The 57,671-nt window shown below is 37.0% G+C and carries 41 protein-coding genes (2 of these 41 running past the window's edge); 15 read left to right on the forward strand and 26 right to left on the reverse strand.

Going from position 1 to position 57,671, the window contains the following annotated elements; all coding sequences use genetic code 11:
* Positions 1 to 934 carry the 5' portion of a LacI family DNA-binding transcriptional regulator gene (locus AC0INN_RS19695; RefSeq protein ID WP_273648522.1) on the reverse strand. Its footprint begins 77 nt before the window's first position, so 934 of the gene's 1,011 nt are visible here — the first part of the coding sequence; it begins with the start codon at positions 932 to 934; its stop codon lies off the left edge, out of view.
* Between the two features lie 164 nt (positions 935 to 1,098).
* Here AC0INN_RS19695 and AC0INN_RS19700 point away from each other — a divergent pair, with 164 nt between their 5' ends.
* The 3 genes from AC0INN_RS19700 (at position 1,099) to AC0INN_RS19710 (ending at position 4,706) form a co-directional block, all read left to right on the forward strand.
* Complete coding sequence (locus tag AC0INN_RS19700) at positions 1,099 to 2,535, forward strand: mannitol dehydrogenase family protein (protein ID WP_273648523.1); 1,437 nt, start codon at positions 1,099 to 1,101, stop codon at positions 2,533 to 2,535.
* Positions 2,536 to 2,541: 6 nt separating this feature from the next.
* Positions 2,542 to 3,888: an MFS transporter gene (locus tag AC0INN_RS19705; protein WP_273648524.1), complete on the forward strand. Its 1,347-nt coding sequence runs from the start codon at positions 2,542 to 2,544 to the stop codon at positions 3,886 to 3,888.
* Between the two features lie 83 nt (positions 3,889 to 3,971).
* Positions 3,972 to 4,706, forward strand: a complete 735-nt coding sequence (locus tag AC0INN_RS19710) for a hypothetical protein (protein ID WP_306614705.1) — start codon at positions 3,972 to 3,974, stop codon at positions 4,704 to 4,706.
* 3 nt (positions 4,707 to 4,709) lie between these two features.
* Here the strand turns inward: AC0INN_RS19710 and AC0INN_RS19715 are convergent, their stop codons facing one another.
* From AC0INN_RS19715 to AC0INN_RS19765, 11 genes are all read right to left on the reverse strand, one after another.
* A complete protein-coding gene (locus tag AC0INN_RS19715; protein WP_172279721.1) occupies positions 4,710 to 5,132 on the reverse strand; it encodes a PaaI family thioesterase in 423 nt (140 codons plus the stop codon).
* 167 nt (positions 5,133 to 5,299) lie between these two features.
* Entirely contained in the window at positions 5,300 to 7,420 is a 2,121-nt protein-coding gene (locus AC0INN_RS19720) for a type IA DNA topoisomerase (RefSeq protein ID WP_273648526.1), read from the reverse strand.
* A gap of 158 nt (positions 7,421 to 7,578) precedes the next feature.
* Positions 7,579 to 7,872 (reverse strand): GNAT family N-acetyltransferase, encoded by a 294-nt coding sequence (locus AC0INN_RS19725; protein ID WP_172279285.1) that lies wholly within the window; start codon positions 7,870 to 7,872, stop codon positions 7,579 to 7,581.
* 411 nt (positions 7,873 to 8,283) lie between these two features.
* Complete coding sequence (locus AC0INN_RS19730; RefSeq protein WP_306614708.1) at positions 8,284 to 10,128, reverse strand: pyocin knob domain-containing protein; 1,845 nt, start codon at positions 10,126 to 10,128, stop codon at positions 8,284 to 8,286.
* A gap of 7 nt (positions 10,129 to 10,135) precedes the next feature.
* Positions 10,136 to 11,284: a hypothetical protein gene (locus AC0INN_RS19735; RefSeq protein WP_273648528.1), complete on the reverse strand. Its 1,149-nt coding sequence runs from the start codon at positions 11,282 to 11,284 to the stop codon at positions 10,136 to 10,138.
* Positions 11,285 to 11,286: 2 nt separating this feature from the next.
* Positions 11,287 to 11,448: a hypothetical protein gene (locus AC0INN_RS19740; RefSeq protein WP_273648529.1), complete on the reverse strand. Its 162-nt coding sequence runs from the start codon at positions 11,446 to 11,448 to the stop codon at positions 11,287 to 11,289.
* 81 nt (positions 11,449 to 11,529) lie between these two features.
* Positions 11,530 to 16,296: a hypothetical protein gene (locus tag AC0INN_RS19745; protein WP_306614711.1), complete on the reverse strand. Its 4,767-nt coding sequence runs from the start codon at positions 16,294 to 16,296 to the stop codon at positions 11,530 to 11,532.
* A 2-nt stretch (positions 16,297 to 16,298) separates the two neighbouring features.
* Positions 16,299 to 22,784 carry a hypothetical protein gene (locus tag AC0INN_RS19750; RefSeq protein WP_306614712.1) on the reverse strand — a complete coding sequence of 2,162 codons (6,486 nt, stop codon included), beginning with the start codon at positions 22,782 to 22,784 and terminating at the stop codon, positions 16,299 to 16,301.
* A 449-nt stretch (positions 22,785 to 23,233) separates the two neighbouring features.
* The gene (locus AC0INN_RS19755) at positions 23,234 to 23,764 is read right to left on the reverse strand and encodes a hypothetical protein (protein WP_273648532.1); all 531 of its coding nucleotides are present in this window, start codon (positions 23,762 to 23,764) and stop codon (positions 23,234 to 23,236) included.
* A gap of 243 nt (positions 23,765 to 24,007) precedes the next feature.
* Positions 24,008 to 24,865, reverse strand: a complete 858-nt coding sequence (locus AC0INN_RS19760) for a hypothetical protein (protein WP_273648533.1) — start codon at positions 24,863 to 24,865, stop codon at positions 24,008 to 24,010.
* Between the two features lie 3 nt (positions 24,866 to 24,868).
* Positions 24,869 to 28,990 carry a C15 family peptidase gene (locus AC0INN_RS19765; RefSeq protein ID WP_273648534.1) on the reverse strand — a complete coding sequence of 1,374 codons (4,122 nt, stop codon included), beginning with the start codon at positions 28,988 to 28,990 and terminating at the stop codon, positions 24,869 to 24,871.
* A gap of 872 nt (positions 28,991 to 29,862) precedes the next feature.
* On the opposite strand from AC0INN_RS19765, the gene AC0INN_RS19770 reads away from it, so the two are divergent.
* The 5 genes from AC0INN_RS19770 to AC0INN_RS19790 all read left to right on the forward strand — a co-directional run bounded on the left by AC0INN_RS19770 (position 29,863) and on the right by AC0INN_RS19790 (position 36,141).
* Positions 29,863 to 30,867 (forward strand): EamA family transporter, encoded by a 1,005-nt coding sequence (locus AC0INN_RS19770; RefSeq protein WP_273648535.1) that lies wholly within the window; start codon positions 29,863 to 29,865, stop codon positions 30,865 to 30,867.
* 24 nt (positions 30,868 to 30,891) lie between these two features.
* Complete coding sequence (locus tag AC0INN_RS19775; protein WP_172279309.1) at positions 30,892 to 31,920, forward strand: methionine ABC transporter ATP-binding protein; 1,029 nt, start codon at positions 30,892 to 30,894, stop codon at positions 31,918 to 31,920.
* Positions 31,913 to 32,569 carry a methionine ABC transporter permease MetI gene (gene metI / locus AC0INN_RS19780; protein ID WP_172279311.1) on the forward strand — a complete coding sequence of 219 codons (657 nt, stop codon included), beginning with the start codon at positions 31,913 to 31,915 and terminating at the stop codon, positions 32,567 to 32,569. Before AC0INN_RS19775 ends, metI begins: the two co-directional genes overlap by 8 nt.
* Before the next feature lie 217 nt (positions 32,570 to 32,786).
* On the forward strand, positions 32,787 to 33,596 hold the full coding sequence (gene metQ / locus AC0INN_RS19785; protein ID WP_172279313.1) for a methionine ABC transporter substrate-binding lipoprotein MetQ: 810 nt from the start codon (positions 32,787 to 32,789) through the stop codon (positions 33,594 to 33,596).
* A gap of 283 nt (positions 33,597 to 33,879) precedes the next feature.
* Positions 33,880 to 36,141, forward strand: coding sequence for a glycoside hydrolase family 3 C-terminal domain-containing protein (locus AC0INN_RS19790; protein WP_306614719.1), 2,262 nt, complete (start codon positions 33,880 to 33,882; stop codon positions 36,139 to 36,141).
* 178 nt (positions 36,142 to 36,319) lie between these two features.
* Here AC0INN_RS19790 and AC0INN_RS19795 read toward each other — a convergent pair whose 3' ends face one another.
* Together AC0INN_RS19795 and AC0INN_RS19800 are read right to left on the reverse strand one after the other, a co-directional pair.
* Positions 36,320 to 36,880 (reverse strand): DUF2652 domain-containing protein, encoded by a 561-nt coding sequence (locus AC0INN_RS19795; RefSeq protein WP_306614721.1) that lies wholly within the window; start codon positions 36,878 to 36,880, stop codon positions 36,320 to 36,322.
* Between the two features lie 197 nt (positions 36,881 to 37,077).
* Positions 37,078 to 37,824 carry a metallophosphoesterase gene (locus AC0INN_RS19800; protein ID WP_306614723.1) on the reverse strand — a complete coding sequence of 249 codons (747 nt, stop codon included), beginning with the start codon at positions 37,822 to 37,824 and terminating at the stop codon, positions 37,078 to 37,080.
* A gap of 95 nt (positions 37,825 to 37,919) precedes the next feature.
* On the opposite strand from AC0INN_RS19800, the gene AC0INN_RS19805 reads away from it, so the two are divergent.
* Entirely contained in the window at positions 37,920 to 38,555 is a 636-nt protein-coding gene (locus AC0INN_RS19805; protein ID WP_306614725.1) for an alpha/beta hydrolase, read from the forward strand.
* Positions 38,556 to 38,620: 65 nt separating this feature from the next.
* Here AC0INN_RS19805 and AC0INN_RS19810 read toward each other — a convergent pair whose 3' ends face one another.
* Positions 38,621 to 39,823, reverse strand: a complete 1,203-nt coding sequence (locus AC0INN_RS19810) for a CynX/NimT family MFS transporter (protein WP_306614727.1) — start codon at positions 39,821 to 39,823, stop codon at positions 38,621 to 38,623.
* 78 nt (positions 39,824 to 39,901) lie between these two features.
* On the opposite strand from AC0INN_RS19810, the gene AC0INN_RS19815 reads away from it, so the two are divergent.
* Positions 39,902 to 40,687, forward strand: coding sequence for an AraC family transcriptional regulator (locus tag AC0INN_RS19815; protein WP_306614729.1), 786 nt, complete (start codon positions 39,902 to 39,904; stop codon positions 40,685 to 40,687).
* On the opposite strand, the gene AC0INN_RS19820 is transcribed toward AC0INN_RS19815, so the two are convergent.
* Both AC0INN_RS19820 and AC0INN_RS19825 read right to left on the reverse strand, forming a co-directional pair.
* Positions 40,688 to 41,272 carry an LOG family protein gene (locus AC0INN_RS19820; protein WP_306614731.1) on the reverse strand — a complete coding sequence of 195 codons (585 nt, stop codon included), beginning with the start codon at positions 41,270 to 41,272 and terminating at the stop codon, positions 40,688 to 40,690.
* Between the two features lie 41 nt (positions 41,273 to 41,313).
* On the reverse strand, positions 41,314 to 42,702 hold the full coding sequence (locus AC0INN_RS19825; RefSeq protein WP_306614733.1) for an MFS transporter: 1,389 nt from the start codon (positions 42,700 to 42,702) through the stop codon (positions 41,314 to 41,316).
* A 142-nt stretch (positions 42,703 to 42,844) separates the two neighbouring features.
* Here AC0INN_RS19825 and AC0INN_RS19830 point away from each other — a divergent pair, with 142 nt between their 5' ends.
* From AC0INN_RS19830 to AC0INN_RS19850, 5 genes are all read left to right on the forward strand, one after another.
* Complete coding sequence (locus tag AC0INN_RS19830) at positions 42,845 to 43,315, forward strand: Lrp/AsnC family transcriptional regulator (RefSeq protein WP_306614735.1); 471 nt, start codon at positions 42,845 to 42,847, stop codon at positions 43,313 to 43,315.
* Positions 43,316 to 43,592: 277 nt separating this feature from the next.
* On the forward strand, positions 43,593 to 44,360 hold the full coding sequence (locus AC0INN_RS19835; protein WP_306614737.1) for a methyltransferase domain-containing protein: 768 nt from the start codon (positions 43,593 to 43,595) through the stop codon (positions 44,358 to 44,360).
* Positions 44,344 to 44,817 carry a GNAT family N-acetyltransferase gene (locus AC0INN_RS19840; RefSeq protein WP_273648554.1) on the forward strand — a complete coding sequence of 158 codons (474 nt, stop codon included), beginning with the start codon at positions 44,344 to 44,346 and terminating at the stop codon, positions 44,815 to 44,817. Before AC0INN_RS19835 ends, AC0INN_RS19840 begins: the two co-directional genes overlap by 17 nt.
* A gap of 237 nt (positions 44,818 to 45,054) precedes the next feature.
* Complete coding sequence (locus AC0INN_RS19845; protein ID WP_306614739.1) at positions 45,055 to 45,396, forward strand: hypothetical protein; 342 nt, start codon at positions 45,055 to 45,057, stop codon at positions 45,394 to 45,396.
* Between the two features lie 290 nt (positions 45,397 to 45,686).
* Positions 45,687 to 46,859 (forward strand): T9SS type A sorting domain-containing protein, encoded by a 1,173-nt coding sequence (locus AC0INN_RS19850; RefSeq protein ID WP_306614741.1) that lies wholly within the window; start codon positions 45,687 to 45,689, stop codon positions 46,857 to 46,859.
* Between the two features lie 61 nt (positions 46,860 to 46,920).
* Here AC0INN_RS19850 and AC0INN_RS19855 read toward each other — a convergent pair whose 3' ends face one another.
* The 9 genes from AC0INN_RS19855 to AC0INN_RS19895 form a co-directional block, all read right to left on the reverse strand.
* Entirely contained in the window at positions 46,921 to 49,134 is a 2,214-nt protein-coding gene (locus AC0INN_RS19855) for a S9 family peptidase (protein ID WP_306614743.1), read from the reverse strand.
* A gap of 44 nt (positions 49,135 to 49,178) precedes the next feature.
* Entirely contained in the window at positions 49,179 to 49,613 is a 435-nt protein-coding gene (locus tag AC0INN_RS19860) for a MarR family winged helix-turn-helix transcriptional regulator (protein ID WP_306614744.1), read from the reverse strand.
* Between the two features lie 137 nt (positions 49,614 to 49,750).
* A complete protein-coding gene (locus tag AC0INN_RS19865; protein WP_306614746.1) occupies positions 49,751 to 50,965 on the reverse strand; it encodes an FAD-dependent oxidoreductase in 1,215 nt (404 codons plus the stop codon).
* A 67-nt stretch (positions 50,966 to 51,032) separates the two neighbouring features.
* Positions 51,033 to 51,887 carry a helix-turn-helix domain-containing protein gene (locus tag AC0INN_RS19870; RefSeq protein WP_306614748.1) on the reverse strand — a complete coding sequence of 285 codons (855 nt, stop codon included), beginning with the start codon at positions 51,885 to 51,887 and terminating at the stop codon, positions 51,033 to 51,035.
* Positions 51,888 to 51,962: 75 nt separating this feature from the next.
* Positions 51,963 to 52,283, reverse strand: coding sequence for a hypothetical protein (locus AC0INN_RS19875; RefSeq protein ID WP_306614750.1), 321 nt, complete (start codon positions 52,281 to 52,283; stop codon positions 51,963 to 51,965).
* Between the two features lie 95 nt (positions 52,284 to 52,378).
* Positions 52,379 to 52,753: a helix-turn-helix domain-containing protein gene (locus tag AC0INN_RS19880; protein WP_306614752.1), complete on the reverse strand. Its 375-nt coding sequence runs from the start codon at positions 52,751 to 52,753 to the stop codon at positions 52,379 to 52,381.
* 60 nt (positions 52,754 to 52,813) lie between these two features.
* Positions 52,814 to 54,838, reverse strand: a complete 2,025-nt coding sequence (locus AC0INN_RS19885; protein WP_306614754.1) for an AIPR family protein — start codon at positions 54,836 to 54,838, stop codon at positions 52,814 to 52,816.
* A gap of 7 nt (positions 54,839 to 54,845) precedes the next feature.
* Entirely contained in the window at positions 54,846 to 55,847 is a 1,002-nt protein-coding gene (locus tag AC0INN_RS19890; RefSeq protein WP_306614756.1) for a PD-(D/E)XK motif protein, read from the reverse strand.
* Positions 55,840 to 57,671: the 3' portion of a Z1 domain-containing protein gene (locus tag AC0INN_RS19895; protein WP_306614758.1), read on the reverse strand. Its footprint extends 937 nt past the window's final position; 1,832 of the gene's 2,769 nt are visible here — the last part of the coding sequence; the start codon falls outside the window, past its right edge; its stop codon occupies positions 55,840 to 55,842. Before AC0INN_RS19895 ends, AC0INN_RS19890 begins: the two co-directional genes overlap by 8 nt.

Here is a 57,671-nt window from a genome sequence, read left to right on the forward strand (position 1 = left end):
TTTTTTCCAGCACGAGACGGGCAGCGGTTTCTCCCATTTTTTCTAATGGCTGCTGTACTGTTGTCAGCTGCGGATGCACAATAGTTGCTAGTTCTGTTCCTGAAAAACTTGCAATCGCTATCTCTTCAGGAATTTTTATATTCTGCTCATGAAGATAATTCATTGCACCAATAGCTAATGTATCGGAAAAGGCAAAAATACTGTCGAAATGGATGTTTCTGTTTAATAGTTCCTGTACTGCCTTTCTGCCATCTTCAAAAGTCATTCCCTCTGTAGAAACAATCAGATCAGGATCAGTAAGACTATATTTCTCCATAATACGCTTGTATCCGTTCACTCTTTCAGTTACGTTCCTTATCGTTAAAGGCCCCATAATGTGTGCGATCCTTTTTCGTCCCGTATTAATCAGATGCTCCACTACTAATGATGCTTTGATCTGATCATCTACGATCACCCGCGAAGCCTGTATTGATTTCCCGGGTATCCTGTCAAAAAATACCATGGGAATATCATTATTGATCAGCTTTTTGTAAACTTCTTCATTAAGACTTTCATGACAAAGATTAATAATGATCCCGTCCACATTAAATTCTTCTAAAAGCTTAAGATTCTCTCTTTCTATCAATGGATTTTCATCCGATTGTGTTATGATAACACGATACCCTAACGGATCCAAAATATTCTGAATCCCCTTCAGAACTTTTGAAGAAAATGGTGTGATCATTTCCGGTACCACCAATCCAATATTTTTGGATTTCCCATACTTTAAATTCAAAGCTGTTGCATTGGGTTTATAGCCCAATTTCGTTGCTGCTTCCAATACCCTCTTCTTAGTTTCCGGGTTGATATTTTTATCATTAAGCAGTGCTCTTGAGATGGTAGAGGTAGATAATGACAAAAATTTCGACAAATCTTTAATGGTTACACGCTTCATCAGGGACTCTTTTTTATCAAAAATAACAAAAAAATAAGCAAATGGGAACGTTCCCAAATTCTGGGAACGTTCCCATTATCAATTTCATAACAAAAAATACCGCGCAATAGATTTATTAATATAAGTTTAGCAAACGATTAACATTCAATTAAAAACTATAATATATGACTCCCAATTCTTATCCCTATAACCGTGAAAATATTAAAACCGGCATTGTACATATTGGTGTCGGAAATTTCCACAGGGCTCATCAGCAGTATTACACCCACCTTCTGCTGGGAGACAAAAGTCAACAGCAATGGGGAATCTGCGGAATTGCCTTACTTCCTTCTGATGAAAAAATAGTACGTGATTTAAGATCCCAAAATCTGGACTATACCCTTACGGTTTGTGGAAGGGATGGAAAAGATGAAATCTATACCATAGGTTCACTCACAGAGTTGATATGGGGAGTAGAAGATCCCCAGGCAGTAATTGCTAAAATCGCTGATCCGGCGATAAAGATCATCAGTCTTACCATTACGGAAGGAGGATATAATCTCAATAAAGAAACGAATGAGTTTAATCTGAACGACAGCCACATACAAAACGATTTAATGAATCCGGGTACTCCTGAAACGGTTTTTGGATTTATAGCAGAAGGTCTGCGATTGCGTAAAAAAAATGGAGCCGGAAGTATCACGATCCTGTCTTGTGATAATCTTCAGCATAATGGCAATACCGCAAAAAGGGCATTCACCAGTTTTATAGAATCTCAGGATAAAGATCTTGGAAACTGGATCAAATCCCACGTTACATTTCCGAACAGTATGGTGGACAGAATTACACCTGCTACCACAGCCAAAGATATTGAAAGGCTTAATGAAAAAAGCGGCTGGAATGATAAAGCCCCCGTTTATTGTGAAGATTTCATCCAATGGGTGATAGAAGATCAATTTATCGCAGGAAGACCTGAATGGGAAAAATCCGGCGTAGAATTCACGAATGACGTCACTGCTTTTGAAAACATGAAACTCAGTCTCCTGAATGCTTCGCACACCCTATTATCCTACCCTTCTTTCTTAAAAGGCTACCGCAAGGTAGATGAGGCCATGCAGGATCAAAGTATTGTAAAGCTAATCAGGGATTTTATGAATATAGATATTACACCATATGTTCCGGCACCTGCCGATACTGATTTAGATCTTTACAAACGTACACTGATAGAAAGGTTTTCCAATCATAGCGTAAGTGACCAGGTGAGCAGATTATGCTTTGACGGTGTTTCTAAATTTCCGGTATATATTATGCCCAATCTCGCAAAAATAATCAGTGATGGAAAAGATCTTATGCGTCCGGCATTTCTTATAGCTTCTTACAGGCATTATTTGAAATACAAGACAGACGATAAAGGTTTTACATATGAAATTGGCGAGCCATGGCTGGCTTCGGAAGATGAAATTTTAATCCAAAGTGATAACCCCATTGATTTTTTAGATCTTTCTGCCTTTAAAAGCATCGATTTGAGAGAGGTAAATGCATTTACCGGTCTGTACTTACAGTTTGTTGATGATATTAAAAATCAGGGGATCGCACCTGTTTTAGAAACTATTGTAAACTAAAGTATTATGCAAACAAATTCCGAAATAAAAGCTTTGAAAATAAAGTCTGACAGCAGTATCCTTCCTTTTGCTATTATTACTTTCATTTATTTTATCGTTGGTTTTCTGACAACTGTTAATGAACAGTTGCAGGCTCCTTTAAAATTTACTTTTCTGGCTCATGCGGGAGGTCTGAAAAACACCTTCACCACGCTCATTTCTTTCTTTTTCTTTTTAGGATATTTGTTAAACGGCACTTTAGGAAGCAAATGGGTCAATGCCTTTGGATATAAAAATACGATCCTAAGAGGTTTGTTTTTTATGATCTCCGGATTGATGATGTATTTATGTTCTTCGTGGGTGGGTTATCAGTTTCCTTCGGTGGATTTCAGGATCGGTGATGCCATTATTCCCTTTGGGTTTATCATTTTTGTAGCCGGATCTTATTTAATGGGAACTTCTGCAGCAATTATTCAGGTGGTGGTAAATCCTTATGCTGCCTCTTATCCTTTAAAGGGGACACAGCCCGTACAACGACTGAATATTTTAACAGCCATCAATTCTATTGGTACGACCTCAGCACCTTTCTTTGTGACCATCGTGATGTTCAGTGGTATCTCCATTGAAAATATTGAAATAAAACAGCTGCTACTACCTCTCTCTGTACTGATCATCTGTATTGTTACGGTGATGGCTATCACCAAGAGACTGCATCTTCCTGATATTGAAAATACGAGAGCCGTTGCAGGAGAAAAACTGGAAAGAAGCATCTGGTCATTCCGCCATTTTGCTTTGGGTGTGGTTGCCATTTTCTTTTATGTAGGAACCGAAGTTGCCATCGGAGCCAATATCAACCTGAATGCTTTTGAGCTTATGGAATCGGGAAAGCCGATCACTTTCTTCGGAAAAACGGATATTATTATCGGCGGAATGGACCTTGGAATTCATGCATTATTATCTACTTTATATTGGGGAGGCTTCCTTGTTGGAAGATCTATTTCTAGTTTTTTCAATAAGATCTCAGCGAGAACACAGCTTGCAACGACAACAGTTCTTGCTACCATCCTGGCGATTACTTCAATGATCACCCAGAACCTTTGGTTCCTTGTTGCCATCGGGCTTTTACATTCTTCTATGTGGAGCTGTATTTATACACTTTCTATAAAGGGTCTGAATAAATATACCTCAAAAGCATCCGGTGTATTCATTTCTGCTGTATTTGGCGGTGCGGTATTTACTTTACTTCAAGGAGGACTGGCTGATCTTTTCGGCTCATGGAGATGGACCTGGATATTAACGGTCATCTGTGAACTGCTTATGCTTTCTTATGCACTCTTCGGATCTAAGATCCGGGAGAAAGATATTATTAACTAACCATTCATTTCTTTTATACATTCCTTTTTTCCGGTATTCATTTACCGGACAGGAATGTTGTAATCAAAAAGACACTCAGCATTATGATTAAAATTAAAAAGTTGATGATTATTTCCATCATCATTGGAAATTCATGGGTTTATGGCCAGAAACTGCATTCTGCATTGCAGCTCAGAAACAGTCATTTGTGGCGAGGTCAGGAAGTTTCCTCAGGTTTCATATATACCGGTGATGTTCATTTAGATGGTAAGAATTTTTACGGAGGATTCTGGGCCGGAGGAAATGCAGATGGCTCCTATAAAGAGTTTGACAATTATATTGGATACAAAAATAAGCACCTTATGGTGGAACTCTGGGATATTTATAATTTTTCACCTGGTGCCACTTATAACAACAAAGAATTTTTTAATTACAATGCAAGTGAAACAGGGCGCTTCTGGGATTTCAGGTCATATTATACAATAAGTGAGAAACTACCCTTAGTCTTAAGCTGGAATACGGTAGTCTTTGGCCGGGATAGGGATAGGGACAATACACACAATAAATATTCTTCTTTTGTTTCAACAGAATATCCTTTCTATACAAAAGAAAACCTCGCGGTACGAGGGAGGATCGGATATGCCTTTGCCTTACATAATCCCAAAGGTGAAAAAGGAAACTTTTTTGCTCAAGAAGCAGGTTTTAATGAGATCAGTCTGATCATTACCAAAACATTTTCCATTGCGGGTTATCAGCTTCCGGTTGGAATCTGGGGAATGTTTAATCCTGTAGGAAATAATGCTTACCTGCAGTTTTCTGTTCATGCTTATTCTTTTTAAATCTTATTTAAGTCTCATCATCGTCACCAATGATGTGGCAACATGAGTTTCGGATGATCCGTTTTCGTCCACTGTATAAATTTCAGTTCTGATCACGCTGATCTTCCCGCCTCCTTTTACTACGTATGATTTTGAAATCAAAGCATCTCCCATTGCAGGCCTTAAATAATTAACCTTAAGTTCTATGGTCACTACGTAACAATCATCTTTATAATTGCTTACCGCAGCATATCCCGAAGAAACATCAACCAGAGAAGCGATCATTGCCCCATTAAACATTCCTGCCTTACGGGTCATCATTTCCATCTTTGGGATTTTAATGGATATGAAATCGGTTTCTACTTCAAGAAGCTCAGCTTTGTAGAATTTTAAGGTTTCGGAGCGGTTGAAACTGTCTATGATCAGTTGTTTTTTCTCAGGTGTCATGGATTGAAATATGATTCTTACAAATGTAATAAAAGGATTGAAAATCCCAGCAGCACTTTTTAAGGTAAACGCATATAAAATATCAAATCACAAAAATCAAAGATCAGAAAGATCTTGTCCTCTTGTGATTAATCAAAAAAAACTTCAGTTCACAATGATAATGTGAGTTAACCTAGTTGCACCGTAAAATCATCAGATAATGACAGGACACCTTCCGTAAGGGCACCCGGATGCGTACTGAAACCTTTTAATTTAGATGTTTTTGCCTTAAGAATAAGATCCAGAAGTTGTTTTTCGGATAACTTTTTTCCAAAGAGCTCAAACGGTATTTTAAAACCACAATTTTTAAAATCTGAACATCCAACTGCGGTTTTCCCCTTAATCAGATTGTGTTCTTTGCATTTCGGGCATTTTGTTTCCTCAAAAGACTGAAGTTCCTTTTTAGGAGCAGGTTCGCGTTTTTTCTTTTCAACCACTTTCTCTTCTTCCTGTAAAGTGATCACTTTTCCTTTCCCGTCCACTACTTTTCTTGTAAGCTCAGAGACCATCTGGATCAGTTCTTCTTTAAACTGATTGGCTTCATATTCACCACTTTCTATTTTCCTAAGCTTTAACTCCCACTCTCCTGTAAGTTCAGGGCTTTTCAGCAATTCATCTTCAATAGTATCAATTAGTTGAATTCCGGTGTGCGTCGCAATAAGATTTTTTCTTTTCTTCTCAATATATTTTCGTTTGAAAAGAGTTTCTATGATATTGGCCCGGGTAGAAGGTCTTCCGATCCCGTTGTTTTTCAGCATTTCACGCAGCTCTTCATCATCAACCTGCTTTCCGGCAGTTTCCATTGCCCTTAACAACGTTGCTTCGGTATATGGTTTTGGAGGGGATGTCTTTCCCTGATGGATTATTGGATCATGCGGCCCCGTTTCTCCTACTGTAAATTCAGGAATGGTTTGCTCTTCTTCTTTTTCTTTATCCTTATCTGAAGACTCTTCTTTCGGTTCTTTGGCATATACAGCTCTCCATCCCGGCTCTAAAACCTGTCTTCCGCTTGTTTTAAAAGGAATAGTTCCCACTTTTCCTTCTACCAATGTATTGGAAATTTTACATTCGGGATAAAAAACAGAAATGAAACGCTTGGCGATCAGATCATAAATAAGCTTTTCCTCCCTGCTCAGGTTCTGGGATGGTGGAACTTCGGTGGGAATAATTGCATGGTGATCCGTTACCTTCGAATCATCAAAAACAGCTTTGGATTTCGGTATAGGAGCTTCCAATAGTGGAGCAATTAAATCCTGATAAAAGTACATTTTCCGAAGGATTCCTTCTATTTTAGGATATAAATTTTCAGATAGATACGTCGTATCCACACGCGGATAAGTCACGTGTTTTTTTTCATAAAGGCTTTGAATATAATTAAGCGTATTTTCGGCTGAATATCCGTATTTTTTATTCGCTTCCACCTGAAGTCCCGTAAGGTCAAAAAGCCTCAGGTTCTTTTCTTTTCCTTCTTTGATCTCAAATGAAACGATTTCAAAGGGATTTACTTTAAGATATTCCAATCCTTTTTCAGCTCGGTCCAGTGTCTTTAAACGATCAATCGCAGCATTGAAAATAACATCGCGGTATTTCGTTTTAAGTTCCCAATACTCTTCTGTGGTAAAAGCGTCAATTTCTTTCTGACGCTGAACCAACATTGCAAGGGTTGGAGTTTGTACCCGGCCGATAGAAAGAACGGCTTTATTCCCTCCGAATTTTTTCGTAAATAAGCGTGTTGCATTAATACCAAGCAACCAGTCTCCGATAGCTCTGGCATTTCCAGCCAGGTACAGATTTTTGTAATCTTCCGCAGGTTTCAGGTTAGCAAATCCTTCTTTAATCGCATCTTCGGTTAGGGACGAAATCCATAATCGTTGAATCGGCTTATTGCACTTTGCCTTCTGCAATACCCAACGCTGGATCAATTCTCCTTCCTGTCCGGCATCCCCGCAGTTAATGACCTCATCACATTCTTCCACCAGTTTTTCAATTACTTTAAACTGATTTTCAACTCCTTTATTCGGAATCAGTTTTATTCCAAAGTTATTGGGAATGATCGGTAATAAAAACAGATTCCAGGATTTGTACTGCGGACCATAATCATGCGGTTCTTTCAGCGTACATAAATGTCCGAATGTCCAGGTTACACAATAGCCGTTTCCTTCCATATAGCCCTGTTTAGGTGTAGTAGCACCTAAAACTTTGGCGATATCTCTGGCAACACTGGGTTTCTCGGCAATACAAAGTTTCATGAATGTTCGGGATTATTGAAAGGGTTGCAAAAATCGGGATTTTTTTTGACTTTAAAAAACTTATAGCTAATCAATACCGGGAAAAGATTAAACATTGGTAACTGATCATTATAAAGTACAAAAAAAGCTCCCACAGGAAGCTTAATCAATTATTATATTTATTCTTTCAACCAGACATCATTATATTCTTCCGGATGTCTTTTGAACTGCGCAAAAACATAAGGACATAGAGGAACTATTTTCAAATTATTTTCCCTGGCATAAGAAACAAGTTTCTCCAATAGTATTTTAGCAAAACCTTTTCCTTCATGTTCAGGATCTACCTCTGTATGATAAACGGTTAATTTTTGTCCTATAACTGAGATATCCATTTTTCCTATCTTCTGATCATCAGAAAATAACTGAACTTCTCCCCTGTTGTGTGTATTAATAATTACTTCTGTTCTTTCCATTTCTATATTTTTTATCTGTTTTACTATTTAATAAAGTAAAGATAGAATGATTGTTTGTACTACGTCATATCCTATGATAACTTCTCTGTATTTTATATTTATTGTATTCCAAATGGGTTTACAAAATCAAAAATCCCTTTTAAACCGAAGTTTAAAAGGGATTGGGTTTATCTTCTAATAGAATTTAGAATTAAGGTTATAGTTGTGGAGTATTTGTTACAATCAGTTCCAGATCTCCTTCCTTAATAAGAGTTCCGTTTCCTACACGCATTGAATCCACTTTAAAACTGGAGTAATACACGTTCGGTAACTTAAACCAAAGATAAATATGGGAATCCGCTCCTACATATTGCCCCGCAGTAATCGCGGTACTTGTATCAAGACATAGATAACAGTTTATAAGTTTCGAAACTAAGCTTCTATAGCCTCTGAAAATCTTGTAATAGAATTAATGTTAACAGATAAGTTAGCGTCTGTACTACTTGCAACTACTTCTAGTATATATCCATTCGCTGAAGAGATTGAGGCTGCATCAGCAATAGTATCATAATATAAAGAAAACTCGCCTGAACTTTGTTGTGGAGCAACCGTAATTACTCCCATTAGAGAAAATCCACTCACAGGATTTTTCAGTCTGATTCCAAGGGTTAATGTATCTGATAAAGCATTTGTTCTATCAGAAAAACTACCCATAATTCTCCATCTATGATTCTGTCCGGGAATTGGATTTTCTATTAATCTACCGGAATAAGTTGTTGATCCTCCATTTCTTCCCGAATCAAAGATTCCTTTATAATTATTTGGTGTACTATTGGGATATTTTGTGACGGGTGAAGATACAATTGTTGGAGTAGCAATATTAATATTAAGTTGCTTATATGTATTGGCTGTAAAATTAGAAACAGACAATCCTGCATAACTTACTTTTATCTGCCCAGATTCATTTTTTCTGGCGAATGCAACATTCCAGTTGTTAATATTTTGCTGTGAAAAATCATTTGAATCCCAGTCTTTTGTCCATGGTGACCATGTTCCATTATAATAATACCTTCTGTAGGAATCATTGTATATTGAATACGTGATATACTCCTGAACGATATGAGTGCTTGTTGCAAATACTTTTAAAAGTCCAGCGAGCAATACGGGGTGATTATTTTCAGGAGTAGCATTAGCAGTACCTCCTTGTATCCGAAATCCAGTTGTCGTAATAGTATTAAGGTCAACATTACCAACTAATCCTCTGTATATCAACCCCTGTGTGAAAGCATTGTTCCATTGAGAGGAATCTCCGTGATTTAAGGTAGTAATAGTACCTGTATTATTAATCTTAACAACTTCTGTTAAAGACACCGAACTCCCGTTGGTTCCAGAGTTTGTTGCATAATTAAATGAAAAATTCTTATGATTGTTTACTGTAAATCCCCATGATGCTAAACTTCCTCTGGGCTGAATAAAGTTTGTTCCATTGAACTGCAAATTATGTCCCATCCATAAACCATATCCTGGTGTTGCACTTGCTACATTAGTATGAAACAATGCAGATCCAGTAGTCGTCTGGGTACCAAAGTTTAGATTGTAAGCATCAACATATTGTGTGCCAGCTGAACTAAGAATAACCTGACCTGCACTGGTACTATCGCCCTGTGGTCTTAAATATATGTTTCCTGCGGCTGTCTCTCCAGAAAGAATCAAACTATATGTATTGGTTCTCACTTTATTTGTACCTTGCCTTTGAAGAATTAATTCTCCGGTGGTGCTGTTTATGTTTCCACTTAAATCAACATTTCCTCTCGTATATTGATTTCCTACAGTGTCTAGGGCATATCCCGTAGTTGGAACAACAGAAGAACTGGCTCCGACAACGACACGTTGGTCAGAGGTCCATCTGATTGCATTTTTACTGTTATAGGCTGATCCTCCAATATATCCCCAACTCAAATTTACAGCTCCGCTACTTGTAACGGTTCCGTAGTATCCAAATGTATCTATATCTCCGTTAGAACCTATTAGCTTTGTAAAATATCTTGAAAAATTAGAGCTAGTTGTTACACCGGACATATCTCTGGATATTCCGTTTGTATTTGTTTGCCCAAGATTTATGCCGCCCGTCATTGTTCCTCCTGAAAGAGGTAAATAAGGTGCATTATTTGAATCTAGGTGCACATAGCTATCTATAAGGTCTCCAAACTGACTTTCAGTTGGTCTTTTTCCTGACTTAAAATAATTTTTTAATTCTGTGATGGATTTCTTTGCCATGATTTATTTAATTTATTAAATTTTTTAATCTCTCAATTTCTTCATTTTGAGAAATCATATAAAGAGTCAGTTCTTCAATTTTCTGAAGTAATTTCATCTGGAAATCTCCGACTTTAATTCCACTTTCTATAATATTATCTCCAGATGGAATTTCCGGAAGGTGTTTATTTTTTTTTATAAATGATTTCAGCTCATTTAACGTAGGCATTTGATAATCCGGTCTGATGGAAGAAGTATTATCAAAATACTTTTGAAATACATAGTCGGCAGGAACATTGGTATCTACAATTACATCTTCTGCATGTATTTTTCCTTTTACAGTTAGCTTTTGATCCGGATTTTGGGTTCCAATTCCCACATTACCCGCATCTCTGTTTAGCACTAAGGTATTTCCTAAGGGATTAATATGCAATTGAGATCCGGCATGACTCTGAATCCAAGTGTTCTGTGTATTATATCCCATTCTTAAGTTAGGTAATGCGGTATCTCCAATGATAACTGCGCCTGGATCTTGCGGTTCACTAAAGGAACTGATAACCTGTAATCTGGATTGAGGATTCGCGGTTCCTATTCCAAAATTATTGCTATAATAAACATAGTGTTTGTTCTGACCTGCAACAGGCTTGGCATATATTCCTGAAACTTTTGCATTATCTACAACTGCTGTTCCTTGGGATTGCTGCACGATCCTGATACTGTAAGGATTCCCTGTCGCTCTGGTATGATAGATACTTAATTTATATTGATTTAAGGTAGCATCCCAGATAATATCTCCTATATAAATATTGTCAACAATGGGTCCTGAAGCTTCCATAACCCTGGAAACCGATGGATACCAAATATTGTTATCAGGATTTCCCCCGAAAATAATCTGTTTTCGGATTATTCCAATCGTATTTTCATTACTGTACGAGCCTACAATCTGAACTTCAAATTCACCATTGACATAACCATTTCCCAGTAAGATATCAACGGCAAGGTCATTCTGCTGATGAGGAAAAAAAATGAAGAAATCCTTGTATTTGTAATTTTCAGAAGATAATCTCGGATCGTCCAAATGTAAATAACTATCAATGAAATCACTAAATTGACTTTCAGTTGGCCTCTTGCCCGTTTTAAAATAATCCTTTAACTCTTGTATATCTCTTTTTGCCATAATTAGTTTCGTTGTAAAACACCAATTTCTTTTTTTAGAGAAATGATGTATAATGTTAATTTTTCTATTTTCTGAAGTAATTTGAAATCTCCAAGCTGGCTTTCTGTCGACCGCTTTCCAGCTTTAAAATATTCGTTTAAAGCTGCTATTGTTTTTTTTATCATAATTTTTATTTTTTCATGATCAGTTCCTCCTCCCATAAAGTAGGGAGGAACTGATTCATTTTTATTAATTACAATTAAGGGTTAATTTGGACTAACGATAAAAGTTTGCTCTATGATCATTCCATCTGTTCCATCTGAAGAAATCCCTCCAATATCTGTCCAACTTCCAGCATCATAAACAGTTAAAACCTTATCTTCCTTACTTAACATACCTGCCGTATTTTCAGTGATCATTTTAAAATGATGATAAATTGGATTTCCATCCGGATCAGCAATTGAAAGAGGATCTAGGCCAAGTTTTTCTAATCTTAGGAATAAAGTATGATCATTAACATCAAAAACTTCTTTAGGCATCCACATTGGTATGTTGGTGACAGGATCATTTTCAAAAAGATAGAGCTGAACTTTAGAAACATTATCCGCAAGAATATTCATTCTGGCAATTTCTTTCCAATTCCCTTGATTATTCAATTTATAAAGATGGTATTTCCCTTTATAACATTGCTCTTTCCAGTTAAGTATTGCAGACGTAACCTCATTCCCGGTTATCGCATCGGACTCGAATTTTAACTCGGGAGATGAAGGCAGTATATTTTCAGTTATTATTGTTATCATAAGCTTAGATGCTTCCGAAGGTGCATATTCCGTCACAATCACATCAGCAGAGCCATCGTAATTTGCATTAGCATACTCTACTTCAGCTTCTACAGTAACTTTATAATATAACGGATCACCAAAAGGTACCTCCGGCAGATCGGAAAAATCATCTTCCATTGTCCAGATTTCGCTATTTAATACTCCCTCAGCTTCAAGATCAAGTTCCTTTACAAGAGTCATCGTACGTATGGAGGTTGCATCGGCCATATTAAGAGCGCGATAAAGTTTTGCTTTCTTAACATTATGGATTTTGTCATACGGATTAATATTCACCTGCATTTTCGCTGAGCTGCTTAAAATAGTGTTTTCCAATACCGGAATAACACTTTTAATTTCCGGAGTTCTTAATGGGAATGAGTTTACCATCTTTATCGGTCCGATTGCCGGACTCGGCTCACTCTGAACCATTTGTGCATTGGTTTCTCTTACCGAATAAAAATAAACACTCGTCGAAGCTCCATCCAGGGTATAATCTACAAAAAGGGTCTTATGACTAGGAGTTGTTGATAACACTTTCATCATCGGAGCCATATCAAACTCTGGAGATGTAGGGTTAAGGAGCGTACCATTTCTGTCTCTAATGACTTGTGCTTTAGGAATCGGCTGATAGCTTCCACCTTTGATATGTTGGTAAATAACAGGTATTTCCGTTAATGGAACGTAAGTATTCTGAATGGTCTGCTTTACGAAATCATAGAATTTCAGCTGACCATACCTTCCATTAGGATCGGCTGGAATAATAATATGATTCATTGAATTGACCTGTGAAGAAGAAACATCTGGTAAGTTTTCCTGATAATGCTGATTATGTTGGCTGATAAACTCATTGATTCCATCAAAAAGCCTCGGATTATTAGGTATTGGCAAACCGTATCCATTATACGTTTTAAACTGACCAGTTCCTAAATCTATTGTCGAATTGGCTAAATCCGATAATCTTGAATTAAAAAATTCATCTCCGTTCTTCATCCTGATATCTTCTACAGAGTTAAGCTCAGGTACTACCCCATAATCTTCAGTATTTTTATATAAAGATGTTAACAGAATATCATCATTACTTCTTAAAAATGTTACACTGAACGGCCTATGGGCATATTCTGTAGTAAATGCATAGCTTGATCTTCCAAAATAATCCGGCCTTGTTGCATATTGGGCACCTAGTGGCAACTGAGGAACCATTGGGGCTTCTATTTTTCTTCCAAATAACAATGACGGTGTAGATATCCTTGACTGATAGGCATATTGCAGATCAGAGCTTCGCAATCCGAAAATGGAATATTTTTCAAGCGTATCCGCATCTTGTGGAAGAAGATGACCTTCAGTAAGGCGGCACGGAGCATTATAATAAAGGTAAGCTCTATAGCCCGGATAAAAATTAACATCTACAGTTCTGCTCACTGAAGCCTGCAACGGATCTGTTGCAAAAGTTTCATCCTGTGCATATACTTTTAATTCTCCCGTTCCAATATTATCAATCCTAAGAACCTTTAGCGTCTTTCTTTCCCCTCCCGGATCATTATCTCTGGCAATACGAACACTTCCTCTATACCATTGTATACTATCAGCACCTGGAACATTGGAATACTGCAAGTGATTATTTAATGTGAATCCAGGAAATGTAATCTCATACACCCCAGAAAAAACAGGTGTAAATTGATCCGTATATTGCTTAACAGATGCATTTCTGTTGATGCCTCTGAATTTCCTGAAATATGTATTTTCAGTTATATCCGGAGCTTGCCCTGAAGTAATGTTTATCTCTTCTGTATAAATAGGCCAGTTATTCCCTATTTTCACTTTTACCTGATGTGGATTAACAGATCCCCATGTACTTGTGTTCTGCATGTTTTCTACAATCATAAAAGCTTCATCTACAGATGGGGTCACAAAATTCAAAGGATCAAAAGGAGCTGTTGTACTTTGACCAAAAGCATTTCCTACCTGCTTTTTCAGAATATGAAACACAGGATAAGTAGGATTGGATCCTGAAACAATATCATGAATAAAATATTCATCATTTCCTACTTTAAATACTCCTCCTATGTAATTCTGAAATTGCCCGGGAGGAATGGTCGGGGAAAGGGACTGATTAGCACTCGTTAGGGGAAGGTCTTTTGATTGAATAACCGAAACCAAAGGATTTCCGGACAGATCAGAGATCGCATCAATCATCCCGAACACCTGTTTCGGCATTTCTGGCCTGAAGAAAACTTCTATTTCATCTGCAAATAATTCCTCGTTATCAGGAAGCGGATTAAAATCAACCAGCTGCTCACCATTGATTGCTTTTTGATAAGAGACCATATCCTGAGCAGCATCATATTCAAAAGTCAGTCGTACAAGGGTTTTATCGTTTCCTGTGATCTGGGCAAGCAATTCCTGCTCATTCTGAGAGGTCAGCAACAAAGGTTGTTCTTTCTGAATAAGGAATGCATTAACACTTGAAGGAGGCAAAAGTGTATTAGCAGGCTTAATATCTGATTCTATTTCCCAGGTTATGGATGAAACTTGTGATCTGGAGAACCAATTGACTCCATAGGACCCATATACATGTTTTCCTGATTTTGTTTCTTTGTGCAAATAGGCAGGCACACCAAAGTCAGGAATACCGATAGCAACCGTTTCATTTTTAGAATCGTTTCCATTATTGTCTACATTAACGAATCCAGGGTCATGAGGAAGTTCAGGAACTCTCCATTGACTTTCGCCAATATCCCTGTATTCAATACCCACATATACCGGATACGTAAATTTAGACATATCAAATTCTGCATTCGAAAAATAAAACGGACTGTCTTCCGGCTCATCAGGATTGAGTTCTTCAGCTAATAAGCTAATATACCTTCCTGTACCATCATGAGTATAGCCTTCAGCATCAATAATACCTGAAGCTGAACCTCCTACTGTAGGATCTGCAGAAAAAATCCCAGGAACAGGTTCCTTTAGATCAACTGGTAAGCTAGGTCGTTCATCCTCAATGGAAGTTGGTAATGTGATATAGGCATGATGTACTTCTTTTATTCCTTGTCCGTCCTTAAGATCTGCAATAGTAGTATATTGAGCAGCATATATGAATTTCTCCCCTTTATACACCTGATCATTAAGATCGAGACAGCCCAATCCCAACATCCTTGCCACATGATAATCCAATGACGCCATCTGTAGAATGGCTAAATGTGAAACCTCCAAAGGGGTGTTTGGGTCGCTTGAATCATCATTCAGATAATAGGACTCCAGTGCCTGAGGGTTTGCAGGATCATCACTTAATTGTAAATATTGTTTTACAGAATCTTTGATTGTATTCCTAGGATCGGGTAAATTACTCCACTTCTCATGATAGTTTCTTATGTTCACATACTCGCCGTCATTATACCTGGACCATGTTGCATGGACAGGACGGTTGCCAGGATCCGGCTCCAGCCTTCGGTCTATTACCTCACTATCATCCAACGAAAGGCTGTACTTTCCTATTTCCTCCCATTTTGTTCTCAGGGAAACCTGATCATAAAATTCAAAATCAATTCGTTCTATTATACAATTGGCAGGTACAAAACGGATACTACGTCCATTTTCAGCAAATATTTTTTCTGAAAAATCAACAATGTTTTTTCTGAATGTTACATTCTTAGGAAGATTCAGTTTATTGGTTTCTACAGAAAGAACTTCTGTTTTTGAAGAACCATTGGAAGATGGATATAACTGTGATGCAAAAAACAACATTTCTTTACATTCAACCTCTATAACATTACTACCGTAGTGCTCGAAAAAAGCAGCAGGATCTGAAAAAGGATCAATATTAGCGCGTACTTGTTGATACTTGCTGGTGTTTCTGAAATATACATAAAACTTTCTTCCTTCTTTATTTCCATATAACCATAAGGCCTCATTGTCAATTACCGTAGTGGGTTGTTCTTTCAGAAAAAGAGATGTTACTACCGGATAATATGGTGCCCTGAAAATGGAGATAAAATCGTCTGGTTTATTAAAACCTTCAGGAGCATTTTGAAAATGATCTCCTTTTGGAAGGTGTTCAGCAGCTGGGCCTTTTAAGGCCCATCTGAGGTGAATTCCTGCTGTACTGTCATTTCCTAAAGAACCTGCAGACTGAATATAAAGACAATCTGATTGTAAAAATGAATCATTGATAGGAGATGCAGCAATCATGCTTGTATTATTTTTAGTTGATGACATTATTAATTTATTTTGATATTGTATACTATTCTTGAATCCGATATTTCATAGATGGTTCCGTTCCACACCCTGTAAACAAATTGGAAGTTCAATTCTTCTGCAGTAATTGATTTACCTGCATTCATAACTATTGCCTGGGCATAATCTTTGGAATAGATCACCTTATAATTTTGATCTACAGCTGGTTTTCCTCCTCCTGCTGCAATTTTCATTACATCTATCATCCCATATTTATTATTTATACTCCTATTGATATATTCTAAAGGAATTTTAGGATGATTAAACGGTTCAGGATTTCTGATCAGTAGAGCAACTACATTGCCTGTAACAGGATCCACAATTTTATTAAATTCCGTAGTAGGAGCATCTTTTAATGGGGAAATTCCAAATAATCCCTGAAGTATCCTGTCAAAAGGATGCTGGTATTGAAGAGCAATAGCCTCACTCAAAGGATTAGAAACTCCCTGAATAACATTCCATGCTGCTTCAAGTTTGTCTGCTGTAATCGATTTTTCAATTTTATAAACTGCCTGTTTGGTTGCCTCATCTCCATTTTCATCAAAATATGGTATAAAGCAGCTTTGTACCTGCTCATTAAAATCTTTGTAACGGGAAGTCTGGAATACAAACTTGTGAACTTCTTTAGCATATCTAAGCTTAAGATCTTCCGTAATTTGAGAAATATTTACCTGTTGATCTTTCCCCCAATAGAAATTGAGTACCTGTGCAGTATATAATTTCTGAGGCTTAAGTCTCTTAGGAGTTACTATACGATAGAAAGACTTTGGCTTTACCAATGTTACAATTCCTGTACAATTCTCTCCACTATTCAGCATATTAAAATACTGATTCAATACCGGTGGTATGGCCGGATTATCATCTTGTGACCATTCTTCGATAGTTTGTGGTATATCTACCTGTGAAAGCTGAATATTTTGTTCTGTTGTATCTAATCTAGGCGGATTAACAATAGACACCCCTTCTACAGGATCTTTAATGATAATCTTCATGGTTCCTCCAAGCTTTCCTAATCCCTGATAATCTTCCCAACCGTCAAGTAACTTAGATACATAGCTGGAAGTAAAATACATAGAAATTTTAGTCGTTACATCGTCGTAAAACAATGGTTTGGCATTCACAATATTTCCATCCGCGTTAGGATACGATCGCTGATAATCAATATAAGCCCTCAATGACGTATGCGGATATAAATCAGGATGTGGTGTAAGATCGTTTTGAACAACATTGCCGTTAGTGTCTCGAATGATCCCTACGGTATCTTCAAGAATATGACTAGAGTTGGCTACCGGAATATCTCCATAGGTAGAATCTTTATCCAAATGGAAAAATCCAAGTGGACCTCCTGTACGGAATGCATAAGCATAATCAAAAGTCTGCTGTCCTTGCCCGTTATCTACTGTATCTTTTAGTTTAAATCTTACAAAATAAGATGTATCGGGCCTCCAGATAGGCTGAATCGATTTGGTAATCGCATCAACTGCCGCTTGGGTATCCTGTGTGATAGCTCCTTGTGAAGGGATACTGATATTATAAGCATAATCTTCTACAGATAACCATTTTATTTCATGAAATAAGGTAAAACAGCTTTTATTTGCGGAACAGTTTCCGAGATCCGCAAGAGTTGAAATAATTTCTTTACAAGCATTATCGAAAATTACTTTAAAGTGATTATAAGTACCCCAGCCTTCTTTGATAATAGTTTCAAGAGTAGCTATCTGCCTATGTAAAATTTCATATAAATAGTTATACTCAGGATTTTCCTCTATAAACTTGTATAAAGTCTCTAATAGTGGAGAACGGCTTACTGGAGGTTTTGGACTGAACTCTCCAAATTCCTGATAGGAAAGGGAATCACTTAAATTACAAAGCTTTCCATCTTCACAAGGATTCATATTTTTCAACAGGTTATTAATCTGTTTGAATTTCGTTCTCAAATTATTAAAACGTCCAACAATCTCTTCTAAATTATCAGGATTCTGATCAAGATACTCCTTTAAATTCTTTAAATAGTCGTAATACTGCTTTACATAAAGTTCAAATAAACTTGACGGAATACCTGCTGATGCCAGAATGTTGAAAACCTCTTCAAAAATTCCCGCTTCTATATTTTCCCTGATAAGCTGTACATAATTGTATTGTTCTACTCCCGGCGATACCCCTTTGGTATTGAAAGGCAGGAAGAAATTGTTATTGTAATACCTTACCAGATCAGGAAATATTTTACAGACAATTTCATATTTTTCTTGTCTGCTTTCACCACCACATCCCTGAGATTGTAATTCCTGAAGCTGTTTCACCAACTCATTATATAAATCCGGGTTACTCGGTTTCACATCATCAATAATCCCTCCATGAGCTAAGGCATCCTGATATCCCTGATCCATAAGCTGTGCCATCTGTTCTAATATCAGATTAATTGCAACACTATCTGCTACATCAGGAGTAATTACAATTTTAGTAATCCCGTTTTGTAAACCACCTGGTGCTGTTACAGGATTGATAAGTTCATCTCTGTAATAATATTTTTCTGTAATATCATATTGTACAAAGGACTGGCTATCATCGATTATCGGACTATAGAATGCAACAGTTACCCCGGAACTGTACGTACTTAATTTAAGTTCAATATCAGTAGAAGGTGCCGGCAACATGATTGTCAACTTAGAATGGTTTTTAAACTCTAGTGATTGTATGAAACCATAACTATTGATAGCATCAGATACTTTTGCAGAATCTCCCTGCATCGTAATACTTCCATCAGGATTTACCGTGTACTGTACATCTCCTGAAATCTGATATGACGCTCCTTTACTTTGAAAGAAATTATTTGTAGATGCATAATACAGGGTATTCAATGGTTTATCTAAAAAATCTGAAACAGAGTTTTCTACATGCTGTCCCTCGCAGAATAACGTAGATGCATTTACTCCGTATTGCTCAGGTATAAACCATCCAGGATTTCCTTGCTCCGTATAAGTGAAAGGAGTGGTTGCCAACAATCTGATTGCATTATATTGATTATCTTTTTTCTGCCACTGTCCGGCTTTAAGATTATCCAAAAGAGAGTTAGCAGGTTCTATTGCCTTGAAAGGATTATAGTTGATCCATCCGGATCCGTTATGGGCTTTTATTTCAATATTTTCCAGAGTATACTGATGTTTTACCTGTCTTAATTCCAGACCCTTCATTACCTTATCGGGTGGAACAAGATCTACATAATAGTCTGCAGGGTTTGTAAATCCACCAATCACTGCATTTGTAGCCGCAGCCGGCAATAAGCCTTTTGTGGTTTTGATATCAATGTAGGTATCCAGCGGAACTACATTATGAATCGTATTAGGATTAAGATTATCTGCACTGGCGGCATTCACTTGCAACAAATCAAAAGTTTCATTTGTTAGCATACTGATTCCTTTTACAAGTCCTTCCACCTGTTCTGGTACTTCCGTAAATGGATTGACAGGCGTTCTGTCTACATCCTTATTAAATTCCCATTTTAATTCGATCTTCGCTTTGAATTTAAGTTTAAAGAATAAAATTTTCACTTTAAATTCTACTGTAAATGCACCATAAATCATAAATGGCCGTGGAGACTCTACGGCGAGCAAGATAGTTACTGCTGCGTAAATACGAATGATCTTCACATTGATATCAATGGCCAGTCCTGCTTCAAAATAAGCTCCCATCTGAGGCTTTTGGAAACTGATCTTTCCTCCCAGTTCAAGGTAAGCCAATACGAAAATACTTACAGGTCCGAACTTTCTGTCAAACCTGAACTCTCCTCTTGCTCCGGCCTGGATTCCTTTTCCTGAAATCATCAAAAATGCTTTCAATGTAAACAGATCCTTTAATAATTTCGCAGAAATCGGTGCCTGTTGTGTTCCAAAATTAATATACCATGCAGAAGGATTATTAAAGAAGAAACCAGCCTGAATCTCCGCGTAGATTTTAATGATATCCCCTGAACTTTCCGGGAACTTATAATCAGCCCCAAAACCGAATTCCAAAGAATTATCCCCAAAAATAAAGAAGGCAAAGAACGGTGGATCATCTGTGAAGGTTACCCTTTTTGATAAAAGCTTCATTCTTGCATCTACCATCACCATGGAAGGTAAGGATAATAAAAGCATAGCATTTGCTGAAATAATACTTCCGTTCGCTACGGTATCTCCCAGTAGTGCGCCAACTCCAAGAGAAAACGGAAAACTGTAATGTTCCGTCTGATCAGGTCTACTGAATTTATTAACGTTTACACCTCTTTGTGGTGCTGTATAATATTGATACCAAGTGTTTTGAGAAGTCATTCCTATCGCCTCTTTTTCAGCTACATAACGGTATCCTAATAAGCCTCTGAATCCGAAAATAGAAACGGGACCTAATGGAATCGGATTAGGAAGTTCAATATTAGCATCAATAAGGAATCCAGGATATTTAGGAGCTAACCGCATATCTACCCCTCCGGCAATACGTGGATTTTTTACTTTTAAGCTCACTCCCCCTTTATATTCCTGGAACTCTCCCGGTTCAGGAATAGATAACCAGCCTTTAATGGCTACATTCGGATCACTGGAATTTGCAGGAATAACCATATCCACGTAGATCGTCTGAATATGAAGATAAGCATCATGCGATTTTCCGGGACCATCATCTATGGTATAATAATATTTAATCCCATCTCCACGGGCATCAACACCGGCTATACCTATACTTACGCCGCCATCGAAGCCAAAATAGTTATATTTACGGATCATTCCCCCTTTCTCTCTTTCATGCGACCCAAAGTGAATCGCTGTAACAGATACATCAACAGGACCAATCGGGATCTTAATAGGTTTAGGTAATGTCAGATTTCCACCATTTACACGGAAATCAATATGACCATCACTATAGATTCTTAGGGTAGATATACTTAGAGTTTGACCTTTTAATAAATCACCAAGGAAACCTAAAAACTCCACATCCGCAGAAGCGCCAATGAAAAGTTTCCCATCTTCTTTCCCAAGTTCTACAGACTTTAAGTGAAGTTTGAAAACATTGGGTAAAGTTAAAGTAGGATCAAATGGTGGTACTGCCGCAGCAGTTAAAAGAAAGTCTCCGTTTGCATCAATATGCCCCAGAACATCTATTTTAGCCCCATTCCCATTAGAATCCGTGAATCTTGGAATATCCAGTTGGGCCCTGATATTGGAAGAAATCACATCATTTTGTTTGAAAGTAATATCAAAAGAATTAAAACCAATTCTCCAGCTTCCCATATCTGCATACAGATAATCATCACTTGTAGTAGGAGTACCGTTTACAGCTTCCAGGCCAATTGTCCCGGAAATACCTCCTGTTCCAACCAGCATGTTATATCCTGCAATACGTAATGTTGTATTATTAACATTATTAAACCACTTAGAAGGAAGTGTGATGGCTGCATACTGTGCATAAACTCCCATGAAATTCTGAGGTCTTCCATCTAAATCTGCTTCCAGAATATTTTTATTTTTACTCAGATCCAGCTTTGCTTTAACGATATCTATTCCCAATCCTGTGTTTCCGATCTGTGAGGGATGATTTAAGCTAACAGCCATTTCTTCCTGAAAATTAATTCCTCCCTGAGTACTGAAATCCAGGTTTCCTACATCAAATACCAAAATACTTTGTTCCGGTTCTGGGATAGCATTTCCGGAATTATCCACAGGAAGTAAAATATTTCTCGGGAAAGCAAGACCAACTGATAAACCTAAAGAGGCTTCAATTTTTGGAACAATAATTTTTTTGATGTAATCCTGAATACTTTCTCCTGTTACGCTCTGAGCCAGGGTATTTAAGTTATCAGTATAGGTGGAGTTGTTACCGGATAAGATATAAGCCTGATTGATTACCTCCTGAATATCATCTGTAATGAAAGTATTAGCCTCTACTGCCAAGCGTATATCCTCAGCCATGTTTAAAGAATCATCTTCAACAGGATAAGGAATTGAATTACTTCCTGAAAGTCCATAATGCAGGTTGATTTTATCAACAAGATTTTTATAAGCCTGAAGATCCTGATTTCCTTCAAAAACTCCTACTGCAGTCTGCACTAAATCAGAATCACTCAGATTCAGGGTTTGATTAAGGATACTTTGTAATTCGGCCGGTAGATAGGAAAAAGTTTCGAGATTAAAGTTACTGATCAAAGCCAATACAGGCCAGTTATAATTTAAAGTAAGCGGAATCAGGGTTTCACCTGCGCTTCCGGGATTGATCACAATAGAAAAACCTGATCCGAAAAGATCTAATTTCAATTGCTCTCCGGTAACCAGGACAATGTTATAATAGCCCTGGGAACCGTCATTGCTTTGAACATATTGCAGTTCTTTGTAATAAATTTTGTCTAATACATTTTGTAGTCCGTTTTCCAGAAATTGTAGTTCTTCCGGAAAATTGTCAATCGTAACCAATGTACCTATATTGGGGTAAAAGGATTTTGTTGCCATGGTGTTTTGGTATTTGTAAGTTTAAGCGACATGCTTATTTTGTTAGTTTGTTACTTGGTTTGATAAATTCTATACGATCTATTGCATTGTTTTAGTTTGACTGAATATTAAAAAATTAAAAGATTTTTGCCCCTGAAATAAGGCACTGGGAATAATGTACTACTGAAATGAATCAATAATAAATTGTATTCCGGATTTGAAAAAATGAATAAAAGAACTAGAATGAAGAAATGATCGGAATTATTTATGATGAAAGATCTCTATTACTCTGAAGTTTCAATAATTGTCTTATTTCATGACATTATAATACTCTCCACAGAAATCCCATGAATGTAATTCTATCCTATAGTTAGAGAAAAAAGAGTAGACAGAGCTATTCTGTATTTAAGATAAAGTACTTAAATTTTTGATACTATCACTAATCGTCAATAATCAAGTCAGAAATGATATTAATTGATCTTACGGAAGATATCACGTAATTTTTTCGCGGATATCATTTTCGCATTTGAAAAAGGAAGCGTTACAACCTTCTTTCCGATTTCCTGATGAGTATAATTAGCTTGTTCTTCAACCTTTAGAAAGTAGGTACCCGGTACAAAATAAAAATGATCCAGGTAAATGACTTCTCCTTCCGATAAATTACGATTAAAAGAAAAATAAACCGTCATTACTTTGTCATTATGAACTATCTTTAAAATACTTACATCATTGCTATTATTATAATTAGGGTATAAAGGAACGTAAATATATTCTGTTTCTCCCGAATTATGGTTTTTATAATTGTTTATCGTTTGCTTTGTTTTTGCTTGCTCTTCATCATTCGAAAGTTTATATGAATAAGAATAAAATGAATAGTTTTGCTTAACCGATGGCAAATCCGAATTCATATCTGAGATTTTTATCGCATATCTTTGAGGTACAAATTGTGCATGGAGAAAGCTGGTTATAAAAAGTCCTAATGCTATAATGTAATTTTTCATAGTTTATAAATTTGTAATGACCTGTTTTAAAACATCTTTTATTATAGGTACATTTGATCTCTTTCACTTCCGCTAACATCACCTTTATTAAAGCCAACATGAATATGCCCCGTTTTAAGACTTGGATTATATTTTGTCCTTAAAAAGGCAACTCTATAATAAATTTCATTTGATAAATAATCTCCTCCCGTACCTTCCAGTGCTTTAAGTTGATCTGCGGTACCAGCCCTAAATAGAGAGGTATTATTCTACCTGATAATTATTTATTTTATTTTCTGGGGTTGTAAAATTTATTCGTTCAATTTTATTCACTCCGTTTAATAGATATTTTAATTTATTTAAACTATTTTTATTTGCACAGATATCTTCGACTGATATAAATTGATTGGATTTCTTAAAGCTGCGCATCGATTTGTTATTTATTTTTAAAACAAAATTTGAAAACGGTGCTCCTCTTTTCACTCTAGGAATCCATGAATCTGTAATCCATTGGTAGTATCCTATGAAATAGTCATTTCTGTTAGATATATTTACATCCAAATTTACCAGATCGGAGGAATCATTAGTATTTGTTTTTTTTGAATTTGAAACTTTAGCGAAAGATGTTGCATTGATTCTTATTTTACTGTCGATTTCCTTTTTATCTTCAAAAAAATTCACAAGGTAGGTTCCTTCTTCAATATCAGCTGTTTCTATTAAAAACCTGTTGATATAGAAATCTCTTAATAACCAGTAGTCTTTATGCAGATGTATATAAATGGCTGTCTTCTCACCATTGTTCTTATTTACAAGTGTTACCAGATAAGTCTTAAGAAAATCATCATCCCTGTCTATTAAGAATAATTTCAAAAATTTTTTGTCCTTTAAAATTTTCCCACTAGGAGATGAACTATTAAAATAAACAGGTTCCTCATTACTTACTTTGTATTTTTGGATCGAAAGTAGATGTTCAGCCGAATAAGAAATAATTTCTATGTCCTTTAATTCGTACTTATTATTCTGTTCGAGTAAAAATTCATAAGGCTCTTTGGGAAGCTGGCTTGGCTGTGAGTATAATTTTACTGCTATCAGCAACATGCAAATTAAAATAGTATTTTTCATGCTTTATATAATATCATTAAACTTTTTAATCATTTCTTCAATATCGGCTAACATTAAATTTCTCTGATTTGCAGTAAGCCATCTTGGATCATCTTTCAGAAAACCAATATGAATATGTCCCGTTTTTATACTACTGTTATGTTTTTTTCTTAAATAAGCAACCCTATAAAAAATCTCGTTGGACATATAAGTTCCGCCTGATCCATCCCTTCCTTCTATTCTTATATCATTATAAAGTAAATCTAAGTTATTTTGTTTATAATTTGTCCATGTTGGATGAGGAATATAACTCGAACTAGATTGTTTAAAGTATTTTGTTTCAACATTATCGCAGCCAAGAAGCCCCTGATAGTAGAATGGCTTGTCAAGATCTAACTTCTGGGTTTCTTTTACAACAAAAAGTTTTTGCCCATTTGAAGTAGTAATAGTACCAGTGGTAGGCTGTGTAAATGGAGGGAATAATCCTGCAGGCATGCCCATTGTCAGCTGATCGGTAATATTCACTTCTGTACCTGAAGCATTTTTTCCAAAAACTTCCCACTCCAGAAAACCGTAATAAAAATTATATTTTGTTCCATTCACCGTTTGTGAACCAGCAAGCTTCGCTCCGCCATGATTTACCACAGCATCGTAATTCGTTACCTTAATCTTGCCTGTAGTCCCTACTTCCAGCTTATCAAAAGGTAATGTAGATTCGATAAATGTCCAATCCCGTTCATCTGTGCTTCCCGGTGCAGGAGGAACTTTTGGTAAATTAACAATGTAAGACGCATTATCTAAATTTGATCTTGTCGTTTCCTGGAAAGAATTGGTTGAAAAATATTTCGATGAATTATTATTATCTCCACCATTGCTTCTCCAATTACAGGCAAATCTTTCAAGATGATAATCATGAGGCATATTCTTATCATAATGAATACCGTAGCTTATTGTTATAATCATATGAGGTTTATTAGGATCGTTATCCGGTAAATCGATATAACTTTCAAAAAAATCCTCAACAATGTTACTATCAAAGTCTTCCCAACGAACAGGAAAAATACCGGATCTGATTATTCCTTTAACTGTAGTACCGGACTTCAGTTCTTTCCCGTCTAGTGCTAAAGCAATATTCCCACTCGTATTAGAAAGATCTCCATCCTTATCTATACCATAGTTTCCTATCCCTAGATTAAATGGGTCGAATCCTGAGATTAATACTCTTTTCAGATTCTGAGGATATGCGGAAAAATTCGCTTTTGAATCTCCTTGTAACCCTCTACTGGTCTTTTCAAAATGCCCAACAAAAGTTTTTATCTGTGATGATAAATTAGTAATAATCTTTGGATGATTTTTGATAATAACCTGCATTTTCAGTCTTACCAGGTATAAAATCCCATCCTTATTGGTGTAGGGTTTATTGGCTTCGCTAATTTTTTGCTTGGCAAGGACGTAGAGTTCCGTTCCTTTTTGTTTTAGCAATGTAGAAATATCGTCTGCATTTTCAGCTACCAAATTAAGTTCAGTCCGCAATTCTGAAATTAATCCTGTCAATTCTGTATTTTTCGCCAACAATCCTTTATTAATAGTAAATACCTGTGAGCTTTTATGTAACATATTCATTTCTTCATAGGTATAGTTTTTTAGCTTTGAAATATCATTTTGATTTAAAAACAGATCTAGGGCTTCATTTGCCTTTTGTTCTGAAATAGTTTCACTTTTTGCATATTCCGGAGAAGTAAAAATCATACCATCTCTTGAATAAATCTCTTTAAATGTTGTTGTTTCAGCGTAATTACCAGCATTATTAAGACCCGCTACTACAACATTATATTTATAATAAGCTTCATAATCCTGATCTCTCAGCCGGTTTCCCTGAGGTTTTAATTTTAAAGTCTGAATATGGTAGGGAGATAATTGTGTAGCTGCCGCAGTTTTCAGATCTTCAAATTCTGATTTTTTAAGACCCAAAATGAGAATATTTTCCCGCACATTTGTCGCTGAATTATAAGCTAGTGTAGCAATAAAATTTCCAGCAGTTGGTTGCAGGCTATATTTTTCAATCTGAAAGTCTGAAGAAAATTTCTGAATGGCTTTAATAAAAGACTCATTTTTGCTGGTTGCTCCCTTGAAGTTAAATGCATTATTATTTTTGCCTCCTGTATTTTTAAAATAATATTGCGGAACTGCATAAAACAATACATTATCGTTATCCGGAGGATTAGGCCCGGTAGCAAGATCGGTTTCTACAGCCATTCCTGTAAGCATAACACTTCCAAAACCTTGTTTATCAAAATTATTTAAAACAATCTCTGTATTTCCACTGATTAAAGAAGAGCTTACAATAGTTTGAATTGTTTCAACCGATTTTTTAACCATCAACTTTACTTTTTTCCCAGCTCCAAAAGCTGAAACATTGGAAAGGTTGATATTTTTTGCAATAACTTTTTTATTCTGATAATCAAAGATTACGGCTGCTTCGATAGCAAATGCTAATTTATCTCCTGTCTGTAAAGATGATGGAAAGCTTTCAAGGACTGTAATTTTTGTACTTGTCAACGTCGGGTTCTCCACTTTAATTACACTGTATTCTCCCACATTCTGCGTATTTGCAGTATTTACAATGTTTACTTTATTGGTAATCTGAGCATCTATTTTTTTATTGATGGTAATAGTTTTCAAAGAAATGTCGAGAGCGCTGATGGTTTCTTCCATTGTTCCGGAAATAAATCCCTGGTTCAAACCATCAAAATACTTATAGTGATCGCTTCCTATCCATTGTACACCATCCTGGCTATTCCAGGGAATACTTATATTGATAGGACCAAACAAATAATCGGTGGAATTTTGTTGAGGAAAAGCATCCACTCCGTCGTTTATCCTTATCTGTTTAATGTAGTCTAGTTTTATGATCGTTGCCATCTGCTCAGCGGTAGAACCAGGCACATTAGGGATCTTAAAAGACACAGTATTGGTAAATTCGGAAGCAGAAGCAGCCAGTAAGTTGGTTTCGTCCGCAAAATAAACCCTATTAGTAGTCGTATTACCTAAAGGTGGGTTTACTACCACATTAGGAGTAAGAGGAATATTCCAACCCGCAAGCAACGGTTTTTCATTATCATTAACTCTTAAAGCCAGAAAAACATCATTTTCAGCTGTTGTTCCGGGAGTGACAGCTACCATATGGACCGCCCAACCATCCGTATAATATTCCTTATTGGTCATGGAAGCAGCAGACTGTCCAATCTTAATATTCTTAAAAGCATCGGTTCCAGTTCCTTTATAATTATTGTAGTAATTATAAGAATATCCGTTTTCATTTCTTATATCGAGATATACTTTATTTTTAGTAGAGAATTTCTGTACAATATTTTGAAAAACTAAAGCTGGCGTATTGGCTACTAACTTTGCATTAGTATTTGATCTATATTCTATTCCGCCATCAATATTGTGATGGAATCCGTAAAAAGCGGCAGGATCAACAAAATGCCTCGCCAGATCCTTGATCCATTTTTTTTGTACCGGATCAGAAATAGAGGTTACGTCTAATTCGTGATTTCCTCTTTTTGCAAGTTCTACTGTTACAAAAAATTCAGGATTCTCAAGAACAATTTCTATACTCACGTTATCTGTAAATTTACCGAGGTCTGTTCCGCAATCAATAGTAAAAAGCTGAGAAGAAGGGGCCAGATTTTTAAAGAAGAATTCATCAATATTCTTTGTCGATGCTGGAGCGAGCTCATTTCCAAATAATGCTTCTACCGGGATTGCGGTGCCTGCAGCTCTTTGAGCCTGGATGGCCTGCATTTTTGTTAGCAATTCACTACCAGATGTTTTTACTTTATTAGCAGTATCAGAAATATTTGTACTGTCTAAAAATTCTGAAGTTTTTAAACCCCTGTAAATAATATATTTAACAGGCAGCTTGGTATCTTTTTGATCGTGGGGACGCAATATAAGGTTAACCTTATTGATATCGGTTTGTTGTTGTAATAAAATCGTTCCCTTCAATACGGCATACACATTCTGATCTCCGGTAGCTGTAAAGGGACTGCTGACTTTAAACTTATCCGGACCAGAGGCACCATACGACTGTCCAGGTGTCTGGACAGGAGCTGGGGATGTAAAATAGGCTAATGATGGCATATTATAAGTTTTTAATTAGATATTATTTTATAGGTTAAGTTTGAAACAACTTCTCAAAAGTTGAATCACAAGAATTCATTGAACGCTAAATACCGTTAAATCCTTATTGTAAGGCGCCATTTACAATGAAGTGATCTATAAGCCGGTCAATTATTCAGTTCTAAGATGAGGGCAAAAAAATATGGAAAGTCATTAGAGTATTCATGATTAATAATAATTTTAGTGATTAGTGGATGTATTGCTTTGTTGAAGGTGAATAAAAGATCTGCAGATCAATTTCAATCAGCAATTGATTATTGATTTTATAATGTTTAAACTTTTACAAATCTATCAGGCTGTAACGACAAAAACTGACGTGTTTTTTATTATTTTTTATTCTTAAAAGTTTTCATTAAAAATCAATAATAGCTTTTAATTTTTATTATTCTTTGATTCTAAAGCAAAGCTATTCACCGAGGACGCCAAAACTCGACGTATTAAAATTTTGTTTAACTATTCGTAAGTGATTTGAGGTAGTTTTTATAATAATTTCAGGTATACCCAATTTAAAACACGCATATAAATAATTAAAAACCAAACATATACACATTAAAGCAAATTAATTTTATAAAAAGTCTACTTTTTTAGTAGACTTTTAAAAATTTATGTTCTATATTTGCAAACGTATTCAGGAAATAAAAAAATGAAACCGGAATTTAAACATACCTATTCGCTAAATAAACAAGCCATCACTTCTGTGATGATGCAGTGCAGTATGCCTATGTTCCGACATTGCCGTGGTTGACCTTACTTTTATTATGACATATTTTATAAGGCCTTACCACATTGTAAGGCCTTTTTTATTTACATGAACAACATTAAAAAAACATACAATGAGTACAACTAGCTCTAAAAATAATTGGTTGATCCCAATAGCATTTACCAATATTTATGTAATCTGGGGGATTACATTTTTGGCTATTTCTTTCGGATTACAGGGGTTTCCTCCCTTTATCCTTTCAGGTTTCAGATTTTTGGTTGCCGGAATACTTATACTGGGCTATTTGTCGGCCAAAGGAGAAAAAGCCAATTCTTTGGGTAACTGGAAAAAAAACGGTATTACCGGAATTCTCATCCTTACCGGTGGAACAGGGCTTGTGGCCTGGGGTGAACAATATGTGACGGCTTCTGAAGCAGCCATCACGATAGCAACGGGACCGTTTTGGTTTATTGCTATCGATAAAAAAAACTGGAAATATTATTTTTCAGATAAGTTTATACCTATTGGACTTATTATAGGCTTCATCGGACTGATTTTATTTTTAAAAGGAAGTGTTAGCGCTAATGTTCATCATGCTGCCGTCAGTGATTCTGTTCGGGTTACGGCATTTGTTGTACTTGCATTAAGTTCGGTTGCATGGGTTCTAGGATCGTTATATTCAAAAAAGAATCCTGCCAGTCAGTCTACTTTTATGAATATTGCCCAGCAGCTTATTATCGCAGGAGTAGCTTCCTTTGTTATTGCATTTTTCAGAAATGAATGGAATAATTTTTCCTTAACAACAATTCCGTTATCGGCTTGGTTGGGAGTTTTATTTCTGATTTTCTTCGGATCAATCATCGCTTATCTTTCGTATATCTGGTTATTATCCGTAAAACCTGCGGCTCTGGTAAGTACGCATACTTATATTAACCCAATTGTAACGGTATTGGCCGGATGGATTATCGCTAATCAGACCATCAACGGAAACCAGCTGTTTGGACTGACCATTATATTAGCCGGCGTCCTGCTTACCAATATCACCAAGTATTTCAAGCTTTCAAAACGATCAAAAGTAAAGATCAGGAGGGTGTTGCGATTTGCAAAAAGGAACAACAGGCCGTATCAGCCCATATAAAATTTCAAAGTAATTAAAACTATAATGATAGAGATCAAGAACATTTCAAAAACCTTTCACAAGAAGAAACAGGCCTTTAAGGCACTGGATGATGTCAGTCTCAGTATTGAGCAGGGAGACATTGTCGGAATCATCGGATTTTCAGGAGCCGGAAAAAGTACATTAATACGAACTGTTAATCTGTTGGAAAGGCCCGACCAGGGACAGATTATTATCAATGGAAAAGATTTCGTTCAGCTAAAATCTAAAGAACTGGCTAAAGAGCGGAAGAAAATAGGAATGATATTCCAGCACTTCAATCTGCTTTCTTCAAGGACTGTTTTTGAAAATGTAGCGCTGCCACTGGAACTGGATCATGTGAACCGGTCAGAAATTCAAAATAAAGTCAACGAACTTTTGAAAATTGTAGGGCTTGAAGAAAAAGCCAATGAATATCCTAAAAGCCTTTCCGGAGGACAAAAACAAAGAGTAGCCATTGCGAGGGCATTAGCTAATGATCCGTACCTTCTGCTTTGTGATGAGGCAACAAGTGCATTAGATCCCGCTACAACCCAGTCGATCTTACAATTATTACGCGATATCAATCAACGATTAGGAATTACTATTTTATTGATCACTCACGAAATGGATGTAATCAAGTCGATTTGTAACCACGTCGCTGTTATTGATAAAGGAAAACTCCTTACCAAAGGAACCCTGCAGGAAATTATTTCGGATAAAGAACATCCGGTTATTAAACAATTTATAAACCCAGGCATCATGACTATACCTCAGGAGCTTAACAAAAAGCTGCAAAAAGAGCCAAAAGACGGTCTGTTTCCGCTTGTGGAAATAGAGCTTAATGAACATATTACAGTGGAAAAACTGCTTTCAAAGATCTATGATGAATATAAAATTCCATATAAGCTGTTGAAAGCTGATGTAGAATATTTGGGAGATTCCAATTTTGGGAAGCTTCTTCTGCAGCTTCAGGGAGAATCCGAAGAAAATCAAAAGGCGATCTATTATTTTAATCAAAATAAAATTCAAAATACAGTAAAGGGCTATGCTTAGTGATTCGGTAATTTCCCTTTTATCAAAGGGCATTTGGGAAACAGTATATATGACATTTGTTTCCGGTTTTTTTGGTTTTGTTTTAGGTCTTCCGGTAGGGATTCTTTTGTTTCTTACGAGGAAAGGACAGCTCCTTGAAAATAAGATCTATAATAGAATTGTATCCATCCTGGTTAATATTTTCAGATCCATTCCATTCATTATTTTGATTGTATGGATGATTCCTTTCACAAGAGCTTTGGTGGGAACCTCTATTGGAGTTAATGCTGCATTGGTTCCGTTGAGCATAGGAGCGGCACCGTTTATTGCCAGATTGGTTGAAAACAGTCTTCTCGAAATCCCTTACGGACTTATTGAAACAGCAAGAGCTTTAGGAGCTACTCCACTTCAGATCATCAAAAAAGTACTGCTGCCGGAAGCGCTTCCTTCACTGATCAACAATGCAACCATCACGCTGATCACTTTAGTAGGCTATTCTGCCATGGGAGGAGCTGTTGGTGCCGGTGGATTGGGACAAATTGGTTATCAGTATGGATACATCGGCTATGATGCTGTGATCATGAACCTTGTTTTGGGGCTTTTGGTCACTTTGGTTTTTATCATTCAGTTTTCTGGAGATAAGCTGGCAAAGAGATTTGATCACCGATAAAGAGTTGGAGCGTGTTTGTGTTGGAGAGTATATGGGTTCAATGGGACCAAAAGTAACTCCACTCCCACAATTAAATAGTTTTGCTTTAAAAATTTACTAAAGAGTTGGAGAGAATATGTGTTGGAATTCAATGCGACCAACAACTCCACTCCCACAATTAAACAATTTTGCAGTTCCGCAATTCGCGATTCTGCCTTTAAATAAAAAATAGTATATAATGAAGAAATTAAAAATCTTAGGACTTCTTACAGCAGGTTTGCTGGTATTTAATGCATGTAATTCAGCTAAAAAAGATGATCCTAATTACATCAAAGTAGGAATTACCTCAGGACCAGAGCAACTGATCGCTGAAACAGCGAAAAAAGTAGCTAAAGAAAAATACAACCTTGAAGTTGAGCTGGTTGCTTTTAATGACTATGTAGTTCCAAATGAAGCTTTGAACAATGGTGATATTGATGCCAATGCCTTTCAGCATGTTCCATACCTGAATGAACAGTCCAAACAAAGAGGGTATAAACTGGCCGTTGTAGGAAATACATTTGTCTATCCTATAGTTGCCTATTCAAAAAAGATTAGAAATATCAGTCAGCTACAGAATGGAAGTACTGTTGTAATTCCCAATGACCCGACGAACGGAGGGCGTTCATTGCTGTTACTACAGAAAAATGGTTTATTAAAACTAAAAGAAGGGGTGGGACTTCTTCCTAAAGTCACTGATATTACAGAAAATCCAAAGCAGCTGAAAATCCTGGAAATTGAAGCACCACAATTACCAAGAGTGCTGGATGATAAAGAAGTGGTGATCGCAATCATCAACAATAATTTTGCGGCACAGGCAGGATTGGACGAAACAAAATCCGGGATTTTTAAAGAAGATAAAGATTCACCTTATGTAAATGTAGTGGTTGCAAGACATGACAATAAAGATGAGGAAAAGGTAAAAAACTTTTTAAAAGCTTACCAGTCTGATGAAGTGGTGAAAAAAGCAGCAGAGATCTTTAAAGGGGGTGCTGTGAAAGGATGGTAATTTTGATTTAATAGTATAGCAATTGAACAATACAGCGATGATATAACATCCTAATTTTTCAATTGCTACTATGGCATTACAATTTTTAGCTTTTATCCTTTCCGGGTGAAAAAAAATCATGTATCTTTTTTCAGTAGCAAAAACCCTTACAACAGGGAGCTTTGTGATTTGTTCGTTTGGATAAGAACCTGATATAATTGATTATTTCTTAAAAATTTTCATTATCTCAATTTGAGATAATAAATAAATTTCCTATTTTTGTTACGAATCAAAAAAAGGTTTTATGTTTAAGAAAACTGCCATAGTAAGTTTATTCACTCTTATTTCAATTTCTTCAATGGCTCAGAATACTACCCTCCCGATCTATTTAGATGAATCGAAACCGGTTGAACAACGTGTTAAGGATGCTCTTTCCAGAATGACACTGGAGGAAAAAGTAGCCATGCTTCACGCACAATCAAAGTTCAGTTCACCAGGTGTTCCAAGATTGGGAATTCCTGAATTCTGGACAACAGACGGACCTCATGGGGTACGTCCGGAAGTTATGTGGGATGAATGGAATCAGGCAGGCTGGACCAATGATTCAATTATTGCTTATCCGGCATTAACTGCTTTATCCGCTACATGGAATAAAAAAATGTCATGGAACTACGGTAAAGCATTAGGAGAAGAAGCCCGATACAGAAAAAAAGATATCCTTCTCGGACCCGGAGTTAATATTTACAGAACTCCACTCAACGGAAGAAACTTTGAATATATGGGGGAAGACCCTTACCTGACGTCCAAGATGGTAGTTCCTTATATCCAGGGAGTGCAATCGAACGGAGTGGCAACGAGTGTAAAACATTTTGCCTTAAATAACCAGGAAATGTTCCGCCATACCAGCAATGTTACCGTGGACGACAGAGCCCTGTATGAAATTTATTTACCGGCTTTTAAAGCAGCAGTAACCGAAGGGGATTCATGGACGATCATGGGCGCTTATGATATGTATAAAAACCAGTATGCCAGCCAGAACCAATACCTTTTAAATGATATCCTGAAAGGAGAATGGAAGTATAAAGGAGTGGTCATTTCAGACTGGGGTGCGGTAAACAATACCGAACAGGCGATTCATAACGGACTGGATCTTGAATTCGGAAGCTGGACCAACGGTTTATCGGCAGGAACAAAAAATGCATACGATAACTATTATTTAGCAAAACCTTATCTGGACCTTATTAAATCCGGAAAAGTAGGAACTAAAGAACTGGATGACAAAGTGAGCAGACTTTTAAACCTGGCTTATAAAACAACAATGAACCGAAACAAACCTTTCGGAAATATTGCTTCCGCTGAACATCAGGCTGTAGCCAAGGAAATCGGTGAAGAAGGAATTGTTTTATTAAAAAACCAGGGGAACGTATTACCAATCGATCTCACCAAAACTAAAAAAATAGCAGTGATCGGCGAAAATGCGATTAAGATCATGACTGTTGGTGGTGGTTCTTCATCATTAAAAGTAAAATATGAAACATTACCCTTAGACGGAATCAAAAAAAGATTCGGAAAGCAGGTTGATGTGCAGTATGCAAGAGGATATGTTGGAGATATCGGCGGAGAATACAACGGGGTAAAATCCGGACAGGACCTGAAAGATACCCGCTCTGAAACCGAATTAATCAATGAAGCTGTAGAGCTGGCAAAAAAATCTGATGTTGTTATTTTCATTGGAGGATTAAATAAAAGTGATTTCCAGGACAGCGAAGGAAATGACCGTAAAAGCTATGGACTTCCATACAACCAGGATCATCTGATCTCTGCGTTGGCAAAAGCCAATAAAAATTTTGCTGTTGTTTTAGTTTCCGGAAATGCGGTAGCGATGCCTTGGATCAAAGAAGTACCTACCATTGTTCAAGCTTGGTATCTGGGTTCTGAAGCAGGAAATTCGATTGCTTCTATCTTAGCAGGCGACGCAAACCCTTCAGGAAAATTGCCATTTACTTTTCCGGTTAAGCTGGAAGACAATTCCGCGCATCAATTAGGGGAATATCCGGGCCAAAAAGATCAACTGGCAGCAGGAAAAGGAAAAGATCAAAAGAATCCTATCAACATTACTTACAATGAAGGAATTTTCGTAGGATACCGTTGGCATGATACAAAAAACATCAAACCTTTATTCAGCTTCGGGCACGGACTAAGCTACACGACTTTCGAGTTTGGAAAAGCTAAAGCGGATAAAACGACGATGTCTCAGGACGATAAGATAACATTTACGGTAACGGTAAAAAATACAGGTAAGAAAGCAGGTGCTGAAGTCGTTCAATTGTACATCAGTGATCTTAAATCCTCTGTTCCCCGTCCGGCAAAAGAGCTCAAAGGTTTTGAAAAAGTATTTTTAAATCCCGGAGAGCAGAAAGAAGTAAGCATTAGCATTGACAAAACAGCACTAAGCTATTTCGATGCCGATAAACATGACTGGGTAGCTGAACCGGGAGATTTTGAAGCCTTGATTGGAAATTCTTCAGATGCCATTAAAACTAAAGTGAAATTCACTCTAAAGTAGATAATTTTTTTTTCATCATTTGTGTTTTTTGACCTCCCGAAAGGGAGGTTTTCTTTTTATATAAAATCAAAGATTTTGTATAATAAAACCCTCCAAAACCATCAACTTATTACAATCAATATTAAAATAAAATGCCCAGACTAATCCGGGCACACCTATAGCATTTATAAGGAAAAAATTAAATATGCTGTTTTATTCCTTCAAAATAATGGATCACTCCAACATCAGGCAGGTTTTGTTCCTCATCAGTATAAAAATTACTGCTGCTCTCTGTACTTTCAAGGAAAGAATTGCTGAATAAGGCATAAGAAGGTTGCTTTGCAAAATCGTTTTTCAACAGCTTATGAGCTTCCACCACAGGTGCTCCATACAACTTTCTGAAATTTCCGATTTTATATTGGGAAAACTTTCCGTAATGAACAATAAATTTTAACGATAGATCGATGGAAATGCTTAATGCTTCATTGAGCTCAGCTACTTTTCTGCTAAATGCATTCTGCATATTCCGAAGCATATTGGAGATTTTTTTAAAAGATGGGTTTTTATCATATCTGAAAAATAAAATGGCATCCCCTTCAATTTCAGAAATTTCAAAATACCTGTTATTAACATCGATCAGAATGGATAATAATTGTCTTACAATATACTCTCCCGTGTATAATTTCGTATTCAATACAAATTCGGTAAATCCATTGAAATCCGGAATCAGTATAATACCCTCTTGTATATTTGCATCCATGATGTTGAGTTTAAAAACCTGTTGTATCTAAAGACGTAACAAGTTTCATTTTACTTTATTCACCCGCCATATAATGATCGGGGTAAGACAACAATCAGAAAGCAAGGTTCAATTCCACCTGAAATTTATCTACTCATGTGAAATCACCTACAAATAAATTATCAAATTATTTAAGTATTACATCAACATTTACAATATTACACCTCAATAATCAGCTCTTTCTCATACCCGTTGTATTTCTCGTCAATATATCCATGCGGATTACAAATAATTTCAGTTTTTTCAAACACATATCTGCAAGGCGTGTGAATATGGCCATGAATCCAATAAAGTGGCTCATATTCTTTAATCATATCTTCCAAATCGGAAGCATACGCTGATGTTAAAGGATCATTCTTATATTCTTCAGGAACTGATTGAATACTTGGGGCGTGATGAGTAACTATAATATTTTTTAATCCTTTTGAATTTTCCAGATTCTCTTTTAATGTTATTTTCGAGAGCTGATGAATTTTAAAAGTATCAATTGTTCTCAATTTTGAATAAGAAGGATCCCTGCGGATTTTAAGGTAATCATTCATTCTTGGCTGACAGAGCATTCCATACTTTACCGGATTTCCAAAGATCGAAAAATCTGTCCATAATGTGCAACCATGAAACCTGACTCCTTCAAAGTCTACAAAAGAATCTTCGAGCACAAAAACTGTAGAATCCTCTGCTGCTTCTTTTATCTTATTCAATGTTTTTGGATAAGAACCTTTATAATATTCATGGTTCCCAAGCACATAAATAACAGGTTTATCAGGAATCTTACCCTTAATCCATTCAATACCTTTAGTCCCTAAATTAATATCACCAGCCAATACAACAATATCTGCTCTGTCAAAACATAATTCAGTGGAGCCAAATTCCTGGTGCAGATCGCTGATGATTTGTATTTTCATATTTTTCAATTGAGGATAACATAGTTTGCAAGCAACAAAAATACTACAATATCAAAAACTATATTTATCTTTATCCCTTTAATGCAGGGTACCCCATGAAAACAGCCATAGCCATTCTTTTTGCTTTTCTTCTGACATCAAATTTTTTAAAAGCTCAACAAAAACAATATATTTTCTTTCTCCATAACAAGTTTCTTGAGGGGCATTCATTGACCGAAAAACATCCGCAATACGGTATTGCTGAATATACACCGATCCTGAATAAGCTGAAAAGCAAAAACACTGTAGTGATCTCAGAAAAAAGAGCTGATCAGACCGATCCGGAAGTCTATGCCCGAAAGGTCATTGCTCAGATTGACAGCCTGCAGAGAAAAGGAGTTTCTTCCCGTAACATCAGCATAGTCGGAACATCGCAAGGCGGCTATATTGCACAATATGTTTCTTATTATGCTAAAAATCCGGATCTTAAATTTGTAATTATCGGCTCGAGCTTCAAGGATGATTCATTAAATAAAATTGCCGGTTTCAAACTATACGGTAAAATACTTTCCATCACGGAAAAATCTGATGAGGGCCATGTCCCTTTATCTTCCGAGAAAAGATATCAAAACTCAAAATTAGCGGCATTTAAAGAAATAGAACTTAACACTGGAATGAAGCATGGATTTTTGTTTAAAGCTTTAGATATTTGGCTTAACCCTACCAAAGAATGGATTTATAAGAATTTTTGATCCAGGTTGCCGGATAACAACATTGCAGCATATCCAGTAACAACAAAACCATCAACTCACAATTCTCAACCTTCAACAAATTTCCGCTGTGCCGCCCTCATTCCGAAGAAAAACATCAGAATGACTGAAATTCCAAGAAAAGCAAATGAGTATTTCCAAGACGGATCCCAATCGTGTAGCTTTCCAAAAACAGCAGGCCCGAATGCAGCAATCAGATAGCCTACAGACTGGGCCATTCCTGAAATTTTAATGGCATTGGCACTTGATTTTGTCCGTAAAGAGAAAAATAAGATCGATAAGCTAAATGATAACCCATTCGATAGCCCCAATAAAATTGCGGTCGCATAGATCCATTGTGACTTCAGCAAGGCAAACATGACAATACTTGCAAACATTAGGACACAAAGGAAAATGATCATTATTCGCTGATCTTTCATCTTATTGGCAATGATCGGTCCTACAAAAGTAATGGGAATCATGGAAATCTGAATGACGAACAATACCCAACCCGGAGCATTTCCATTCATTCCATAGTCATTAAGAACAGCAGGCAACCAGGAAATTAAAGAATAGTATACCAAAGACTGTAATCCCATAAAAATACTGATATTCCAGGCCTGAGCCGATTTGAACATGTTAAAATCAGACTTTGCCATTGAGCTGTTAGCTTGTCGTACGCTGTTTTTATTTAACAATAACTCCAAAATAACGACCAATAAAGCCAAAAGGGCGATCACCAGCCATATTCCAAGGGAACCACGCCATCCATATCCTGTCCATTCTCCAAGGCTCACGCTGTATCCCGAAGCCAAGGCCGCAGTAAGATTCATTGCCACTGCAAAAATACCGGTCATTAACCCGATCTGTTTTGGAAAATTATTTTTGATATAACCGGGTGTAATTACATTCCCTACACAGATTCCTAAACCGATAAATACGGATCCTGTAAATAGGGTCCAAACCGACCCGAAGACCCTTAAGAATAATCCAAAACTCAGAATAACCAATGCGTACAATAAAAACCTGTTGATACTGAACCGGTGTGAAAACCGGCTTACGATTACAGAACAACTTGCAAACATCAGCAAAGGTATTGAAGTAAGCAGGCTGCTTTGAAAATTATCCAGGTGTAAAGACCGGCTGATCTGGTTCAGTACCGGTCCTACTGAAGTAATAGGTGAACGCAGGTTACTGGATACCAGAATAACCACCAAAACATTGATTAGTAATAGGATATATGATGCTTCTTTTCTTGTTTCGTTTTTCATAATGAGGATCAAAATTGTTACAGCAAAATTAATCATGTTATTTTGCATACATTTGCCATAATATTAATCTAAAACGACATGATGTCTTCCAAACCTCTATTGAATGTCGATGATGTCAGCAACCCGTATTTTGTTTGGTTTGAAGATAACTGGCGGCATGATGATGTTCTTCATACTCATGAGAAAAAAGGACAGCTTGTGTATGTTGAAAGCGGGTTTCAATATCTTACAGTAGAAGGGAAAATGTATCTTTTACCCCAAAACCATGCGGCCTGGATTCCACCGAAGGCTTTGCATAAAACCAATTCTCATTCTGAAAGTATTCGGCTGATGATTATGTTTTTTGATGTTGATACAGAAGATCCTTTTTACCATCAGGTTCATGTATTTTCAGTACCAGCTGTATTGAGAGAAATGATCAGGTACGCTGAAAAATGGTCGATGAATACTACCGAAAATAACGATGAAAATATTTTCCTAAAAGCATTATACAACGAGCTTCGTAACTTTGTGGCCGATTCTATTCAGCTTCACATCAGCCTTCCTCAGGATAAAAGATTAACGCAGGCGATCAATTACCTGAATACCCATTATACCGAAGATCTTAAAATGGAAGATCTGAGCGATATTGCTTCATTGTCACTCAGGTCCCTGGAAAGAATTTTTAAAAAAGAAACAGGACTTACGCTGATCAAGTATCAGCAGATACTTCGCATCATTAAAAGCATGGAATTACTAAGTGCCAATGAATGGACCATTTCTGAAATTGCTTTTCAGGTCGGATATAAAAGCCTGCAAGCCTACACCAACAGTTTTCAGTCGGTCATGCAATACAGGCCCAGTGATTTTATCAAAAACTTATGATCACACCTCATCCTTAGAGATCCATTTTTCAACATTTGGAGCCTCGTAATTCTTCATTTTCATTAAAAGGGTATCAATGTTGTCATCTACGATCAGCATCTTTTGATTGGTTTCTTTTAAAAAACCTTTATCAACCATGTTCTGAGACATCTGTAACAGGTCATTATAGAACCCATTGACATTCAGAACAGCAATTGGCTTTTGATGCAGCCCAAGCTGTGCCCAGGTCATCATTTCAAAAAGTTCTTCCAGTGTTCCATAACCGCCCGGCAGAGCAATTACCCCATCGGATAATTCGTTCATTTTCGTTTTACGTTCGTGCATTGTTTGTACCAGAATGAGTTCACTTAATCCCAGGTGGGCAATTTCTTTCCCCTGCAGAAAATGAGGAAGTATCCCTATTGCTTCCCCTTTGTTTTCCATAACCCCGTTAGCTACTGTTCCCATCAATCCGCTGATCGCACCGCCATATACCAAACCTATCTGCTCTTCCGCAAGCTTCTTTCCAAGCGCATAAGCTTGTTCTTCATAAACCGATTCGTTTCCAAAACTTGATCCACAAAATACGGTTAGTCTCTTTATCATGATTTCTCTTTTTTAATAATTATTATCTGTACAAACACTTCTTATAAAACGGCAACCTGCTCTCTTTTCACTTTATGTTCCCTGATGATCAAATATACCAGAATTCCAAGTGCACATACTGCATAAGCTGATAAAATAATGATACTTAAACTGCCAACTGCCAGATCTGACGGGAACAGCTGCCCCATTAAAGTCATAAATGAGAGACCGATTCCTGCTCCCAGAAAATAGTTGGTGCTCGTTAAGCTTGAAGCAATCCCATAATGCGATGCATCCACATCCCGGATTCCCAGAATGGATAAACTTGTAAAGCAAAAGGTCATTCCTATTCCGGATATGCATGCGGCACCCAATAATACGATCGTTAATGGATGTCCCCAATAAATAGCTCCCAACAGAGATAAAGCTCCTGCCAGCATAAAAGACCATCCGAAAATTCCCATTTGTGCAGGATTCAGCTTTTTGGAAATCGCAGGTAATACAAATTTAGCCACTAATGCAGACATAACACTGAAAGGAACCAACATCAATCCTGCGGAGGCGGCACTGTATTCCATATCTTTCTGAAGCATCAAAGAGATCAGGAATAAAAATCCAATGAAAAATGCACCCAGTGTAAAAAAGGCAATATTGGAAGCCATGAGTGATCTGTGTTGGAATAATTTAAGATCAATCAACGGCTGTTTGATGGTTCTCAGACGGTAGATTACAGAACCTAAAAGTATAACCGCAACCACAATTGATCCGATGACTAAAAAAGGCTGTTCCATAATCAGAATAAGCTCGTGTGTTCCATACGTAAGGCTTAAAAGGCCTAAAACCAGCAATATTCCTGAAACGGCATCTGTTTTCTGCGTACCTTCCGATTTTTCATCTGCCGGAAGATATTGATAAGCAAAAATAAGCGTCAGCAAAAGGATAGGTACATTGATCAGGAAAACCCAATGCCAGCTTAGGTAAGTACTGATGATCCCTCCTATTGACAAACCGCTTCCAGATCCGATCGCAGCAAAAGAGCTGAAAACACCCAATGCTTTATTCCTTTCCTGATTTTCCGTAAAAGTATGGGTTACGATAGATAATGCTGACGGCATGATAAATGCCGCTCCAAGTCCCTGTAAAGCCCTGAATATAGCCAGCATTTCGAAATGAGTGGAAAGCCCTGCTCCCAATGACGTCAACATAAAAATTAACGCTCCCAGTAAGAACATTTTTTTACGTCCGATCTGATCAGACAGTTTCCCTCCGATAATCAGAAAGCCTCCGAAAAATAAAACATACAAGGTCTGAAGCCACTGAACAGTTTCTGCCCCGATATTGAACTGTTTCTGAATAGCAGGAATGGTAAGATTAATGATAGCAATATCCAAAGCCTCCACGAACGTTCCGATCGATGCGAGTATTAATATTAAATTTCTTCTTGTTCCCATACTATTCAAATTTCCTGCAAAATTAAAATTATTAGAACGTATGTAAAAATTTAGTTTTAAATTTGGAACAAAATATTTATACAAGACAAATAAAAGAACAAATGTTCTTTTAAGATAATATTACCATAAAAAAACAGAACAAATGCAACCCGAAAAATATACCCTCGACGAAAAAGACCTCTCTATCCTGCGTTTGCTACAAAAAGATGCCAAACTAAGTGTAAGGGATATTTCCACACGCATCAATCTTAGTCCGACACCCACCCATGAACGGATTAAGCGTATGGAAAAATCAGGAATTATTAAGGAATATACCACTGTTTTAGACCGGAAAAAAGTCAATAAAGGGATGATGGTCATATGTATGATCGCTTTGAACGCCCATAATAAAAAGATGGCTACAAAATTCATCGAAGAAGTCTGCAAATTAAAAGAAGTTGTTGAGTTTTATAACATCAGTGGTGATTTTGATTTTATGCTAAAGATCCTGGCTCCCAATATGGATGAGTTTCATGAGTTTTTTGTGAATAAACTTTCGGAGATTGAAGGGATCGGGCAGACAAAAAGTATTTTTGTGATGAACAGTATTAAAGAAAGCACTCAGATCGTTTAAAGTTTTGTAAGCACAAAGACATCCTTTTTTGAAGGTCAGGTTTTAAATTACAAGGTTTCAATCACCGGTACATGTATAGAAAAACACATTTTTGTATAAAATGCGGATCCTAATTAAGCCATCTTTCACCACCTTTAAAACCAACACATAAAAATTCTATTTTAAAAAATACTATAATCAACGGTTTCCATTTTAATTTAAGAAAGTTTTAATCAAATTTATCCTCCCATTTAATCAGGAATAACTAAATTCAGGTGATCAATTAAAAACATTTTTTATGCCTTGGAATCCTGACATTTACAATCAATTTAAAAATATCCGTTTCAAACCTTTTTTCGACCTTGCGGAACTCATTACCGGGGAAACGCCGATGAAGGCCATAGATTTAGGTTGCGGAACGGGGGAACAAACGGCTATTCTCACAGAAAAATTTCCCCAAGCCGAGTTTATCGGAATCGACTCCTCTCCGGAAATGCTTGAAAAATCCAAGACCCTGGAAAATGACCGGCTTCATTTCAGAATGTCCACCACGGAAGAGATGCTCACGAGTGATGAAACCTGGGACCTTATTTTCAGCAATGCAGCCCTTCAGTGGTCTGATGATCACCCTCAGTTATTCCCCAAGCTGATCTCAAAACTTAAAACAAACGGACAGGTCGCCATCCAGATGCCTTACCAACCGGGAAACACATTGAATAAGATCTTAACGGCTCTTGCCGGAGAAGAACCTTTTAAAAGCTATTTACAGGGATGGAACCGGCCTTCTGCAGTGCTCACGATAGATGAATATGCTCAGATCTTATTCGAGAACGGAATTGAAGAGTTAAATCTTTCTCAAAAAGTGTATCCTATCATTGCGGAAGATCATGATACTTTGTTCAATTTTATTTCCGGTTCCGCTTTAATCCCCTATCTGGAAAGGCTGGATGAAGAACAACAAAAAGAATTTACCCACGAGTTTAAAGCCCGCATTGCTACAAGTTTTCCCAAGCTTCCTGCCATTTATGCATTTAAAAGAATCTTACTCTATGGAAGAAAAAAATAAAGAGCTCCATCTGCGCAAAGTAACCTTCGGCGATTTAAAGACGGTTATAGAAATGCTGGCGGATGATGTACTGGGAAAAAACAGAGAAGAAGTTTCGGATCCCCTGAACGAGCAATATATCTCAGCCTTCAGAAGCATCGAACAAAACCCTTATCAGGATTTACTGGTTCTGGTCAATCGGGATGATGAGATCCTGGGAACCCTGCAGGTCACGTACCTTCAATACCTCAACCACAAAGGAAGTAAACGTGCATTAATCGAATCTGTCCGTATCCATTCGTCGATGCGGGGAAAGGGTTTGGGTGAAAAAATGTTTCACCTGGTGATTCAACGGGCTAAAGAAAACGGAGCTGATGTCGTACAGCTGATGTCGGATAAAACAAGAACTGAGGCACTCAGGTTTTATAAAAAGCTTGGGTTCACCGCTTCCCATGAAGGCTTTAAAATGAAAATTTAAAATAAATCCGAAACTTTATAATTATCGTATATGCTTATGGGACACCGTATTAAAAAATAAATTAAATCAAAAGACAAAAATATTTTAAAACAGATGCAAGATTTTCGGATTACCGGATTTAAGATATAAACCAACTAATGTTACTTCGAAACCTGCTTTGGTATGGGCTTTGAACAAGAAAACAATATAATAAAACAAGGTTAAAAACTTAAAATAACAACAAAAAGCTATCATACAATGAAAAAAATACTAGCATTAGCGATTTTAACATTAGGAATATTCAACATGACCAGTTGTACGGTAAAGCCATCCGCACAGTCAGAAAATCAGGAAAAAGATATGACGATCGAAGCAAAAGGAAAGATCACGAAAATTGAAAATGGAAAAGACGGCTATATGGCCACCATTCAGGATGCTGACGGGAAAGAATACGTGGCAACGATCAGTATTGTGAACCTTCAGAAAAGCGGCAGTACCTACAAACGTTATGAAGTAGGTGATTCGATCTATGTAAAAGGCCCTTCCTGGAAAGATGATCAGGGCAAAGTATATATCAAGGCTGAACAGCTTAAACAATAAAGCAACCATTTTTTTAATAATTCTCTATCATGATATCCTTCAAAAAAAATTTGAAGGATATTTTTGATGATCAGATCCAGGCCAATAAGCTCTGCATCGTAAATATACAGATAATTAGATGACATAAATAAATAGAATAGATATTAACCATAATCCAAAACAACCCTTTCAGTACTAGATTCCAAACACTTACACCTATAAAATACATCCCACAAAAGTGACTAAAATATTATTTATGCCATAATATTTCCTAAATTAGTGATAACTAATAACCATCAAAACTCAAATTTATGAGAACATCACTATTATGCGTGAAAAATAGCATAGCAGCGGCTATGGTATTTCTAACGGGTATGGCTGGCGCCCAACAATGGCTGGTCAATGGAAACAGCGGAATTGCACCCAACAATTACGTAGGCACCGTAGACAGCAGAATTCTGTATCTGAGAACAAACGGCGCCACTTCAAATCCCAATCAGGCACTTCTGAATGAATTCGGTTCGTTTATCGTAGAAACAACGAATAATACCAATGCCTCAAAAGCCAAAGGAAGCATTATTGCAGGAATATCCAATACTTTGGGAGGCCAGGCCGGCAGCAGCATTGTTGGTGGATGGACCAATAACCTCAGTAATGCGGGAGGAGCTAATATCGTAGGCGGACAGGATAATGCTGTTTTGAACAATGCCAGCAAATCGGTTGCACTGGGTTGGAAGAACATCATCCGGAACCATAACGAATTTGCATTAGGAGTGGGGATCGATCTTACCGAAGAGTATTCCGGAGGATTTGGAATCGATCTTGCAGCCGCAGGTAACCGTTCGTTCGTTATCGGCGCCGGAAGCGGCGGAGCCAAGCTTACCAATACCATCCCCTATTCTATTATGCTGGGAATGTCCGGTAATTCAACAATGCTGATCAAAGACCAGAGTGTAGGAATACGGACCAACGCACCTACAGCTAATTTCCATACTGTAGGAACCGTAAGGCTTCAGGATCTGCCCGTAGGAAGCGGACGCGCATTGGTTGTGGATTCTAACGGCAACGTCATGGTATCCAACTCTATTCTCTCCAGAACGGCCCCTTCTGATGAAACTGTTCAAAAGCTTGAAGACCGTATCAAAACCCTTGAAAATACCGTTGAAGAACTCAAGCAACTTCTTGTAAGCAAAAATACCATCACTGATATTTCCCTTTCGGATACCCCTTTCCTAGGGCAAAATGTCCCTAACCCGGCAAAGAATGAAACAAGTATCCGGTATTTTTTACCTCACCATATAAAAAACGCTTCACTGGACATCTACAATATTTCCGGACAGCTTATTAAATCTGTTCCTCTTCGTGAGAAAGGAAACGGAACGATACGACTTTCCGGGTCAGAACTTCAGTCCGGCACTTATGTGTATAAAATGACAGCAGATGGCAAAGTAACTGATGCCAAAAAGCTTATCATACAGGATTAAATTCTTGATATATTTTTTTCAAAAAAGCGGTCGCTGAGGTTATGCCTTCAACGACCGTTTTTTATTTCTCTGTATTTTTCAGATTTTCTTCGAAATACCGTCGGATTGCATCATTTACGTAGTCTTCACTTTCTATATCATGTCCTTTTCCGGGAACCAGGATGAGGTCATACCTTTTTCCGGCTTTCGTTAGCGCATCAATCATCCGGATGGTTGTTGAAAGCGGGGCATTTATATCGCTTGTTCCATGTATAAGAAGCAATTTACCTTTAAGGTTTGCGGCATGATTGGTATTCGTTCCCCATTCGTATCCTTCTTTATTATCTTCCGGCAGTCCCATATAAGGTTCATTAATTTCTGCGCCTTCTGTCAGTTCACCCGGTGCCGAAGCAATGCCGACCTTGTACAGGTCAGGCGCCATCTGCATAGCCCGGATGGCAAAATAGCCACCCCATGAATGGCCGCAAATACCAACACGCTTCATGTCCATATAGGAATATTTTTCCCCAAGCTGCCTGAAAACAGCCACACGATCTGCAATTTCATATCTTCCGATATTCCTGTAAACAGCATCCTGGAAAGCTTTGCTTCTTTCAACCGTTCCCCTTGTGTCCATCATTACTGTGATATATCCCAGTTGAGCTAATGCTTGCGCCTGAACCGAAAGTGATGTTGTAGGCCCGAACCGATGAGGTACAATATTGATAAAAGGACCGGCATACACCATTTCTACGACAGGATATTTTTTAGATGGATCGAAATCATAAGGTTTGTACATGATTCCATAAAGATCCGTAATTCCGTCAGCTGCCTTAGCTTTAAAAATTTCAGGAGCCCTGAATCCTATTTTCTGCAGCTTGGTGATATCAGCCTGATGAACCTGTTGCAACCACTTTCCATCCGTTGTCCTAAGCTCAACGGCGGGAGCTGTATCCGGAGAGGAATGGGTATCCAGAAAATATTTCCCGGAAGGTGAAAACTGGGAATAGGTATGGATCCCGGGAGCGGGCGTTAGTCTTTTACTATTTTTTCCGTTAAGACCGACACTATATACATTGGTAGAATACACTTCTTTTTCGGCATTCGCCGTGAAGTAAATCAGTCCTGATTTTTCATTCGTTCTGATCACACCGGTGACCGGAAAATTTCCTGATGTCAGCTGGCGGACCAGTTTTCCATCCATACTATACAGGTAAAGATGTCTCCATCCGTCACGTTCCGACATCCATATAAAAGAAGGGCGCTCCTTCAAAAGGGTGACCTGACGTTTCCAGTTGCCGGTCAGGAAATCCAACCCGGCTACAAAGGTTTTAGCCTCTTCGCTCAGAATTGTCCTGCCTGCTCCGGTGTCAGGATTCGTGGCCAGAAACTCCAGCTTTTTCCCAAGACGGTCCAGGCGCATAAAAAGAACTTCCGAACCCTCCTGTGTCCATCCTACCGGAAATACATATTGGGGAATGCCGGAACCTTCTTTTATGGTAATGCTGTTTCCGGAATCAATGTCCAGTACATACATTTCTGGAATTTCAATAGCGCCGCCTGTTTTTGCATAGACAGTGTATGTAACAGATTCCTCAGGTTTCGAATAATCTATGACAGGCAAGTGATGAACCTTCCTGCCATCAGACCTCTTCAACAGCAGCCTTTTACCGTCTTTTGACCAGCACCCATTCTCGACGGTCCAGGGATAATCATACGTTCCGCCGGTAGTAAGCTGTTGTTCTCTTTGGCCGGAATGGCTAATAAGCCAGATATTGTGATCTTTCATAATAACAGATTGTTTTCCGTCAGGCGACAAAATGCCTGCCAACGGCTGCCTTACTTCTTCCTTTCCGTCAATTTTTAAGATCTTATAATCTCTCAGGTACAGTCTAAACTTTTTATGCTCAACAAAAAATTCCGCAGCATTATCATCCTCTACAAAAACAAAATCACTGAACGGTAACCCCTTATTTTCCGGTTCCTTATCTAACCATGGAGTGAGTGCTTTCCTTAAACGGTCCTGATCAAAAAAAGGACGCTTTGTATTGTGTTCCGGATCCACTTCATACACCATCGTATTTTCAGGAACTCCCACAGCAAACCAGAAGCGGCTTCCATCCTTGTACCAATGCGGAATAATGTAGGTATCCCGGATTAGGGAATGGAACTTCAAATAATTCCGGTAACGGCCTTTGCTCGTTATGGTATCACTCACTTGTGCATGAGCAAAGGAAACCAGAAAAACGATCATAAGACCCACCTTCAGGATAGCATATTTACACAAAATTTTCATGGAATGGATTTTTATGTGGAACCTTACAATTCATCTGTATTTTTTCAGCTTTTGCAATTAGCTGTAATCTTATTAACAAGCTTTCTCAGCAGTTCAATCTCCTCCGGAGAAATGCCTTCAACTGCTTTTTTCCTGTTTGCATTCACGATGGGCTGAATATCGTTTAAAATATCTTTTCCCTCCCCGGTAAGGATGAGGTTAAACCGTCGTCTGTCTTCTTCAAATGAATCTCTTTTCAAAAAATTCCTTTTCACTAATAGCTCGATAATGCGGGTTACCGAAGCATGATCCTTAAAAGCCCGCCTCGCAATATCTTTCTGGGCAATTCCCGGATTTTCATTAATTATACTCAGGACCAGTCCCTGATCGATCGTAATGTCAAATCCCCTGTCATTGATCTGCTTCTGGGCAAACTGACGATAAGATTTGATCGATTCCTCTATGCTGTAAAAAATAGTATGTTCCGATTGAGCCATCATAAATTATTTAATTGATATAAATATAATTGATATATCAAATATATAAATAAAATGAATACCGGGTAAAAAAATATATAAAAATTTAAAAGCCTGCTACTGCGGGCTTTACACTGGGTTTATTATTATCCTTTTCGGGACTATTCTCCATTCACCGGGTTTCCATACAATACTTCTCCACCCTCAAGAGACATGATAATGGCTTCGTTGCTGTATATTCTCATTGCATCTTCATAGTTTTCAATCGCTAAAGCAAGCTCCGTATTGCCGAAAACGGCTTCACTGATATTCGCTGTCAATAATGCGGCATCTCTGAATGCTGTATTGGCTCCTACTCCGCCGGCGGGGCTCATTGCATGCACGGCATCCCCTAAAGCGGTAATATTCCCGGACACCCATTTTTCTTTAGGCAATGAAGATCTGATCGGACCCATGACTAAAGACTGCTGATCTCCGAAGTCCAGGAGGGCTTTTAATTGGGGATGCCAATTATCGGTAACCCTTCGAATATGATTAAAAATCTCCTGTGAAGAAAGCGTATAAAAATCCTGCAAAGGCCATCCAAAAGCAGCCGGCTTTCCGATAAAGGCCCAATAGAAATAATCCTGCAACGGACTTAATGCATCCCATGAGCTATTGTGTTTCGAAAAATCAAACTGCATCGCATCGGCAATTAATGAAAACTGATCTCCAAGAATCACGGAAGTCCCGGTCCGCAATTCGGCAGCAATTGCTTCGCGGTTTTCATCCGTTAGGAACGTCCTTCCGTAGATGGTTATATTTCCGGTATTTACTTTTTGGTCTCCGCAACATTCAGTGCCGATCCGGGAATTTACGCCATCTGCCGCAATAACAAGATCAGCAGTATAAGTGCTTCCGTCAGCAAAAGAAAGCAATACTTCCCCGCTTTCCAGCCTGCGATAATCTGTTACCGCTTTTCCAAAATGGATCTTCTCTTCCAGACCATGTACCAGTATCTCCCGTAAAGTCAGCCGGTTGGGTTTCAGATCGGGAACTTCCCGGATGCCGTCACTCCAGGAATCTACCAGGTCTTTTCCTGTTTTTTCAAGATGGGAAGTAAAAACTTTCAGTCCTTTGGTACGCGCAGCACAAGTTTCCATAAATAGCTGATACAGCGATTCCGGAAGACAATCTTCCAGTGCCTGCCTGCCCTGCTCATTGATCCTGATCCGGTATCCCTGGGTTCGTGTGTTCATCGCTTCGTCCTTTTCAAAAAGGACACATTGGATTCCTTTCTTTTTCAGTCCCTGGGCCAGGCATAAACCTCCTAATCCTGCACCTGCAATAGCAATTCGTATTTGCTTCTGTACCGGTATTCTATTTATTGTATCCATCGTTCTCTTTTTTTGATGATTGACGGATACAAAATTATCGGGTAATAAAGGGGATTCCTATAGCGGATTAATGGTCTTTATGAGACAAATCTTTGTGATGGGACCTGAACTGAAGGGCAGTCATCCCTGTTCCTTTTTTGAAAAACCTCGAAAAATAAACAGGATCATCATAGCCTAATTCAACCGCGATCTGCTTAACGCTCATTTTCGTATAAAACAAAAGCCGGCGGGCTTCCAGCAACACCTCCTGCTGGATCCAGTAGCTGGCAGGATAGCCGGTTACTTCTTTGATCGCTTCGTTCAGATAAAGGGGTGTAATGACAAGGGATTGTGCATATTGCTGTACCTGCCTGATTTTTTTAAAATTTTCTTTCACCAGTTTTTTGAACTGCCGGGTAATGGTATACTTCTGTCCGGTACTGGTCTGCTCCGAAACCTGAAATTTCATGATCTGGGAAACCATCATTCCAATAACCGATTCCACCAAAGACTGTTTCACGGAAACCGTATGCAAGCTATCTGTTTCATCAATCTTTTCAAGTATTCCCGGAATATCAAAGACGACATCCCTTTCATTAACCTCCACCGATTGGCGGATCCATTGATAGGTTTCCAGAACTTCCCGGTAATGCTGAGGAATGGCTCCTGTATCTACAAACAAAAACCAACCTTCCGTATCCTGCTGATGCACATACCGGTGAATCTGTCCCGGAGCTACAAAACACAGGAAAGCCCCCTTCAAATCCAAAGTGTTGAAATCTACTTCAAGCGTAAAATCTCCTTTTTGCTGAAGAATAAACATATAATGATCGTCCCGGTGAATTCCGGTTTCCTTTTCAGATAAAACCGATAAAGGCATCAGCTTTATTCCAAAATCCTGCAGCTGACGGTGATGTAGCGATATGTTGGAGTACTTTTCCAAGGGATCGAGTTGTGAAACTAAAGATAGTAATTATTCGTATAGGTCCGGTTTTTTATGACCGGAAAATACAACAGATCATTCTTTGCTGATCACATGATCAAACAAAAGCTCAGCCACATCTTTATCACTCAACTCCTGATGATCCCTGATTTCCTTAAGCACATTCAAAAAATAAGGAAACCCAAATAAGCTGTAATACCTTATTCCATCTTTCACAAACTCCAAACTTCCTTCTGTCGTCTCAATCTCAAAAAATGCCAGATTATTGTTCAGCTCTAAAGGTTGTTCCATATAGACTTCGATCGCTTCGGAAGTCTGATCCAATGATTGTTCCTGACAAAAGTCTCTATAGGATCCTCCCTTGCGGAAGTAGTTGATTAATTCTTGTAGATTCATGTGGTTTCTTTATTTCATTCTTCTTATCATAAAAAATACCACTTCATTGAAGCAGTATTTATTCTTTATGATCTATTATCCTTAAATAAGGAAGATTACTTTTCTGACTTTAATTTCTCAACTTCCTGTTTCAAAGCTTCAACTTGTTCTTTCAGGAGTTTAATGTAGTCTTGTAGGTTGTCCATGACCTGATTGGGAACATTATAGTATGTATTATTAAAATTTATACTAGCTGCATTATCGCTAAAAGTAGAGTTGTCATTATTTTGAATTGCATTGGCTGGTCTTTCTTCTTTGATTTCCTCTACAGGAACATCTAAAGCTTTGGCCAGCTTTTCCCATTCATCATCAAATATTCTTACATCTCCACTTTCCTTTCTGCAATAATTGGAAACATCCGTTGATAGGATGTTAGACATATATTCCTGAGTATATCCTCTTTTCTTTCTTAGACTTCTTAACTTTTCCATAGTGGTTGTGTTGTGCTTTGTACAAATATAGAGAAAAATGGTATTGAATGCTATCTAGAATTATACTTGTTCTTCAAAACCCAGATCTTGAGCCTTTTTTAGTAAACTTAATGCATTTTTCGCTTGTTTTAATGTTAATATTGTTTTCCTGTTTGAAAGAATACCAATATTATATGATAATTTTCTTTCGAAAGGTGTAAATCTATTATATGCCTTTGCCCAATTTGCTAATGCAAACCAAGTTTCACTTTTCACATTACCTGCTTCCTCTATTATTCTTAATTCATGGGGTGAAAGTTCTTGACCAATTAAATCATTTTCAATATACGAATCTACATTTTTAATTTCCTCATTTATTATACTAATATCAATAAACTTATCCTTAAGCGTTAGCCAGCATTCTGGTTTTTTGCACCATTCTCCAATATTCATACCTACTTTTAGAGGATTATTCAAATGATCCCAAACAATACTAATCATCTGTTCAACTATGTTATTCAGAATTTCATTTACTCCTTGATTCTCCCATATTGTATCAAGATTCAGTTTTTTGTTAGATTTAAAAGATAACCATGATAAAATATATGATACCATATTTGCTTTGTAGCCACCAAGATTTTTCCTGGCTACTATTCTATCAATTTCTTTAAACAAGATTGCCTTTGCTACAAGCCTTTGATAATATCTTTTGCTCATTTCATTTCTTTGGTTTGCGAGCTCTTTAGTAAAGAGCTTAAAATTATTTTCAGCCCCTTTGCTTACATCAAAAGGTCTCTGTAACCAACTCATTTCATATTTTGCTAAATCTGTTTTTGTAAATTTTTGTTTTTTGGGATATTCACGATCAAATATTTTTGCTTCTCTAACAGTTTTCTTAGATCTCTCATCAAGATATTGTCCTCTCGTCCTTTCATAAAACCATTTGTTTGTTGCCTTACCCCCTGTTTTTGTTGGCATCCATTCTGTTCTTGAAAAATTTTCTATTGCAATATGATATTCGTTATTAGAGCTAAAGTCGGAATCTTTAATAATTGTTTGCGTATTTGCAAAACGTGAAATTTTTGCAACAATATCTCCCATTTCATCCTGGTGCCGAACAACAGAAATTTTCATTTGTACAAATACTTTTGATAAATCAATTTCCTTTTCTGTTGATGTGGCGAAAATTGACGCAGTTGTTTGGCCTCCATTCACAACCTGCCAATTCTCAATCTTTGTTATATAAGGTATATTATCTTCAAATTCCATCTCAACATTTGCAGCTGTTGTTGAAATACCATTATTATATGCAAAAAACATATCTGGCTCCTTACGTATAGTTTCTCGTATCCCTTGATTCACTCTCGCTCTAAACTGTAAAAATGTTCTAACATTTTTCTCAAGAAGTCCTTGTCTATATTTTTCATAAACAGAAGCTAAAATTCTTCCCGGAATGATAGCGATATATACATCTACCTTTTCACTTACCTTTTCCATATGCAGACATTTTAGTTTATGGTTAAAATCATTCAAGAAGTCTATTTCAATTTTCTGTTTACCTGCACGTATCAAGTATTGTTGATAAACCCTTTCCATATCCCACAATTGGAAGTCAATATAAACACCATTTTGTTCAAATGCATCCGGAATAATATCAGCTGAAGCTTCTCCATTTGTAAGAACAAAAATTCTTACATTTTTCACTTCGCTTTTTGACTGTTCAATTATTTGAACTAAATCAAATACATTTATATCGGATTCATCAATTTTTGCAGAAAGTTTACCATCCCTAGCTTGCCAAAAAAAATTTTCGGCTTTATTAAAAGCATCCAAAACATCCTTGTCAGAAACTTTAGTCAATCTTTGTTCTCCTTTAAAAATAGTTACAAACAAATCAATTGATGTGTTTTCGTCATCGTAATTCCATGCATTTATTTTAAGCCCTCTCACTTTATAATGACACAATTCATGTGCAATTACTTCACCTGAATCAATCGCATATTCAAGTATATCATTAGTAATAGCATCTTCCTGTGAAATTTTATCTTCTTCTACAGTAATTAATGCACTTTCTAAAAAATCTATTCCAAATTCTGACAGATTCATAATTTTACTATATATAATTTAAAATGTCTGTTGTTATTTCAAAATGAGAACAAGAAGCAACTACGATGGAGTATTTCAAGTCTCCAACTCCATTAGGTAGGTTTGCTTGAAGTAACCTAGGAAAACCTTCTTTCACATCAAAAAATTTGCTTTCAGAAATGGAAAATCCAACAGTGTATTTATCCGCAAGGGCAACATTATATCCATACTTCAAAAGTTTTATATAAAACTGAAATGTTGCAATGGGGTCATATTGTATTTGCATACAGATTTCATGTATCAATGCCGGTAATGTGCAGTTTGGCAAGTTGCTATGAAGATTCACTGAAAACAGTGAAAGATAAAGATAATCAACGCCTGTATTGTCAAGCTGTTTTTCAGAAGCTATATTAAATTTCTTATGCTGTTTACACGAAGTAGTTTTTATTTCTATAACTTTGTTCATTACTTGGAAATCATGAGTAGTTTTATCTGAACCTGTCCAGTATAAAACCGATTCAGCAAAAGAATACTTCTGAAACAGATAATCTTTTAGGAAATAAAGTTCACCAAAAAGCCCTTTCTGTGCGGAAATAGAAAGAATTTTATTTTCATGTTTTTCAAAAAACATTCTCCATTCTAACAGTGTTTTTATTAATATACCAGAAAGGTTATTTTTATTTTGTAGTTGAATAACCTTATCACATAAATCTGAAATAACAAACTCAAAAATATTATCAGTATTAGGTATCGACTGGGTTAATCTTAAAAAAACTGTATTGGAAAATTCACCAAGATTTTGAACAATTACAGAGATGTCAAGTCCTCTAAACTTAGGCAAAGAATCAATTAAAATATCTTGATCGCTATCAAGCTTAATATATAATATACGAATCTGTTTTCTGAAATCTGTTGCCAGAAAAGAACTAAATAAACCATCTGACGGAATTCTCCTTGCAATCTGAGATTGCATAGGATTATTTTTGGATTCATTATTAATTGACTCCCAAATTTCTTTATAGTTAATCATAATTTGCCAGTTCTAACTCTTCATATACACTGTTTATATCGTAAGTTGATTGTTTAAGATTGTCATTGTTGGGCCAACTAATTGCAAATCCAAATGGCATCTTATCCAGAGATAATAATTCAACAGGATCTTCACTAGTTTCTCTATAATTTTCAATAAGTAAAGGATAAATAGTAATAAGTGGTCTATTTAATCGTGGTAATAATGCTCTCAGGTCTTTGCTAGTAGCTGTTGTTTCAATCTCAAAATCTATTTTTTCATCATCAGGACTGACTAATCTTTGAATAAATAGTCTATTGTTAATAAACTCTTCTTTAATCGATCTTGTAAAAGGTTTGATATCTAATCCTGCAATCTGCACTAAGTCTTCATGTGTACTTCTTATAAGTGATGCCAAAGCCACATTCCATATGTCAAGAATATCATTCGGACTATCACCTTCTTTTTGTTTTTCAATGAATTCAATTATTCTTTTTGTATTTGATGCTGGCGCTCCTCTGTATGAAATATATGCATCCAAAAATGAAACAATTATTTCCTTTGGAACTCCAGTCCATAAATAAGTGTTTTCTTTTTGTTCTATTGGAAATGGACTTAATGCCTGAATAAAATCCTCAATAGCATTAAAATTGTTTATTAATATTGATTTGTCACCAGAAAGAGAAGATGTTTCTGTAAGTTTTCCTTTATATGTTAACGGTAATGTTGTGGTATGTCTCATTTTCATTGCATTTGTTGCCATCATATCCGGGTGAGATAAGACTCGTAATCCAAATTCGATCGGAGTAGATTTTTGACGACTCATTTCCATAAATTCCTTTCGTAAAATTTCAAATGCAGTTGAAATATGCCTATACCAACTAAACAAATCATCAGTTGTGTAAATTCTGCACAGATCTTCAAATCCGGTTCTATATCCAAACCATCTTCCCATTTGCATTAAAGTATCATATAATGTACTCGCTCGTGTAAAATAACTAACTGTCAAGCCTTCCAAAGTTAATCCCCTCGATAGTTTATCTCCTCCGATCGCTATAACACTCAGTCCAGCCCCTTCTCTGTTCTTGTAATCAAGAATATCCCCAGCTGTTCCATTTATAATATGTGGTTTTCTTTCCATTTTTAGAACAGCGGGTTTTAAATTACCTCTTACTTCATCCCAATTATTCAATACCCCCTCCATTTGGGTTGTTATTCTTATATAATCTCTTTCAAATAAAATTTTGAATTCTTGAATGATATCATTGTCATCATTAGCAATTCCCTCTCTTAGACGATTAAACTCATCTTCAACAAACCTTCCTACAGCATTTTGTATATCATTAAATCTTGTACAATGTATTAACATTGTATTATGCTTATTACCCTGTCCTCTTAATCTTCTGACTGCAGAACTTATTATGAAAGACTTGATTGCCTCTTTCATTGATTCAGGTATATGGTCAGGTATATCTGTAGCACGATGACGCAATGGAAGAAAATCAGAATTAGGCATTGAAGCATCATCAACAGTTATATGAATTGGCAAGCCCTGTTCTGTTTCACTTTCATTTAAACCAAAAACCTGAACAGGTCCAAAATAATTAGATGGTGCTTCCATTGAAATAATAAAAGATGATGGAAACAAATCTTTACCATACAATGAATGTTCATTATCATGATGCATAAAAATATTCGCAAAAGGAGTGGCTGTATACCCTACATAAGCCTTTTGATTAAAAATGTTTAAGAGCTGCCTTATATTTCTGTTGATTGACGTTGGATCAAGCTCCCCCGTGTCGTTTGCAGACGCTCTTGTATTAGGTGTTGCCTGGTCTGCTTCAT

Source organism: Chryseobacterium subflavum (assembly GCF_055762745.1).

Excerpts from the sequence above, each read along its gene's own strand:
- AC0INN_RS19700 (WP_273648523.1), top strand. The coding sequence starts at position 1,099 with ATGACTCCCAATTCTTATCCCTATAACCGTGAAAATATTAAAACCGGC.
- AC0INN_RS19705 (WP_273648524.1), top strand. The coding sequence starts at position 2,542 with ATGCAAACAAATTCCGAAATAAAAGCTTTGAAAATAAAGTCTGACAGC.
- AC0INN_RS19710 (WP_306614705.1), top strand. The coding sequence starts at position 3,972 with ATGATTAAAATTAAAAAGTTGATGATTATTTCCATCATCATTGGAAAT.
- AC0INN_RS19715 (WP_172279721.1), bottom strand. The coding sequence starts at position 5,132 with ATGACACCTGAGAAAAAACAACTGATCATAGACAGTTTCAACCGCTCC.
- AC0INN_RS19720 (WP_273648526.1), bottom strand. The coding sequence starts at position 7,420 with ATGAAACTTTGTATTGCCGAGAAACCCAGTGTTGCCAGAGATATCGCC.
- AC0INN_RS19725 (WP_172279285.1), bottom strand. The coding sequence starts at position 7,872 with ATGGAAAGAACAGAAGTAATTATTAATACACACAACAGGGGAGAAGTT.
- AC0INN_RS19730 (WP_306614708.1), bottom strand. The coding sequence starts at position 10,128 with ATGGCAAAGAAATCCATCACAGAATTAAAAAATTATTTTAAGTCAGGA.
- AC0INN_RS19735 (WP_273648528.1), bottom strand. The coding sequence starts at position 11,284 with ATGGCAAAAAGAGATATACAAGAGTTAAAGGATTATTTTAAAACGGGC.
- AC0INN_RS19740 (WP_273648529.1), bottom strand. The coding sequence starts at position 11,448 with ATGATAAAAAAAACAATAGCAGCTTTAAACGAATATTTTAAAGCTGGA.
- AC0INN_RS19745 (WP_306614711.1), bottom strand. The coding sequence starts at position 16,296 with ATGTCATCAACTAAAAATAATACAAGCATGATTGCTGCATCTCCTATC.
- AC0INN_RS19750 (WP_306614712.1), bottom strand. The coding sequence starts at position 22,784 with ATGGCAACAAAATCCTTTTACCCCAATATAGGTACATTGGTTACGATT.
- AC0INN_RS19755 (WP_273648532.1), bottom strand. The coding sequence starts at position 23,764 with ATGAAAAATTACATTATAGCATTAGGACTTTTTATAACCAGCTTTCTC.
- AC0INN_RS19760 (WP_273648533.1), bottom strand. The coding sequence starts at position 24,865 with ATGAAAAATACTATTTTAATTTGCATGTTGCTGATAGCAGTAAAATTA.
- AC0INN_RS19765 (WP_273648534.1), bottom strand. The coding sequence starts at position 28,990 with ATGCCATCATTAGCCTATTTTACATCCCCAGCTCCTGTCCAGACACCT.
- AC0INN_RS19770 (WP_273648535.1), top strand. The coding sequence starts at position 29,863 with ATGAGTACAACTAGCTCTAAAAATAATTGGTTGATCCCAATAGCATTT.
- AC0INN_RS19775 (WP_172279309.1), top strand. The coding sequence starts at position 30,892 with ATGATAGAGATCAAGAACATTTCAAAAACCTTTCACAAGAAGAAACAG.
- metI (WP_172279311.1), top strand. The coding sequence starts at position 31,913 with ATGCTTAGTGATTCGGTAATTTCCCTTTTATCAAAGGGCATTTGGGAA.
- metQ (WP_172279313.1), top strand. The coding sequence starts at position 32,787 with ATGAAGAAATTAAAAATCTTAGGACTTCTTACAGCAGGTTTGCTGGTA.
- AC0INN_RS19790 (WP_306614719.1), top strand. The coding sequence starts at position 33,880 with ATGTTTAAGAAAACTGCCATAGTAAGTTTATTCACTCTTATTTCAATT.
- AC0INN_RS19795 (WP_306614721.1), bottom strand. The coding sequence starts at position 36,880 with ATGGATGCAAATATACAAGAGGGTATTATACTGATTCCGGATTTCAAT.
- AC0INN_RS19800 (WP_306614723.1), bottom strand. The coding sequence starts at position 37,824 with ATGAAAATACAAATCATCAGCGATCTGCACCAGGAATTTGGCTCCACT.
- AC0INN_RS19805 (WP_306614725.1), top strand. The coding sequence starts at position 37,920 with ATGAAAACAGCCATAGCCATTCTTTTTGCTTTTCTTCTGACATCAAAT.
- AC0INN_RS19810 (WP_306614727.1), bottom strand. The coding sequence starts at position 39,823 with ATGAAAAACGAAACAAGAAAAGAAGCATCATATATCCTATTACTAATC.
- AC0INN_RS19815 (WP_306614729.1), top strand. The coding sequence starts at position 39,902 with ATGATGTCTTCCAAACCTCTATTGAATGTCGATGATGTCAGCAACCCG.
- AC0INN_RS19820 (WP_306614731.1), bottom strand. The coding sequence starts at position 41,272 with ATGATAAAGAGACTAACCGTATTTTGTGGATCAAGTTTTGGAAACGAA.
- AC0INN_RS19825 (WP_306614733.1), bottom strand. The coding sequence starts at position 42,702 with ATGGGAACAAGAAGAAATTTAATATTAATACTCGCATCGATCGGAACG.
- AC0INN_RS19830 (WP_306614735.1), top strand. The coding sequence starts at position 42,845 with ATGCAACCCGAAAAATATACCCTCGACGAAAAAGACCTCTCTATCCTG.
- AC0INN_RS19835 (WP_306614737.1), top strand. The coding sequence starts at position 43,593 with ATGCCTTGGAATCCTGACATTTACAATCAATTTAAAAATATCCGTTTC.
- AC0INN_RS19840 (WP_273648554.1), top strand. The coding sequence starts at position 44,344 with ATGGAAGAAAAAAATAAAGAGCTCCATCTGCGCAAAGTAACCTTCGGC.
- AC0INN_RS19845 (WP_306614739.1), top strand. The coding sequence starts at position 45,055 with ATGAAAAAAATACTAGCATTAGCGATTTTAACATTAGGAATATTCAAC.
- AC0INN_RS19850 (WP_306614741.1), top strand. The coding sequence starts at position 45,687 with ATGAGAACATCACTATTATGCGTGAAAAATAGCATAGCAGCGGCTATG.
- AC0INN_RS19855 (WP_306614743.1), bottom strand. The coding sequence starts at position 49,134 with ATGAAAATTTTGTGTAAATATGCTATCCTGAAGGTGGGTCTTATGATC.
- AC0INN_RS19860 (WP_306614744.1), bottom strand. The coding sequence starts at position 49,613 with ATGATGGCTCAATCGGAACATACTATTTTTTACAGCATAGAGGAATCG.
- AC0INN_RS19865 (WP_306614746.1), bottom strand. The coding sequence starts at position 50,965 with ATGGATACAATAAATAGAATACCGGTACAGAAGCAAATACGAATTGCT.
- AC0INN_RS19875 (WP_306614750.1), bottom strand. The coding sequence starts at position 52,283 with ATGAATCTACAAGAATTAATCAACTACTTCCGCAAGGGAGGATCCTAT.
- AC0INN_RS19880 (WP_306614752.1), bottom strand. The coding sequence starts at position 52,753 with ATGGAAAAGTTAAGAAGTCTAAGAAAGAAAAGAGGATATACTCAGGAA.
- AC0INN_RS19885 (WP_306614754.1), bottom strand. The coding sequence starts at position 54,838 with ATGAATCTGTCAGAATTTGGAATAGATTTTTTAGAAAGTGCATTAATT.
- AC0INN_RS19890 (WP_306614756.1), bottom strand. The coding sequence starts at position 55,847 with ATGATTAACTATAAAGAAATTTGGGAGTCAATTAATAATGAATCCAAA.